Raw genomic sequence first — 53713 nt, 5'->3', positions numbered from 1 at the left:
AACGGCGAACCGTTGTCCGACCGCATGATCTCCGGCAGACCATTCTCCTCGAAGCTCCGCTCGAACTCCTCTCGCGCCTCCTCGCCGCGGGTGCTGTCGCCCGCCGTCAGCCCCAGCAGATACCGCGCATAGCCGTCGCCGATCGTCAGAGGCTCGCACCGCTCGCCATTGCCCAGCCGAAACCAGCCCTTGTGGTCTGTCGCCCAGACATGGTTCGGCCGCTCCGCCAGGGTCAGGCCGCCCAGCGTCGGCGGCACCCGATGGCGCCGACGCCGCGGCTGCACCAGTCCCTCCCGCTTCAGGATCTCGCCCGCCGTCGACGGCACCGGCCAGGCCGCCTCCGGATAGCGCTCCTCCAGCTTCGCGATGATCTTGCGCGGACCCCAGCTCGGCCGCGCCATCTTCTGCTCGATGATCGCCGCCGCCAGCTCCACCGGCGTCGATCGGCCGTGCGCCCGCGGCGCCCGGCTCCGCTCCAACAGCCCCGCCGACCCCTCCGACCGATACCGATCGATCCATTTGTACGCCGTCTTCCGGCTGATCCCGTACCGCTCCGACAGCTCCAACACCGTCCACTCCCCGCCCAGCCAGTCCCCGATCAACCACACTCTCTGATCCATGGCACAGCTCTCTTCCCAAGGCATCGGCAGGCCCTCCCTGCCAAATTAGAGCTGTCACCCATCTATCCGGGCTATTCTGTTACCTCTCTATCCGGGCTGGACACATCCTCCCCCTCTCCTTGCGGGAGGGGGAGGATGGAAGGGGGAGGGGGTTGGCGCCGATGGAATTGATGTGGAGCGTCAGTACCGGTCCCGCAGAAATCTTGGCCGATTCCACGCCGGCTCCCGTCATTGAAACCCCCTCCCCTGCCCCCTCCCGTTGTTTAGACCGGGGACAAGGTGGACACCTGTTCGGGGACATGGTGAACAGGTTGGACCATGTTCTGGCGCAGGTCGACCTGCGCCAGAACATGGCTGCGATAGCACAGGTCGAAGAGTCCATCGGTGTCGGTGGCGCGGAGCGCGACGCGGCGGCCGACGAAGGCTTTCGAACAGTTGATCTTCTGGCCCTTGAAGCTGATCCAGCCGGTGTCCTGCACCTTGCGGAGCTGGGCCTCGGGCTCGTAGTCGGGCGGGGCGATGGTCTCGGGCATGGACCGCGGGCTCACCTGATAGCGCTTGGAGGGCGTCTCGAGTTGGATCGCCTGGTGCGGCCGATGGGTATTGTAGACCTCGCGCCAGGCGTCGAAGGCGGCCTGGGCCTGGGTGAGGTCCCGGAACCGGTAGCCGTCGAGCACCTCGGCCTTGAGCGTGCGGTGGAAGCGCTCGTCCTTGCCCTGGGTCTGGGGATGGTAAGGCCGGCCGTGGCTCACCGCGATGCCCAGGTCGAGCAGCCAGACGGTCAGCACCGTGTACCGCGCCGGGCCGCCCGTGCCCCAGGGCGAGCCGTTGTCCATCAGCATCCGCCAAGGCAGGCCGCAGCGCCGGAACACCCGCTCCAGCCGGGTCTGCACGGTCTCGCTTACCTCGTCGCCGCAAGCCTCCAGTCCCAGCGCGTAGCGGGAATGGTCGTCCAGCACCGTCAGCGGATGGCAGCGCCCCGCCTCCAGCGCGAAGTGGCCCTTGAAGTCCATCTGCCACAGATCGTTCGGCGCCGCATGCTCGAACCGCACCCAGTCGCGCCGCTCTCCCGCCCGCGGCCCGTCCAGCTTCCCGTGCCGGCGCAAGATCTCGGTGATCGTCGAAACCGCCGGCGGCACCAGACCCTCCCGCTCCAGCACACGGCCGATCTTCCGACCACCCCAGGCCGGATGCGCCGCCCGCTCCGCCAGCACCCGCGCCTCCAGCTCCGCCGACGTCTGCCCCGGACTGACCTGCGGCCGACGCGATCGGTCCGCCAAGCCCTCCGGACCTTGCTCCCGGTAGCGCTCCAGCCACTTGTACCCCGCTGTTCGGCCGACACCGAACCGACGGCACAGCTCCGATACATTCGCCTCCGGCGTCTGCGCCAAGCGGCAAAACTCCTCCCGTTGCGACATGCGCGAACACTCCTGAAACGGCATGCGACCTCCTTCGCCTCATGCCGAAAGTGTTCACCATCTCCCCGAACACCTGTTCACCATCTCCCCGGTCCATACACCCCCCGCGGGAGGGGGTAGGGGGAGGGGGAGAGTGGAAAGCAGGTGTCAGTTCGGGCGATCGAATTCTGAACCGGCCGAAGCGTCGGCCGGACGGCCGCCGTCACCCCGCCTTCAGCTGGGTCTCGACCAGGCCCGCCAGCAGCGAGGCGCCGAGCGGCAGGACCTCGTCGTTGAAGTCGTAATGCGGGTTGTGGATCATCGCCCCCGAGGCGCCGCCGGCCTGGCCGAGGAACAGATAGGCCCCCGGCCGGGCGTTCAGCAGATAGGCGAAATCCTCGCCGCCCAGCGACGGCTCGACGTCGCGCTGGACATTGCCCTCGCCGACCACCGTCTCCGCCACCCGCGCCGCGGTCTCAGCCTGCTCGGCATGGTTCACCGTCGCCGGGTAGCCGTACTGGTAGTCGATGTCGATCACGACGTCGAAGGCGGCGGCGATGCCGTCGACGATCCGCCGGATGCCGGCGACCATCATCGCCTGCACCTCGGGCCGGAAGGTCCGCACCGTGCCGTTCAGATAGGCCTCGTCCGGGATCACGTTGTGGGTGCTGCCGGTGTGGATCTGGGTGATCGACAGCACCGCCGCATCCATCGGGTTGGTGTTGCGGCTGACCAGGGTCTGCAGCGCGCCGACCAGCTGCGCCGCGATCACCACCGGGTCCTTGGCGGTCTGAGGAATCGCGGCATGGCCGCCGACGCCGTGGATCCTGATGTCGAACATGTCGGCCGCTGCCATCATCGGGCCCGGCCGCACCCCGACCGTGCCGGCCGGCAGCAGCGGCCAGTTGTGCAGGCCGTAGACCTCGTCGCAGGGGAAGCGGTCGAACAGGCCCTCCCGGACCATCACATCGCCACCGCCGCCGCCTTCCTCCGCCGGCTGGAAGATGAAGTGCACGGTGCCGTCGAAGTTCCGCGTCTCGGCCAGGTACTGCGCCGCGCCGAGCAGCATGGTGGTGTGGCCATCATGGCCGCAGGCATGCATCCTGCCGGGCGCGGTCGATTTGTGAGCGAAGTCGTTGACCTCCTGCATCGGCAGGCAATCCATGTCGGCGCGCAGGCCGATGGTGCGGCCGCCGTCCGTCCGCCCCTTGAGCACGCCGACGACCCCGGTCTTGGCCAGGCCGCGATGCACCTCGATGCCCCAGGAGGCCAGCTTCTCCGCCACGATGGCCGAGGTCCGCACCTCCTCGAAGCCGAGCTCGGGATGGGCGTGGAGGTCGCGCCGCCAGGCGGTCATCTCCTCCTTGCGGGCGGCGATCGAATTGATGACGGGCATCGGTCGGTCTCGTCTTGCGCTGGCTGGGATGGCGAAACTCCGATAGTGGTCCGTCCGCGGCGCCGGGGCAACCCGGTGCAGGCGCAGGGGCGGCAACCGGCCGCTGCCCCGGGCGGTGGACGGGCGGTGGACGGGCGGTGCCGAGCGTGACAAGCTGCGGCCGTTTTCCGTAGCTGCGCCAGCCAGGAGCAGCCGATGAGCGACACCACGAACAAGCCCCGCATCGACACCCGGCCGAAGACGCAGCGGCCGCGGCTGCACAAGGTCATCCTGCTGAACGACGACTACACGCCGCGCGAATTCGTGGTCGTGGTGCTGAAGGGCGAGTTCCGGATGAGCGAGGACCAAGCCTATCGGGTGATGATGACGGCGCATCGGCGCGGCGTCTGCGTCATCGCGGTCTATCCCAAGGAGGTCGCCGAGACCAAGGCGACGCGGGCGACCGATGCCGCCCGCAAGCTGGGCTATCCGCTGCTGTTCACGACCGAGCCGGAAGAAACCTAGGCTGCTATCCGATCGACGTGGTCGGCCCCAGCCGCGGCAGGGCGGCGTCGATCGCCGCGGCGGTCGGCATGCTCTCCTGCGCGCCGAGGGCGAGGCAGGCCAGGGCAGCGCCGGTCGAGGCCCGACGCAGCGCCTGGTCGAGTGGCAGCCCGGCATCGAGCCCGGCCGCCAGCACGCCGGTGAAGGTGTCGCCGGCGCCGGTGGTGTCGACCGGCTGGATCGGCAGCGCCGGTACGGCGAAACCTGCCTCCGGACCGACTGCGATCGCGCCCTCGCCGCCGAGGGTGACGACACAGGTCAGGTTCATCCGGCCGCTGAGCGCCTGGGCCGCGGCCCGGGGGCTGGACGTGTCGAGGCCGAGCCCGCCGGCGATCGCCAGCGCCTCGTGCTCGTTCACCACCAGGAGGTCGAGGTCGCGCAGCGCCGCCTCGGGCACCGCAGCGGCCGGGGCGACGTTGAGGATGGCGCGGCAGCCGCGGGCTCGGGCGCGCTGCAGCAGCGCCCAGTTCTGCTCCGGCGGCAGCTCCATCTGCAGCACCAGCAGCGTGTCCGGGGTCAGCCGGTCGTCCGGCACCTGGTCGGCGCGGACCGCGAGATTGGCGCCGCTGCCGACGGCGATGAAGTTCTCGGCCTTGGCGTCGACGCAGATATAGGCGACGCCGGTCGGCCGGTCGCTGGTGGCGATCAGGCCGGTGTCGATGCCCTCCTTCGCCAGGGTCGCGCGCATCACCTGGCCGAAGCCGTCATCGCCGACCGCGCCGGCCATCGCCACCCGTGCCCCGGCCCGCGCCGCCGCCACCGCCTGGTTCGACCCCTTGCCGCCGGGCTTGGTGACGTAGCCGTCGCACAGCACGGTCTCGCCCGGCCGCGGCAGCGCCGCCACCGCCATCACCAGGTCCATGTTGATCGAGCCGAAATCCAGGATCACGCGGCGGTCCTCCCCGACGAAGGGCGCGATCCTGGCGCGGCACGGGCCGGAACGCAACCGATGTGCACACGGACTGCCCGCCGCCCCTGGGCGCGGGCCGAAAAACCTGCAAATGTCCTACGTGCCAAGCCGCAACCAAAGGGGAACGACCGTGACCGCCGAGCCGAAGGACGTCCTGGCCGAGATCAAGGGCTATGAGGACGAGCTGATCGCGATCCGCCGCGACATCCATGCCCATCCGGAGACCGGCTTCGAGGAGGTGCGCACCGCGGCGCTGGTGGCGAAGACGCTCCGCGGCTGGGGCATCGAGACACAGGAGGGCATCGCCAAGACCGGCGTGGTCGGCACGCTGAAGGGCACCCGGCCCGGCAACCGGGCGGTGGCGCTGCGCGCCGACATGGACGCGCTGTTCATCGAGGAGAAGACCGGCCTGCCCTATGCCTCGACCGTGCCCGGCAAGATGCATGCCTGCGGCCATGACGGCCACACCGCCATGCTGCTGGGCGCCGCCCGCTACCTGTCGGAGAACCGGGACTTCGCCGGCACGGTGCATTTCATCTTCCAGCCGGCCGAGGAGGGCCAGGGCGGCGGCCGGCTGATGGTCGAGGAAGGGCTGTTCGACCGCTTCCCGGCCGATGCCGTCTACGGCATGCACAACAATCCGGGCCGCGCGGTCGGCGAATTCGGCATCCGCCCCGGCCCGATGATGGCGGCGGCCGACACCTGGACTGTCCGCTTCGGCGGCACCGGCGGCCATGGCGGCTCCGCCCCGCATCTGGCGACCGACCCGACCGTGGTGCTGGCGCATTTCATCCTGGCGATCCAGGCCATCGTCGGCCGCAACATCCCGTCGGTCGAGCCGGCGGTGATCAGCGTCGGCCACATCTCCGGCGGCTCCGCCGGTTCGCCCAACATCATCCCGCCCGAGGTGGTGGTGAGCGGTACGGCGCGCAGCTATTCGCCCCAGGTGCGCGACACCATCGAGCGCCGGCTGCGCGAGACCGCCGAAGGGCTGGCGGCGACCTATGGCTGCACCGCCGCGGTGCACTACGACCGCCGCTACCCGACCCTGGTGAATCATCCGGAGCAGACCGACATCGCCGCCGGCGTGGCGGGCAGGATCGTCGGCGACGACAAGGTCGCGACCCGCATCCCGCTGATCACCGGCGCCGAGGACTTCTCCTTCATGCTGGAGAAGAGGCCCGGCGCCTTCATCATGATCGGCAACGGCATCAACCCGGACGGCAGCTACCACTACGTCCACACGCCGCATTACGACTTCAACGACAAGATCCTGGCGCTGGGCTCGACCTACTGGGTCACGCTGGTGGGCCAGGAGCTGGGGGTGGAGGGGTAGCTACGCCAGCACCGTCCCGTCCGGCGCCAGCCGGACGGTGAAGGGGTCGGCGATCTCGCCGGCGATGCTGAGATGCGACACCCAGCCGCTGACCTCGATCGAGCCGTCGGGCAGGGTGCGGGCGGCGGCGGGGACGACGGCGCCGTCCGGCGCGGGCGGCACCAGGTCGGCGCCGCTCTTCAGCACCTCGCCGGCCAGCACGATCTCCTCGACCCAGCGCACGGCGATCGCCTCGCGCGTCGCCTCGTCCGCCGCCGCCCAGCCGGTGTCGGGCAGCAGCAGCGGGGCGAGGTCGTCCGGCGTCACCGCCGGCTGCCAGACGCCGTCGATGGCGACGCCGCGCCAGGACGGCACCGCATCCGGCGCGACATGGCCGATGAAGGTGACCCGGGCAAAGCTGTCGGGGCGGTAGAAATAGAGCGGGGCCAGGGCGGTGTCGTCATTGGCCGCGCGGGCCGAGCCGAGATAGGCGGCCAGGGCGTCGTCATAGGGCGGCCGCTCGGTCGCCACGGCGAGGTCGGCCTGGCCCAGGCTGAGCAGAACCGACACGCCCCAATAGCGGAACTTCGCCATCTGCTTCCTCCTCCGTGCCCCATCTCCCTCGGAGGTAAGCAGGAATTGCGGCGAAACAAGGGGCCGAAACAAGACCTTAACGTGTTGTATAGGCGCGCAAAAAGATTGTCACAGCGCGTTCGGCGATGCCCCGCAGCTCGTCCGGCTCGGGCGCCGGCTCGACCCCGAACAGGATGCGCTGCCGCCGGCTGCCCTGCAGCAGCGCCATCAGGTCGTCCGCTGCGGCCACCGGATCCGTGGGATCGAGCACCCCGGCCGCGATCCGGGCCTGCAGGAAGTCCACCAGCCCCGCTCGGACGCGGCCCGGGCCGGCCTCGTAGACGATCCGCGCCAGGTCCGGAAAAGCGGCCGCCTGGGCGATCATCAACCGCTGCACGCCGAGGATTTCGGGGTCGAAGATCCGGCGCAGCATGTGCTCGCCGAAGGTGGCGAGCTCGGCCGCCAGGTCGCCCGCCGGGTCGAGCCCGCCCAGCGACTGCTGCTTGTAGCGGTCGAAGAGGGCATGGAACAGGCCCTCCTTGCTGCCGAAATGGCTGTACAGGGTCTGCTTGGCGACGCCGGCCTCGGCCGCCACCCGGTCCATGCTGGCGGCGTAGCCCTCGGCCATGAACACCTTGACCCCGGCGTCGAGGATCGCCTCGCGCTTCTTCCGGCCGCGCGGGGTCATCGCCATCCGCGCCGCCGCTTCCTGCACCGTCATCGAACCAACCCGTCCCTGCGACCCCACGCCTGGGGATCATGCCGCCGAAGCCGGCGGGCGCAAAGCCCGCCGGGGACACTCTTCGTCGCATGAACGGGGCGAGTTTCCCCAGCGGCGGATGGTTACGGCCGTAGCGATGCGCTCAGTCCTCTCCCCGATAGGCCCGCTCCACGGCGGCGATGTCGATCTTGGTCATCTGCAGCATCGCCTGGAACACCCGGGTCGCCTTCACCGGATCGGGGTCGTGGGTCCGTTGGATCAGGATGTCGGGCGTGATCTGCCACGAAAGGCCGTACCGGTCCTTCAGCCAGCCGCACTGGCTGTGCTCGCCGCCGCCCTCGACCAGGCGGGCCCAGAACCGGTCGACCTCCTCCTGGTTCGCGCAACGGACGACGAAGGAGACGGCCCAGGAGAACTTGAAGTCCCCGCCGCCGTTGATGGCGGTGAAGTCCTGGCCCTCGAGCTGGAAGCCGACGGTCAGGGCGGTGCCGTTCGGCCCCGACATGGTGTCGCCGTTGCGCAGCACGGAGGTGATCCGCGAATTGTCGAAGACCGAGACGTAGAACTCGACCGCTTCCTCGGCCTTGCCGTCAAGGAACCATAGGAACGGCGTGATCTTCTGGGTGATCTGGGCCAAAGCGGCCTCCTCCGTTGATGATGCCCCGAGGACGGACGGGCGAGGCGCTTCCCGACAGGGGCCGCGAGATTTTTCCGCATCATGCGGCGGATCGCCGCCGAAGCCGCCCCGGGCCTCACCTCTCGGCACGGTTCGACTATGGTGCCATTTCACGCGGCGGCAATAGATGCGCTACACTTTCCGCCCGGGCCCCGGCCCGAGGCACGGCGAGACGGTGGAATGGACTACGAGAACATCTTCAGGACGGCGATCGAAACCCTGAAGGCCGAAGGCCGCTACCGGATCTTCGCCGAGCTCGAACGCCACGCCGGAGCCTTCCCGCGCGCCGCCCATCACGGCCTCGACGGCGCGCCGGACGTCACCGTCTGGTGCTCGAACGACTATCTCGGCATGGGCCAGCACCCGGCGGTGCTGGCGGCGATGCACGAGGCGCTGGACCGCTGCGGCGCCGGCGCCGGCGGCACCCGCAACATCTCCGGCACCCATATCTATCACCGGGCGCTGGAGGCCGAGCTGGCCGACCTGCACGGCAAGGAAGCGGCGCTCCTCTTCACCTCCGGCTTCGTCTCCAACGACGCCTCGCTGTCCACCCTGGCCAAGCTGATCCCCGGCTGCGTCGTGTTCTCCGACGCGCTGAACCACGCCTCGATGATCGCCGGCATCCGCCATTCCGGCTGCGAGAAGCGGATCTTCCGCCACAACGACCCGGCCGACCTGGACCGGTTGATGTCGGAATATCCGGCGACCCGGCCGAAGCTGGTGGCGTTCGAGAGCGTCTATTCGATGGACGGCGACATCTCGCCGATCGCCGAGATCTGCGACGTCGCCGACCGGCACGGCGCCATGACCTATCTCGACGAGGTCCACGCCGTCGGCATGTACGGCCCGCGCGGCGGCGGCATCGCCGAGCGCGACGGGCTGACCCGCCGCCTGACCGTGATCGAGGGCACGCTGGGCAAGGCCTTCGGCGTGATGGGCGGCTATGTCGCCGGATCTTCCATGCTGGTCGACGCGCTGCGCAGCCACGCCCCGGGCTTCATCTTCACCACCTCGCTGCCGCCGGTGGTGGCGGCCGGAGCGCTGGCCGCGATCCGCCACCTCAAGGCCAGCGGCGCCGAGCGCGAGCGGCACCAGGAGCGGGCGGCGACGCTGAAGCGCCAACTGCGCGCCGCCGGCCTGCCGGTGATGCCGTCGGCCAGCCACATCGTGCCGGTCTTCGTCGGCGACGCCCGGCTGTGCAAGGCGGCCAGCGACCTGCTGCTGGACCGGCACCGGATCTACGTCCAGCCGATCAACTACCCGACCGTGCCGCGCGGCGCGGAGCGGCTGCGCATCACCCCGACGCCGCTGCATGACGACCTGCAGATGGCGCGGCTGGTCGAGGCGCTGCGCGATGTCTGGTCGACGCTCGCGATCCCCGTCGCCGCCGCGGCAGCCTGACCTGCCGCGCAAGGCACCGGCGCCGCCCCCGGCACGGGACCGGCCGCCCGGTGAAGGTGCCGGCGCCGCCTCGCGGAAAGTCTCCGTCAAAGCCGCCGAAGCGCTGAGCGGCCGTCAGCGCGGCGAGGCAACTCGCTCGATGACCAGGGTTCCGCCGGGGCCGTCCAGATACTCCGCATATTCGCGCACCGGGCTGAAGCGCAGCGGCACGCCTCCGAGATCCGCTGTGTCGCCGGGCGAGAGGCGCGTGCCCGTGCTTCGGACATAGCCCAGCAGCGCGGAGAAGATGTCGACGGCGGCCTCGCCCTCTCCCTCCGCCCCGAGCAGGGCGAAGTCCGGTGCCCCCCAGCGGTGGAACCCCTTCGAGCAGAACCAGATCAGGCCGTCGGGCCGGGAAAACTTCACGAAGCCGGTCCAGATCGCGACCGGGATGGTCTGTCGCGCCCCATTCAGGAAGTCGGCCACCAGCGACGCGGTGATCGCCCTCGGTGGCAAACAGTTCCAAGCGGCGGTGTCGACCACGCCGATCAGCCCATAGCGAAGGAAGGCGGCCGCCACCTTCAGGGCCGCGATGAACTGTTCGGTCGGATCGGCCTCTATCCCCGCATAGGCGCAGATCATGTGTGCCCGATGACGGCGCAGCGGCCCCTTGTCGTCGGCCGACCAGTTGGAGGTGTCGATGGCGTTCTGCGAACTGTCCGCAGGCACCAGTGCATCGATCCCCGTAAGAGCGAAGCTGTGGTTGCCGAAAGAGATCGTCAGTGTCGCGCCCGGAGCCGCCGAACCATCCACCGGTGTCGACAATGGCTCGATACCGGCGATGTCCTGCCGGATCGCCGTCAGGTCCGGCGTGGGGAGTGCGTCGAACAGCAGGAACAGAATCAGGCGGTCCGGCGCCGGCGCCTCGCTCTGCGGGCCGGACTGCATCTTCGAAGGATCGCCGCGGCGTAGCCCCGAGAACCAACGCATTCGCGTGCCTGCTCCCCTGACACCCTCGACGATCGTGTTCCAATAGTACCCTACCCACCGTGACGCAGCCACGTGGCCTTCGTTGGCGAAGCAACGTCATCATGGCGGCGGCGAACACGTGACCGGCGCTTCTGGCCTTGGTTTAGGTTGCCGTTACTTCCGCTCGTGGCCGCTGACCTGGGCGCCGTCCTCCGGCCGCAGGTACAGGAAGCCCGGGATCGACAGCAGCGGGATCACCGCCATCAGCAGGAACGCCTCATGGAAGCGTTCCGGCGTCAGCACATGGCTTTCGAAGCTGACCAGGCCGAGCAGCATCGCGCCCATCGAGACGCCGAAGCTGACGCTGAGCTGCTGCAACACGCCGCCCAGGCTGGTGGCGCGGCTGAGCCGTTCGGCCGGCATGTCGGCATAGGACAGGGTGTTCGAGGTCATGAACTGCATCGACCGCAGCAGGCCGAAGAAGAAGATGTAGCCCAGCAGCACCCAGTGCGGCGTGTCCGGCCGCATCAGGGCGAAGCCGGCGATGGCGACGGCGCCGAGCCCGGCGCTGATGATCAGCACCCGGTCGAAGCCGAGGTGGCGCAGCATCGGCGACAGCGTCGGCCGGATCATCAGCGCGCCCAGGCTGCTGACGAAGGTCAGCGACCCCGACACCACCGGGCTGAAGCCGAAGCCGACCTGCAGCATCAGCGGCAGCAGGAAGGGCACGCCGTTCAGCCCGACGCGGCACAGCCCGCCGGCCAGGGTGCCGACCCAGAAGGAGCGCAGCCGGAACAGCGTCATGTCGACCGCCGGGTTCGCCCGCTTGCGGGCATAGCGGCCGAAGGCCAGCAGCAACAGGATGGCGGCGACCAGCACCGCCGCGATCGCCAGGACCGGAATGGTCGGGCGGCCGATATTCTCCAGCCCGTATTGCAGCAGGGCGACGCCGAGCCCGACCATGATGAAGCCCGGATAGTCGAACGGCGTCACCGTCTCGCCCTTGACGTCATCGAAATAGTGCAGTGCCGCCAGGATGCCGACGCAGCCGAAGGGCACGTTGACGTAGAAGATCCAGCGCCAGGACGTGTAGGTGGTGAGGACGCCGCCGAGCAGCGGCCCGATCACCGGCCCCAGGATCGCCGGCAGGGTCATGTAGGTCATGGCCGTGACCAGCTGCGCCCGCGGGAAGCTGCGCAGCAGGATCAGCCGGCCCACCGGCGTCATCATGGCGCCGCCCAGCCCCTGCAGCACCCGCATCGCCAGCAGCATGCCGAAGCTGTCGGCCATGCCGCACAGCGCCGAGCCCAGGGTGAAGATGCCGAGCGCCAGGGCGAAGATCCGGCGGGCGCCGAACCGGTCGGCGAACCAGCCGCTGACCGGGATGAACACGGCCAGGGTCAGGACATAGGTCGTCACCGCCAGATTCAGCCGCAGCGGCGTGGTGTCCAGGCTGACGGCCATGTCCGGGATGGCGGTGGTGATGATGGTGGAGTCGAGCTGCTCCATCAGGAAGGCGACGGCGACGATCATCGGGATGATCACGCGCAGCCGCGGATCCCGCTCCGTCACGAATTGGGGCTGGTCAGGGACTCGGTCCGATGCCGTCATATGTCGGGTTTAAACCCGCGGACGGCCGCTGGCACCTTGTCTCCATGCGCCGCTGGGTTGCGGCCGGGTCAGGGCTTCGCCCAGTTCTCCACTGTCAGGCCGGAATAAAGGTTGAAATCGGCCTCGTTATTGGTGACCAGGACTACCCCGAGGCTGAGGGCATGGGCCGCGATCAGTCGGTCCAGCACGTCACGCCGGCGGTCGCGGACGGCGGCGGCCAGCTCGCCGTAGCGGACCGCCGCGTCCGTGTCGAAGGGCTGGGCCGGAATGAAGTCGAGCAGCCGGTCTACCGCCTGCTCGGCCTGCGGCTTCGTCGACGGGTCACGCTCGACCCCATGGCGCAGCTCGGCCAGCGTCACCACCGACATCACCACGTCCCCCTGGGACAGCGCCGCGAAGCGGCTGAGCACCTGCGGCGGATGGCGCTGGATCAGGTGGATGCAGATGTTGGTGTCGAGCATGTAGCGCATGGCTCAGCTGGCACTGCCCTGGCCCCAATCCCTCTCCTTCTGCTCGTGATGCTCCCGGCCCTCGGCCATGAAGCCCGGCGGGAAGGACGCGAAGGCCTGCGCCACCCCGGCCAGCGAGCGGGACGCCACCGGCCGGATGATCAGGCTGTCACCGCGGCGCTCGATCTCCACATCCTGCGCCGCATCGGCGAAGGCCAGCTCCTTGGGAATGCGCACGGCCAGGGAATTGCCGCTTCTGAACAGCCGGGTCAGCATCTCGGGGGCCTCCTTTCGTATATACTGTATATACGATTTTGGTGACCAACGGCAACGCCTGCCGCGCAGAGTTCAGAACGTCGAAGCACCCAGCCGGGCCTCGTAATGCGCCTTCTGGCGGCGGGTGGCGACCACGGTGTTGCGCATCAGCACCGCCACCGTCACCGGCCCGACGCCGCCCGGCACCGGGGTGATCCAGCCGGCCACCGGGGCGACGCTGTCATAGTCGACATCGCCGACCACCCGGCTCTTGCCGTCGTCGTCCACCACCTCGTTGATGCCGATGTCGATCACGGCGGCGCCCGGCTTGATCATGTCGCCGGTGACCAGCTTCGGCTTGCCGACGGCGACGAACACCGCGTCCGCCCGGCGCGAATGCATCGAGACCGAGCGGGTCATGTGATGGCAGACCGTGACCGTCGCCCCTTCCGACATCAGCAGGAAGGCGATCGGCTTGCCGACGATCTCGGAATGGCCGATCACCACCGCCTCCAGCCCCTCCAGCTGCAGGCCGGTGCGCTTCAGCATCTCGACCGCCGCCAGCGCGGTGCAGGGCGCCAGCTCCAGCTCGTTGTAGACGATGTTGCCGATCGAGGCCGGGTTCATGCCCTCGACATCCTTCAGCGGATGGATCGCCGTCTGCATCGCCTTGATCGAGATGTGCTTCGGCACCGGGCGCTGCAGGATGATGCCGCTGACCTGCGGATCGGCGTTCAGCGCGGCGATGGCGGCGCGCAGCTCCTCCTGCGTGATCCGCTCCGGCAACCGCCTGGTCTCGAAGGCGATGCCGACGCCCTCGGCCGTGCGCCGCTGGTTGCGGACATAGACGTCGACCGCGCTTTCGTCGCCGACCGTGATCGACACCAGCTTCGGCGGCCAATGCGCCTCGCCCAGCGCCTGCACTTCCGCCGCCACGTCGGCCAGGATGGCATCCGCCACCGCCCGCCCGGTCAGGTCCCGCTCGCCCATCGCCCGCTCCGTCACGTCGGAATGCGCGGCTTTTGACCCCCGCGGGGCCCAGCGTCAACCCATGGTCGCGGATGGCACCCCTGTGCCGCTATTTGGCCTGGTGGGCGAAGCCGCGCAGCAGGTGCTTCTGGATGTAGCCGGCGACCAGCAGCACCGGCAGCGAGGACAGCAGGCCGATCGCCATCAGCCGGCCCCACAGCGTCTCGTCCTCGGTGATGAAGGTGGCGACGTAGAGCGGCAGGGTGAAGCGGCTGGGGCGCTGCAGGTACAGCAGCGCGAACAGGAACTCGTTCCAGCACAGGATCAGGGCGAAGATCAGCGTCGCCACCAGCCCGGGCAGGGCCAGCGGCAGCACGATGTGCCACAGGCGGCGGCCCAGCCCGGCGCCGTCGATCGCCGCCGCGGCCTCGATCTCGACCGGCACCTCACGGACGAAGCCCAGCAGCATCCACAGGCAGAAGGGCAGCGTGTAGAGCTGGTAGACCAGCACCAGCCCGGACAGGCTGCCGAGCAGGCCGAGATCGAGCAGCAGGGCGTGCAGCGGCAGCGCCACCACGATCGGCGGCATCAGCTTGACCACCAGCACCAGCAGCAGGAACAGGATGTCGAGCCGCTTGGGGAAGCGGAACCGGGCCAGCGCATAGGCGGCCAGGAAACCGGCGAACAGCGACAGCAGCGTGGCGCCGAAGGCGACGATGGCGGTGTTCTTCAACCGCACCAGGAAGCCGTCGTCGAGCACGGCGCGGATGTTGTCGAGCGTCGGGGCGGTCGGCAGGAAGCCGCGGCCGGCGCGGGCCGGGTCCTCGAAGGCGGCACCGATCATCCACACCACCGGCAGGGCGAAGACCAGCACGAACAGGGCGATGCCGAGAGTGGGCAGGACGCGGCGGATCACCTGGTCGACCCCCGCATCGCCTGGGCGGCATAGACGGCGCACAGGGCGCAGGCGATCGCCATCATCACCACCGAGGCGGCGGCGGCGAGGCCGACATCGAAGAACTTAAAGCCCTTCTGGTAGACATACATCGACATCGTCTCGGTGGCGTTGCCGGGGCCGCCGCCGGTCAGGGCATAGACCTTGTCGAACAGCTTGAAGGTGTCGATCAGGCGCAGCAGCAGGGCCAGGAAGATCTGGCCGCGCACCAGCGGCAGCACGATGCGGGTCAGCAGCACCCAGGGCCGGGCGCCGTCGGTCCGCGCCGCCTCGACGATCTCGGGCGGGATCGACTGCAGCCCGGCCAGGACGATCAACGTCGTCATCGGCGTCCATTGCCAGGTGTCGACCAGCATCACCGACCACAGCGCCAGGCCGGGATCGGACAGCCAGGCCACCGGCGGCAGGCCGAGCCAGCCGAGCGCGCCGTTCAGCACCCCGACATCGTAATGGAACCAGGACCGCCAGATCGCCGAGCAGACCAGGGTCGACAGCATCATCGGATAGACCACGACCGACAGCGCCGCGCCACGGCCGCGGAACTCGCGGTTCAGCAGCAGCGCGAGGGCGGTGCCGAGCCCGACCTGGACCAGCGAGGCCACGACCGCGAACTGGACGGTGTTGCCGATGTCGACCCGGAAGAACCAGTCGCCGAACAAAGTGGCGTAGTTGGCGAGGCCGACCCAGCGCGAGGTGTCGGCCGCGAAGTCGATGTCCTGGAAGGAGTAGATCGCGACCTGGACCACGGGCGCGAGCGCGAACACGACCAGCAGCAGCGCGGCGGGAAGCAGAAGCAGGACGAGCTGCCGACGGTCGGTGAAGAGCATGGGGTGATAAACAGTCTTCCGGAATTCCTATCCTGTCATGCCCGGGCTTGACCCGGGCATCCAGGGCGCACGCACCGCTCTTGGTGGCCCCTGGATCGCCGGGTCAAGCCCGGCGATGACAGAATAGGGTAACCTCGTGCCTTACTTCGCCAGCGCCTTGTCGATGTCGGCCGAGGCCTTCGTCAGCGCCTCCTCCGGCGCCATTTGGCCGACCAGGGCCAGCTGCAGGTAGTCGCCGAGGATCGATTCGACCTGCGGCCACTGCTTGATCCGCGGCCGCGACACGCCGGCCTCGAGCGCCTTCAGCTGGTCCGGGTACCAGCGGTACTTGGCGACCAGGTCCTTGTCGGCATAGAGCGCGGTCAGCGTCGGCGGCAGGCCGAAGCGCAGCGCCAGCTCCTTCTGCATGTCGGCGCCGTTCAGGAAGGCCAGGAACTTCTGCGCCCCCTCGGCATTCGGCGCGCCCGACGGCACCGCCACCTGCCAGATGCCCAGCATCGGCGCCGGGCCCTTGGTCTCGCCCGGGGCCGGGCCGATCGCGACCTTGCCGACCACCTTCGACTTGGCGGCGTCGTCCAGCGACGGCACCCAGGCCGGCCAGACCTCGATCGCCATCGCGGCGCGGCCCTGCTGCAGCGCGTCGCGCACCTCGGTGGCGTTGTAGGTCTCGACCCCGGTCGGGGCGAAGGCCTTCAGCGCCAGGAACTGCTGCAGCGCCTTGACCCCGGCCGGCGACGCCAGCGCCGCCTTGCCGGAGCCGTCGATGATCTCGCCGCCATGGGCCCAGAAGATCGGCAGGAAGCCGGTGACGATCGGGTTGCCCTTGGTGCCGCGGAACACCACGCCGGCGACGCTCGGGTCCTTGGCCTTCAGCGCCTCGGCCGCCTTGACCACATCGCTCCAGCTCTTCGGCGCGGCCAGGCCGGCCGCCTGGAACAGGTCGGTGCGGTAGGCGAACATCTCGACATTGCCGGCGAAGGGCAGCGCCACCACCTGCCCGTCCTTGCCCTTGGACAGGGCGGTCAGGCTGGGGATCACGCCCGACAGGTCGGCGGTCACCGGCTTCAGCCAGCCATTGGCGGTGAATTCCGGCATCCAGGTGTCGTCGGCGACGACCACGTCATAGGCGTCGGCGCCGCCGCGCAGCGACACCACCAGCTTCTCGTACAGGCTGCCATAGGGCAGCTTCAGCAGCTCGACCTCGGTGTCCGGCGACACGGTCTTGTAGGCGTCGATGGCATAGGCCAGGGCGTCGCCATAGACGCCGTCGCGGCCGGCGATCACCAGCTCGTCCGCCTGCGCGGCCCCGGCCAGCAGCAGCGCCGCCAGCCCAACCGCGCCGGCGATGCCGGCCGTTTTGCGGTGCGCCGTGCGGAGCACGGCACGGCCGATCAACTTCGTCGTCATCTCCAATCCCTCCCAGTCCGCAGGATGGTCGGCGGCGCCCAGTTTATGAACACGTGTTCATACGCCTTCAATTCCGATCGTCGGCCGCACCGCTCTCCGGCGGCGGTTCTATCATGGTCCCGGACACCGCACGCTTTCAAGGAAATGAATGTTTCGTGACGGTCCGGTGACATTCGCCAGCAGCCGCAGAAATCAACTTTACGGCGTCTCGCCTTCGTGAACACGTGTGCGCTATCCTGGACTCTTCGGCATGGGAGCGCCGGTTGGGACGACGACGGCAGGGCAGCGAGACACGGCCGGTGACGGCCCAGGCGGTGGCGGAGCGGGCCGGGGTGTCGCGCGCCACGGTCTCGCGCATCATGTCCGGCCAAGCCCGGGTGGCGGCCGAGACCCGCGAGCGGGTGCTGGAGGCGGCCTCGGCCCTGGGCTACCAGGTCAACATGCTGGGCCGCGGCATGAACCGCCAGCGCTCCGACCTGGTCGGCATCGTCGTGCGCGGCGCCACCGACCCCTACCGCGCCGCGCTGTTCGAGGCGCTGCTGCGCGAGATCGACGGCCGCGGCCTGCAGTCGCTGGTCAGCGAGGTCGGCGACGAGGCGGCGCTGGACCGCACCATCGCCCGCTTCCTGCAGTACCGGGTCACCGGCGTGTTGGTGACCTCCGGCGCGCCGCCGATCGCCCTGGCCGAGCAATGCGCCCGGCTGGGCATCCCGGTGGTGGCGCTGAACCGCGCCGTGTCGATCCCCGGGGTCGACGCCGTGCTGTCGGACAACGAGACCGGCGGCCGGCTGGCGGCGGAGGCGCTGCTGGAAGCGGGCTGCCGGCATCTCGGCTTCCTCGGGGTCGAGGGCGGCACCTATAGCGGCCTGGCCCGCAGCGCCGCCTTCGTCGCCGCGCTGGCCCCGGCCCTGGCCGCCGGCCGCGCCACCTTCCGCCCGATCGTCGCCGCCGGACCCGACCACGATGCCGGCACCGCGGCCGCCGCCACGGCCTGGACCGCGCCGCTGGACGGTCTGTTCTGCGCCAGCGACGTGCTGGCCTGCGGCTTCCTGGACGGGGCAAAGGCCGCCGGCCGCGCCGCCCCGCGCGATGTCTCGATCATCGGCTTCGACGACGTGACGCCGGCCGGCCTGGCCCCCTATCGCCTGACCACGATCCGCCAGGATGCCGGCCGCATCGCCGCCCGCGCCGTGGCGCTGATGCTGGAGCGCGCCGAGGACCCCGCCCGGCCGGCAACGGTGGAGAAGGTGCCGGTGACCCTGGTGCGGCGGGCCACGGTCGCGGGCTAGAGATCCTTGGTCATGAACACCCGGCTGGTGCCCGGCGGGTCGCAGGGGATCTCGCCGAACACCCGCCAGCCTTGGCGGCGGTAGAAGTCCGGCGCCTGGAAGCTGATGGTGAGGAGCACGGCGGAGCGGCAGCCGCGCCGCCGCCCCTCTTCCTCCATCATCTGCAGGATCCGGCTGCCCAGCCCCGAGCCGCGCAGCGCCTTCGGCAGCCAGAATAGCTCGACGAAGAGCAGCCCCAGCGAGGTGCGCCCCTTGGCGCCGCCGAGGATCTCGCCGGTCGCGGGATCCTTGACCGTCACGGCGAGCGGCCGCCGGTCGCTGTAGCCGGTGACCGCGTCGTTGAAGGCGTTCAGCCCGTCATTGATCAGGGCCTCCAGCCGGTCGTCGGCCGTCTCGGTCAGCACGATCTCGGGATCAGGCATGGCCGCCTCCGCTCCGCCGTCAGGATACCCGCCGCTGCACGCCGTCGATCGGCGACAGGTGCGAGATCAGCCGCTTGCCGGTCCAGTACAGCAGCCGGACCAGCGGCGGCTCGATGCCGACCGTCAGCTCGGCCCCCTGCTCCAGGTTGAACCCGACCGCATGCGACGGGCTGGGCCCGATCGAGGCCGGGATGCCGGCGAAGGTGGTGTCGACCGCGCGGTGGACATGGCCGCACAGCACATGCACCACCTGGCGGTGCCGCACCAGCACCCGAGCCAGGCCGTCGCCATTGCCGCAGCGCCAGCCATCCATCCGGGTCAGGCCGGTCTCGAAGGGCGGGTGGTGCATGAACACCAGCGCCGGCTGCTGCGGCGCCTCCGACAGCCGGGCGTCGAGCCACTCCAGGCGCTCGTCGCACAGCAGCCCCTCGATCCGGCCGGGGATGGTGGTGTCGAGCCCGATCAGGCGCAGGCCCCCGGTCTCGCCGGCGATGTTCAGGAATGGGCCGTCGGTGCCGATCCCGGCATGGCCGGCGAAGGCCTCGCGCATCGCCTCGCGCGAATCATGGTTGCCGGGGATCGCCAGCATCGGCAGGCCCAGCGGCGCCAGCGCCTTCTGGAACAGCCGGTACGATTCGACGTCGGCGCGGTCGACCAGGTCGCCGGTGACCAGCAGCAGATCCGGCCGCGGCGACAGCGCGGCGAGATGCTCGGCGCAGCGGCGCAGCGCGCCGAGCGCGTCGATCCCCGTCTCGACCGCGACGTCCGGCGTGGTCACGTGGGGGTCGGTGATCTGGGCGATCAGCATGAACGTCCTCGGCGCCGCGGGAGACGGGATCGGCACGGTCGCGCGAGGGCCGTGCCGACCAGATCTGATCCCAGACCGTTACAACGACGGCAGGGCCCGACGCCAGCGCCGGAATGTGAATACGGCTATTGCGCGCCGAGCGCGACCGGCAGGCTGAGCGTCTGCTTGCCGCGGACCACGGTCAGCATCACCGAGGTCTGCGGCCGCATCAGGCCGACGGCGTTGCGCAGCGCGGTGGCGCCGTCGATCGGGTGCCCGTCCAGCCCCGTCACCACATCGCCGACCTTGAGGCCGGCCGAGGCCGCCACGGTGCCGGGAACGATGCCGGTGATCAGCGCGCCGCGGGTGGCGCCGGAGATGCCGCGCGACGCCGCCTTGGCCGCGGTCAGGTCCTCGATGGCGACGCCGAGCCGGGCCCGCGACACCGAGCCGAACTGCTCGATCTGGTCGATCGAGTTCTTGACCATGTGCATCGGGATGGCGAAGCCGATGCCGGCATTGGCGCCGGACGGGCTGAGGATGGCGGTGTTGATGCCGACCAGGCGGCCGTTGAGGTCGATCAGCGCCCCGCCGGAGCTGCCGGGGTTGATCGCCGCGTCGGTCTGGATGAAGTCCTCATAGCCCTCGATGCCCAGGCCGCTGCGGCCGGTGGCGCTGACGATGCCGAGCGAGGCGGTCTGGCCCAGGCCGAACGGGTTGCCGATCGCGACCACGAAGTCGCCGACCTTGGGCATGTCGGTGTCGTCCACCGGCAGCTCGGTCTTCAGCCCGTTGGCCGGGATGCGCAGCACCGCGATGTCGATGTCGGCGGCCGAGCCCACGACCTGGGCCGTCACCTCGTTGCCGTTGCCCAGGGTGACGCCGATCTCGGTGGCGTTCTCGACGACATGGGCGCTGGTGACCACCAGGCCCTTGGCGGCGTCGACGATGACGCCGGAACCGACGCTGCGGAACGCCTTCTCCTTCTCGCCGCCGAAATAGCGCCGGATGTCGGGATCGCGCAGCATCTCGGCGCTGGGGCGGACGGTGCCGCGGACCTGGACGTTCACCACCGCCGGCATCGCCTCGGTCAGCAAGGGGTTGAGGCTGGTCGGCAGGGTGCCGCCGGCGGAGCCGGCCGAGCCCCCCGAATTGCAGGCGGCCAGCGCCAGCATCGCAGGCACGACCAACAGCGTCAGGATGCGGCGCATCAATGTCTCCTTCCGATCCGCTGGAAGATGTGCGCCGGTTTGCGCCAAGCGTCCAGGACTGGGTTGATTCCCGACCACCGAACCCGCGAGGGCGGCGAAAGTTCACGGGCGGCGGGCCAAGGTGGCGGCAGGAATGGGCCGGGAGCAAGGGTTTTGCGATCGGTGCGTCGCGGCCCCTCCCATCCCGTCGCCGGCCGGGCTATAGTCAGACATGACGACTGTGTGACATCGGCGTCGGCGACAGGCGTCGGGCTGCGATCCGCTCAGATCCGGAGGGACTTCATGACCGCGAGCGAACACGCCGACAGCGCGGATATCGAGGCTTTGGCGAAATTTTTGTCCGAATCCGGGTCGTCCGCCGTGGCGCCCTTCGCCCTGGTGCGCCGGGGCAAGGTCATGTGCTTCTTCGACAACCCGGCGACGGCGACCGAAAGCGGCATCCAGGCCTATGCCGACCGCGCCTTCACGGTGATCGACATCCGCGCCCAAAGGGTCGTCCGCCGGCGGTGAGCGCGAGGCGCCGTTCAGTTCGCATTTCCATAGTCTGTCATGCCCAGGCTTGACCCGGGCATCCAGAGGGTCTCGACATCTTCTGGATTGCCGGGTCAAGCCCGGCAATGACAGCAAGGGGTGTCGTCCCCGGCCTCAGCCCTCGATCGCCCTCTGCCGCAGCAGGTGGTCGGCCAGGACGCAGGCCATCATTGCCTCGCCCACCGGCACGGCGCGGATGCCGACGCAGGGGTCGTGCCGGCCCTTGGTCAGGATCTCGGTGTTGTGGCCCTCGATGTCGACCGTCCGCCGCGGCGTCAGGATCGAGCTGGTCGGCTTGACCGCGAAGCGCACCACCACCGGCTGGCCGGTCGAGATGCCGCCGAGGATGCCGCCGGCGTTGTTGGCGGTGAAGCGCACCTCGCCGTCATTGCCCATCAGCATCTCGTCGGCGTTCTCCTCGCCGGACAGGGACGCGGCGCCGAAGCCGGCGCCGATCTCGACCCCCTTCACCGCGTTGATCGTCATCATCGCCCGGGCCAGGTCGCTGTCGAGCTTGTCGTAGATCGGCTCGCCCCAGCCGGCCGGCACGCCCTCGGCCACCACCTCGACAACGGCGCCGGTGGAGGACCCGGCCTTGCGCACGCCGTCGAGATAGTCGGCCCAGCGCGACGCGGTGTCGGCATCGGGGCAGAAGAACGGGTTGCGGTCGACCTCGTCCCAGTCCCAGCGATCGCGGTCGATCTTGTGCGGGCCGATCTGCACCAGCGCCCCGCGCACGGTCACCCCGACCAGGATCTTGCGGGCGACGGCGCCAGCGGCGACCCGGCAGGCGGTCTCGCGGGCGCTGGACCGGCCGCCGCCGCGCGGATCGCGGATGCCGTATTTCTTCCAGTAGGTGTAGTCGGCATGGCCGGGCCGGAACTTGGCCGCGATCTCGGAATAGTCCTTGCTGCGCTGGTCGGTGTTCTCAATCAAGAGCGAGATCGGCGTGCCGGTGGTCTGCCCCTCATAGACGCCGGACAGGATCTTGACCTCGTCGGCCTCGCGCCGCTGGGTGACGAAGCGCGACTGGCCCGGCTTGCGCTTGTCCATCCAGGGCTGGATGTCGGCCTCGCTCAAGGGGATGCGCGGCGGCGTGCCGTCGACCACGACGCCGATCGCGGGCCCGTGACTTTCGCCCCAGGTGGTGAAGCGGAACAGGGTTCCGAAGCTGTTGCCGGCCATAGTGGGGCCCTCAGCCCTCTCGGGCCATGCGGTCGAGGGCGTCGCCCTCGAGCCGATAATAGATCTTCTGCGCCAGCCGCGCCGCGCCGATCCGGTCGTAGAGGCGCTGCGCTCCCTCGTTCGACGTTTCGGTGGTCCAGTCGAGCCGAGTGCAGCCGCGGTCCTGCGCCAGCCGCGCCAGGAAGCGCAGCAGCGCCTCGCCGGCGCCGAGCCCGCGCGCCCCGTCACGGACATACAGGTCTTTCAGTTGCAGATGCCCGGTCAGGGCCCGACCCGGGAACAGCATACCGAAGCTGGCGGCGCCGACCGCCCGGCCGTCGATCTCGGCCAGGGCGATCTCGGTCGGATGCTCGCCATAGACATAGCGTTCGACCCGTTCGGCCGTGACCGTGTCGGGGTCGAGCACCCGGCCCTCGGCATAGTGCCGGTCGAGGTCCTGGAACACCGCCGTCACGGCCGCGCGGTCGGCATCCGTGGCCAGCCGGACCGTGACGGCCGCGCTCATGACTTCGGCGCCAGGCTCTGCAGCAGCTCGGCCGTCGCGGCCGCGTTGTCGACCGCGACCATGCCGACGGTGTGGAAGCCGCAATCGACGTGGTGGACCTCGCCGGTCACGCCGGAGCCGAGCTCGGAGATCAGGTACAGGCCGGCGCCGCCGACCTGTTCGATGGTGACGTTGCGCTTCAGCGGCGCGTTCAGCTCGTTCCACTTCAGGATGTAGCGGAAATCGCCGATGCCGCTGGCGGCCAGGGTCTTGATCGGGCCGGCCGAGATGGCGTTGACCCGGATGCCACGGCCGCCCAGGTCGACCGCGAGGTAGCGCACGCTGGCCTCCAGCGCCGCCTTGGCCACGCCCATCACATTGTAGTGCGGCATCACCCGCTCCGCCCCGTAATAGGTCAGGGTCAGCAGGCTGCCGCCGTCGCTCATCAGCGGCACCGCCCGCTGCGCCACGGCGGTGAAGCTGTAGCAGGAGATGTCCATGGTGCGCAGGAAGTTGTCCCGCGTCGTGTTCAGGTACAGACCGTCGAGCTCGTTCTTGTCGGAGAAGGCGATGCCGTGCACCAGGAAGTCGAGCCGGCCCCAGTCGCGCTCCAGCGTCTGGAACACCGCGTCGATGCTGGCATGGTCGGTGACGTCGCAGGGCAGCACATGGGTCGAGCCGACACTTTCGGCGAGCGGCTTGACACGCTTGTGCAGCGCGTCACCCTGATAGGTGAAGGCGAGCTCCGCACCCTGCGCCGCACAGGCCGACGCGATCCCCCAGGCGATCGACCGGTCATTGGCGACGCCCATGATCAAGCCGCGCTTGCCTTGAAGGAGCGGAGAGGGAACCGTCATTGCAGAGCCTCAGTTGGGGTCAGGACACCCGAACGGGGCGTGCCGCGGGTCCTCGGGACTATGCCGGGGATCGTACACGAACGCCCTTTCGGGTCAAATGTGGGCTGATGAATGGCATCGGGACCGGGTGATCGGCAAGAGCAGAGCGGGGATTTCGGCCACAAGCTCCGCCACTGGGCGCGGGCGCTCTACACCTTCGGCCGCTATGCCGTGCTGCGCTTCTGGAACGACCGCGGGGCGCAGGCGGCGTCGGCCCTGACCTATTCCTCGCTGCTGGCGCTGGTGCCGATCGCCACCATCGCCTTCTCGATCCTGTCCGCCTTCCCCGCCTTCGGCCTGATCAAGGGCGCGGCCCAGGCCTGGCTGGTCGAGATGCTGGTGCCCGAGGTCGGGCACACCGTCCTGAACTACCTCGAAGGGTTCAGCCAGAACACCGGCCGGCTGACCGCCTTCTCGATCGTCGGCCTGGTGGTCAGCTCGGTGCTGCTGCTGGCCACCATCGAGGATGCCTTCAACGGCATCTGGCGGGTGAAGGAGCAGCGGGCCTGGGCGGTGCGGATCGTCACCTTCTGGGCGATCCTGACCCTGACCCCGATCCTGGTGGTCGCCAGCTTCTCCTTCACCATCAGCTTCTTCGGCAGCCATGGCGGCGGCGTCGCCCAGCAGCTGTGGGCGCCCTTCATCGGCTTCGTGCCGCTGATGCTGCAGTTCATCGGCTTCTCGCTGCTGTACCAGCTGATTCCGAACCGCTCGGTGCGCTGGATCGACGCCGTGATCGGCGGGCTGATCGCGGCGGTGGCGTTCGACCTCTCCAAGCGCCTGTTCGCCTGGTACCTGCGCGAATTCCCGGCCTATGAGACGATCTACGGCGCCCTGGCCACGATCCCGATCTTCCTGCTGTGGCTGTACCTCGCCTGGTCGATCGTGCTGATCGGCGCGGTGATCGCCGCGGCGCTGCCGGACTGGCGCTCCGGCCGCCTGCTGGGCGGCGAGATCGACAACCTGCTGCCGGGGCCGCGGCTGACCGTCGCCGTCGCCATCCTGCGCGAGCTGGCGGCGGCCAGCCGGCTCGGCGTCGGCATGCACCGCCGCACCCTGCTCGACCGCGTGCCGGTCGGCATCTCCGCTCTCGACGGCATGCTGGAGCAGCTGCGCCACGCCCGCTTCGTCGAACGCTCCGCCTCCGACACCTGGCTGATCTCGCGCGATCTCCGGGTCACCACCCTGGCCGACCTGATGCGCGGGCTCGGCGTCGGCATGCGCGGCAAGATCGGCGAGGTGCCCGGGCTGGAGGGCGCCTGGCTGCAGGCGCTGGCCGACCGCATCCACGCCGCCGAGGAGGCGCATCAGGACAGCCTGGGCGTGCCGCTGGCGGCGGTGCTGGTCGACGAGCCGCCGGCCGAGCGCCTGCCCGGCCGGGCGGAGAAGCCGCCGATCCCGCTGCATCGGGTGGCCCCGAATGCGGAAGGCCCGCCGTGAGTGACACGGCGGGCCTTCGTCGGGCCATGCGGGCCGTGCGTTTTAACTGACGATGCCCCAGGTGCCGTCGCCGTTGCGGCAGGCGGTGCCCCGGCCGGTCTGAGCCCGGCCCTCGACATAGATGGTCTGGGTGAATTCGCGGCAGTCGCGCCCGGAATCCCGGTAGGTGCGGGTCGGGGTGACGGTGCCGTAATTGCCCGAATCCGGGTTGCGCCAGGAGCTCTCGGTGCCGGTGGGGGCGGATTCGAAGCTGCGGTTGTAGGTCTGCTCGGCATACATCTGGTCGGACCGGTCGAGCGAGGCGCCGACCGAGTTGCCGAGCCAGGCGCCGATCAGCGTGCCGGCGCCGACCGCGACCAGCTTGCCGGTGCCGCTGCCGAACTGCGAGCCCAGCAGGGCGCCGCCGCCGGCACCGACCAGGGTGCCGATGCCCTGCTTCTGCCCCATGTCCTGGCACCCGGCCAAGGCGACCGCACCGACGAGCACGGCGGCGATGGTGTACTTCCTCATGATCTCCGATCCTCCTGCGATGCCCGCAGCGGGCATCGGACCTGTCCTGGCCGCCATGGACTTCACGGCGTCGATGCCTAATGTAGCCAAAATTCGACCGAATGAAGGCCGTGCGCCATGACGACGCCCCCCTCCACCACCCCAAATCCCGGCAGTGCCGCAACCGAACCCGTCAACCGGGATTTCGTTCCGCCGGCGGACCCGTTCGCGCTGTTCGAAACCTGGTTTGGCCTGGCCGCGGCGCATGAGATCAACGACCCCAACGCCATGGCGCTGGCGACCACGGCGGCCGACGGCGCGCCGTCGGTCCGGATGGTGCTGCTGAAAGGGGTCGACGACGCCGTGGCCGAAGCGCGCGGCTTCGTCTTCTTCACCAATCTGGAGAGCCGCAAGGGCGAGGAACTGGCGCGCAACCCGCGGGCGGCACTGTGCTTCTACTGGAAGAGCCTGCGCCGGCAGGTGCGGGTCGAGGGGCCGGTGACGCCGGTCGAGCCGGCCGAGGCCGATTCCTACTACGCCAGCCGGGCCCGCGGCAGCCGGATCGGCGCCTGGGCCTCGGCCCAGTCGCGGCCGCTGGCCGACCGGGCGACGCTGGAGCAGGCGGTCGACGAGGCCACCCGCCGCTTCGGCCCCGAGGAGTCGGACGGGCCGGTGCCGCGGCCGCCGCACTGGTCCGGCTTCCGCCTGGTGCCCTGGCGCATCGAGTTCTGGCAGGAGCGGCCGTACCGCCTGCACGACCGGGTGGTGTACGAGCCGGGACGGGACGGCTGGAGCCACCACCGGCTGTATCCGTGACCGACGCCGCTCAGACCGGGCAGAACGGCACCGACCAGGCCCGGCGCGACCGGCTGCTGCGGCTGGCGACGACGGTCAGCGTCTCGGTCGCCTCGACCCTGGCCGTGCTCAAGCTCGCCGCCTGGCTGGTCACCGGATCGGCCGCGATCCTGTCCTCGCTGCTCGACAGCCTGGTCGACGTCGCCGCCTCCGGCATCCTCTTGATCAGCGTGCGCCACGCGCTGCGGCCGCCGGACCGGTCGCACCGCTTCGGTCACGGCAAGGCCGAGCCGCTGGGCGCCATCGCCCAGGCCGCCTTCGTCGGCGGCTCGGCCCTGCTGCTGATCTTCGAATCGGCCGGCCGCTTCATCACCCCGGAGCCGGTGGCCGAGGTACCGATCGGCATCGCCGTGATGGCGATCTCGCTGGTGGCGACGGTTCTCCTGGTCATGTTCCAGCGCGGCGTCGCCCGCCGCACCGGATCGACCGCGATCGAGGCCGACCGGCTGAACTATGTCGGCGACACCGCCACCAGCGTGGTGGTGCTGGCGGTGCTGGTGATCGGCCAGCGGCCGGGCTGGCAGTGGCTCGACCCCGCCGCCGCGATCGGCGTCGCGCTGTGGCTCTTGGTCAGCGCCGCCCGCATCGCCCGCCGCGCCGTCGACCATCTGATGGACCGCGAGCTGCCGCGCGAGGACCGGGACCGGATCGCCGCCATCGTCCGCGCCGATCCGGAGGTGGCGGGCCTGCACGACCTGCGCACCCGCAGTGCCGGCGGCACCCGCTTCATCGAGCTGCATGTCGAGATGGACGGCAACCTGACCCTGTGGCAGGCCCACACCATCTGCGACCGGGTCGAGGCGGCGCTGTCCGACGCCTTCCCGGACGCCGAGGTGATCCTGCACCAGGAGCCGGCCGGGCTGGAAGACGAGCGGCTCGACCACCGCATCTACAAGCGGCCGTCCTAGCCGATCAGGAAATCCGAGGCCGCCAGCGCGGTGCCGGGCTCGACGATCGCGAAGGCCCGGGCGGCGCCGGGGCCGATGCCGTCGCGGTCGTAGCGCAGCGTGCCGGTGTCGATGTCGTAAAGGATCCGGTCGTCGGCCTCCCCGGCCGCCGTCCCCAGCGTGAAGGCGTCGGGCGACAGCGCGCCCGTCGGCAGCCGGGTGAAGATCGCGGGGTCGAGCAGGAAGTGGTCCTCGCCCGGCGTGAAGTCGGTGATGCGGTCGATGTTGCTGCCGCCGAAGGCGGTGTCGAAGACGAAGCTGTCGGCCCCCCCGCCGCCGGTCAGCACGTCCTTGCCGAGGCCGCCGGCCAGTGTGTTGACGACGTCGTTGCCGGTCAGGGCGTTCGCCAGGTCGTTGCCGGTGGCGTCGACCGCCTGGCTGCCGATCAGCACCAGATTCTCGACATTGTCGCCGAGCCGGTAGTCGATGGCGGATCGCACGGTGTCGGTGCCGGGCTCGGCGAGCTCGATCACCCGATCGCCGGCGCTGCCGACGACATAGGTGTCGTTGCCGGCGCCGCCGTCCATGGTGTCGGCGCCCAGCCCGCCGTCGAGCCAGTCGCTGCCGGCGCCGCCATGGAGGGTGTCGTCGCCGGCCGCCCCGGCCAGCGATCCACCCCAGTCGTCGGCGGTGATGACGTTGTCGAGCGCGTTGCCGACCCCGCGCAGCCCCCCGAATATGAAGAGATTCTCGACATTGTCCGGCAGGCGGTAGGACTGGCTCGCAGAGACCGTGTCGATGCCCTCGCCGGCGGCCTCGACGACGACCTGCCCGAAGCGGGTCAGGAGGTAGAGGTCGTCGCCGGTGTCGCCATGCAGTTCGACGGGCCCTGTCCAGCCATGCAGCCGGTCGTCGCCGGCCTCGCCATAGAGGATGTCGAAGCCTTCCTGGCCATAGAGGACGTCGTTGCCGTCGCCGCCGTGGAGCAGGTCGTCGCCGGTTCCGCCATAGAGGAGGTCGGCATCCGCGCCGCCGAACAGGCGGTCGCTCCCGTCGCCACCGTAGAGGTAGTCGAGACCGGCACCGCCCTCGACGAGGTCGTTGCCGGCCAGGCCATAAAGGTCGTCGTTGCCGCCGCGCCCCCAGACCGAATCCGTGCCCGCACCGCCGAGGATGACGTCGGCGAGATAGCCGCCGGTGAGGATGTCGTCGCCGGCACCCGCCCGGAACTGCAGGATTTCGATACTGGTGATCCGGGTTCCGTTCGGCAGCACCTGCTCGATGCCGGGATCGGCGATCGACAGCGTGATCGGCGCCGTGAAGCGATCGTCGAACTGCAGGTAGAGGAAGTCGACGCCGGCGCCGCCATCCACCAGGTCGCCATCGCCGGCGCCGCCCAGGACCGAGATGAAGATCGAATCGTCGCCGGCCCCGCCGGACAGCTCGTCGCGGCCCGCACCGGCGGCCAGCAGATCGTCGCCGTCGTCGCCGAAGAGCTGGTCGTCGCCGGTGTCGCCGAAGAGCTGGTCGTCGCCGCCAAGCCCGTGGATGACATCCGCTTCCGCCGTGCCGGTCAGATCGTTGTCGAGATCGTCGCCAGTGATGATCGCCATGAGCCGGCCTCCCCAACGGATACGCCATCTTTGCCCGGAACGATGACGGTTCGATGCTCGAATCTAAAGATGTCGAACCTTCAAATCTTCGGTGATCCTATCCCGCATCTGGCTTCGACTTCACGCAGAAGTACCTGGCTATGACCGGCGCCCCGGGTTCGACGGCGGCGCGGCCGCCTGCTAGGCTGCGCCGGCGACCAGAGAGGATTCCCAACCGTGCCGCAGCCCGATCACGTCATGGCCTTCCCGATCCCGGACGAGGCGGCGCTCGACGAGGACCTCAAGGCCTATTACGCCAAATGCCTGGAGAAGCTGGGGCTGGTGCCGAACGTGATCCGCACCTACAGCCTGCGGCCGAAGAAGCTGCGCAACTTCATCGCCACCTACAACGAGCTGATGCTGGGCGACAGCGGCCTGTCGAAGCTGGAGCGCGAGATGATCGCCGTCACCGTCTCCTCCGCCAACCGCTGCTACTATTGCCTGGTCGCGCATGGCCAGGCGGTGCGGCGCCTGGCGGACGACCCGGAGCTCGGCGAGATGCTGGCCTTCAACCACCGCGTCGCCCGGCTGCCGCCGCGCCAGCGCGCCATGCTGGATTTCGCCTGGCTGCTGACCACCGAGCCGCACAAGGTCGGCGATGCCGAGCGCGCGGCGCTGCGCCAGAACGGCTTCTCCGACGAGGACATCTTCGACATCTGTGACGTGACCGGGTTCTTCAACATGTCGAACCGGGTCGCCTCGGGCGTCGACATGATGCCGAACCGCGACTATCACGCGATGAACCGCTGATCCCCCCGGGCAGGATTCATTCATGGGCCGCTTCATCCGCGCCATCCTCATCATCTTCGGCGTGCTGTTCCTGCTGCTGATCGTGGCCGCCGGCGGGCTGGTCTGGTACGCGGCCGACCGGTCGCCGCAGCTGCCGAAGGGCGACCTTGCCCTGCTGCTCGACCTGCGCAAGGGCGCCCCGGACGGGGTCCCGGCCGGCCGCTTCAGCCTGAGCCGCAGCCCGCTGACCCTGCACCAGACGATCGACGCGATCGACCGCGCCGCCGCCGATCCGCGGGTCGGCGCCATCGTCGCCCGGCTGTCGGCCGATGCGGTGCCGCTGGCCTCGGCGCAGGAGCTGCGCGACGCCATCGACCGGGCGCGCCGCGCCGGCAAGCTGACCGTGGCCCATGCCGACGACCTCGGCAGCGGCGGCCCGGGCAATGTCGCGGTCTTCCTCGCCGCCGGCTTCGACCAGACCCTGATGATGCCGCAGGGCAGCGTCGGCCTGACCGGTATCTCGGTCGAGGTGCCGTTCGTGCGCGACCTGCTGGACACCGTCGGCGTCCAACCCGAGGTCAGCAAGCGCGGCCAGTACAAATCGGCGCCCGAGACCTTCACCGAGCGCGACTTCACCCCGGCCAGCCGGGCGATGAACGAGGCCATGGCCCAGGGGCTGTACGACCAGCTGGTCGCCGGCATCGCCCAGGGCCGCGCCCTGCCGCCCGACCAGGTCAAGCGGCTGATCGACGGCGGGCCCTACACCGCCAAGGAGGCGGTCGACGCCAAGCTGGTCGACACGCTGGCCTATTGGGACGAGGTCGACGGGCTGGTCGATGCCCGCACCGACCGCAAGCTGACCGAGGTCAAGGCCGCCGACTACCTCGCCGCGACCGAGCCGGAGGTGAAGGGCGACCAGCCGCGGATCGCGGTGATCTACGCCACCGGCGCGATCGTCGACGAGCCGTCGGAGGGCAGCCTGGACCGCCAGATCGTCGGCCGCGAGCTGGCCGAGACCATCGACGACGCGGTCGCGGACGAGAAGGTCAAGGCGATCGTGCTGCGCATCGACAGCCCCGGCGGCTCGGTCGTCGCCTCGGCCCTGGTCGGCCGGTCGGTCGGGCGGGCGCGCGACGCCGGCAAGCCGATCGTGGTGTCGATGGGCGAGACCGCGGCCTCCGGCGGCTACTGGATCGCCGCCCAGGCCAAGGCGATCGTGGCCCAGCCCTCGACTCTGACCGGCTCGATCGGCATCTTCGCCGGCAAGCCGGTGCTGCAGGCGCTGTGGAAGAAGGTCGGCGTCAACTGGGGCAGCGTGCAGCGCGGCCGCAACGCCGGCATCTGGACCGTGAACGAGCCCATGGACAGCGGCGAGAAGGGCCGCTTCGAGGCCGGCGTCGACGCCGGCTACGACGCCTTCCTGCAGCTCGTGGCCAAGGGCCGCGGCATGGACCCGAAGGCGGTCGACGCCATCGCCCAGGGCCGGGTCTGGCTCGGCAGCGAGGCGGTGAAGAACGGCCTGGTGGACCGGCTGGGCGGCCTCGACGCGGCGATGGTCATCGCCCGCCAGGCGATCGGCCTGGGCCCCGACGCCAGGGTGGCGGTGGTGCGCCTGCCGCGGCCGCGCTCGGCCCTGGACACGCTGCGCCGGCTGATCTCCGGCAGCCCGCTCGGCGGGGCGGCGCTGCTCGAGGCCGGGCTGGGCCCCCTGGGCCCGATCGCCGAACGCTTCGGCGCCCTCGCCGCCGTCACGGACGGCCCGGTCGCGGCGATGCAGCCGCTGCTGCTGGGACGGTAGGGCCCGATCGGCCGAGGGCAACTGCGATCCGAAGGCGACCTTCCCTCAATCGTCCGCTTAGGTTCGGTCGCGTGCCCTATGGGTGCAGAACGGTCGCCGGCAGCGCCCGCCCCCAAAAGGCATCCGCTTCCTCGCGGTGCAACTCACCGTAGGCCGCCAAGTCTTCATTCAGTCCAAGGACTGCGTGATTCACCGCCGCCGCAATCAGAGTGGACTCGCGCCCTAGGTAGAACAGCTCTTTGTACACCGGACTGGTGATCTTCCTTCCCAAGCTGTGCGCAAGGTAGTTGTGCCGAAATTCCCGCATTGTTGTAACAGCCCGTGTCCATCGCGCGCTGCTGCTCAGCTGCGTATATAGTGATGTCGCGCCATCGACGGCGCTGCGGCACGCGTCTCCCCTCGCCCTCGGTTCGCTCGGTCCAAATCGCCAATGCTTAGCTGCGCGTTTCACCAACGCATCGCAACAGCCTGGCTGAGCCAGCCATTCCATCAGGTATGGGATGCAGTTCGAATCCCGTTTCGCGAGAGGCATTTTCTCCCGGGAGTTGTCGAGCAGCCGGCCCAGGATCACGATCAGATGGGTTTCCAGGCTGCTCTTAATGATGTTGTAGGCCTCTGCCCCTTCGGCGTGCTGGCCCTTCAGCGTTTTCACGACGTCATTGCCAGCCTCCAGCACTGCCTCGACCGCCAGCGCTCGGCGGATATCCCTCCTGACCAGGCGATTCATCCGAATCACCTGCTGGACTGGGTTCCCAGCTCCGATCATCTCGCTATCCCTGCTCTATCCGATGCCGCTTTCGCATTCCGTCTTTAGCTTTGCTCTTCCTGCTAGCTAGTGCGCTGCCGTTTCGCAACGACATCAAGTCGGGGAGCTAGGCAACCCGGCGCGGTCGAGGTTGGATTCTAACCCACTGCGCGTTTCGGACACTAAGCTTCGCCGAGCCATGGGTCGACATGTCGGTCGGCTCTTTGGCCACGATACCTTCTGTAGTCGGGTTGCCGCCGGAGATCCGTGCCGACACCATCTTGAGCATGGGCTTGGTATCGGCACAGAGGGCGCCTGCGGTGAACCTGCACGCCACTTACAGGGGCAGTTCCTGGCCGGCCTGCTCGCGGACGATGTGTTCGGCGTACCAGTCCGGCCAATTCACATCGTGCACGCCGCCGTTCCGCTTCTCATGCTCGCCATGCGCCGCCGCCGCCCGCCGCAGCGCGGCCGCGAGCTCGCGGGACGAGGTGAAGGTGGTGTCGCCCGCCTCGACGCGCCCGGGCAGGCGGTTCGTGACCTCCTGGATCTGCCAGGGGTTGCCGTCCGGGTCCTTGAACGAGGCCCAGGAGGCGTAGCTGCGCCGGGTCGGCTCCGGCCCGCTGCGGCGCGCGCCGGTCGCGTCGAAATGGTAGACCTCACCGACTTCGACGCCGCGGGCGGCCAGCTCGGCCTGCGTCGCCACGATGTCGGAGACGATGAAATAGGGGGCCACGGTGTTGCCCTGGCCGAAGATCACCGAGGCCGGCGAGCCCGGCGGGGTGACCTGGATGACCCGGAAATTGTCGCCGGAGATGTCGGCGTCCAGCCGCCAGCCCAGGCCGGTGTAGAAGCTCTTGGCGCGGTCGATGTCCGAGACCGGGATGGTGACGACCTCGAGCTTCAGCTCGGGGGCCCGCACATTGGCGTTGCTCATGTCCTGCTCCTTGGGTTGCGGGAGTTCGCGGATCTGCGCGCTCTCCCGGTTTAGATCGTGTCCGCTTCGATCGGACACGATCTATATAGGCCGCCGGATTCGCCGCGTCAATACCTTCCGATTTAATCGGATGCGATCTATATAGAGGAGACATCATACGACGTGAGGCTCCTCGTGACCCAATCCCATGACCGGACGCTGCCGAAGCTGGCCGATTTCCTGTGCTTCGCGGTCTATTCGGCGAATCTCGCCTTCGGCCGGGCCTACAAGCCGATCCTCGAGGAGCTCGGCATCACCTACACCCAGTGGATCGCCATCGTCGCCCTGTGGGATGACGACCACCAGACCGTCAAGAGCCTGGGCGAGAAGCTGTTCCTGGAATCGAACACGCTGACGCCGATCCTCAAGCGGCTGGAGGAGCTCGGCTATCTCCGCCGCCGGCGCGACCCCGCCGACGAGCGCCAGGTGATCGTCAGCCTGACCGAGGAGGGCCGGCGCCTACGGGAGAACGGCGGGCAGCGCGACCTGGTCGACGCGACGGGCCTGGATTCGGCGGAGTTCGCGACGCTGCAGCAGGCCATCGTCAAGCTGCGCAACCGCCTGCTGAAGCACGCGCAGGAGCCCCGAACGGAGGAACCGCGACGCAAGGCCGGGATGCGGTGAGCCGCCGAATGGTAGTCTGCAAAACGCGGGAGAGAATACATGCCCGGACAGGCAACCTACATTGTGGAAGCCTCACAGTTGCCGCTCCGTGACGCGGCATTTCTTCTGTGGACTCGACGGCATTATCTCGATTCAACAGAACGTGATGGCAGCAATGATGCTCCAGTCCTGGGGACCGAGGATCGCACTATCGAGCGACTTCGAAAAGCACACCCTGAAGCGGAATCGGATCAGTTGTCGGATGCGGTCAGAGCGGCGGGGAAGCTGGAACTCGACTGCTTCAGACATTTCGCCTATTCCGCAGCAGGGCTCATAGATGACGCCCGACGAGCGGTTGAACGTGCTCGGGTGGACAATCCAGATTTTTCAGAAGCGACCTACACCGTAGCCGTAGATCGTGTCTGCTTCGAGATGAAATAGCTGGGTCTGCGGTTGATAGATGACCGCTTTCCGTCCTTCCCCGCCACAGAGCCCGAGTCAATCCTCCCGTTCGGGCCCCGGCGGCTTATCCTTCGAACCGCCCACCGATCAGGAATTCGACATTCCCCTCCGGCCCGGTGATCGGGCTTTCGGTGACGCCGAGCACCTGCCAGCCGGGACGGGCGGCGAGCCAGGCGGCGATGCGGTCGCAGACCTCGCGGTGCAGCTCCGGGTCGCGCACCACCCCGCCCTTCCCCACCCGGCCGGGCCCGACCTCGAATTGCGGCTTGATCAGCGCCACCGCCCGAGCGCCCGGCGCCGCCAGGGCCAGCGCCGCCGGCAGCACCGTCTCCAGCCCGATGAAGCTGGCGTCGCAGACGACGATGCCGACCGGGTCCGGGATCAGCGCCCGGTCCAGGTGCCGGGCATTGGTCCGCTCCAGCACCACGACGCGCGGATCCTGGCGCAGCGACCAGGCCAGCTGGCCGTGCCCGACATCGACGGCATAGACCTTCGCGGCGCCGCGATGCAGCAGCACGTCGGTGAAGCCGCCGGTCGAGGCGCCGACATCCAGCCCCACCAGACCCGCCGGGTCGATGCCGAAATGGTCCAGTCCCTTGACCAGCTTCAGCCCGCCGCGGCTGACCCAGGGATGGTCGCGGCCGCGCACCGTCAGCGCCTCGGGCTGGGCCACTCCGTCGCCCGGCTTCTCGACCCGGCGCGTGCCCTCATAGACCAGCCCGGCCAGGATCAGCGCCTGGGCCCGCGCCCGGCTTTCCGCCAGGCCGCGCTCGACCAGCACCAGATCCGCCCGCGGCCGCTTCGCCATCGATCCCCTCCGTCCACGGATGCGGTTTACACCGTTTGCCGTTCGGGGTGAGATTCCGTTCCGACCCCGAGTCCTGAGGGAACGATCCCGCATGCCCCCCTGCAACTTCGCCATCGTCGGCCCCGGCTGGCGCACCGAGTTCTTCCTGCGCGTCGCCCGGGCGCTGCCGGAGCGCTTCCGCATCGACGGCGTCGTGGTGCGCGACCCCGCCCGCGGCGCCGCCTTCGAGGCGCAATGGGGGCTGCCGACCTTCCGCACCACCGAGGCGCTGCTGCGGCTGACCCGGCCGCGCTTCGCCGTGGTGTCGGTGCCGCAGCCGGCCGCGCCCGGGGTGATCACCGAGCTGGCGGCGGCGGGCCTGCCGGTGCTGACCGAGACGCCGCCGGCGCCCGACCTGGACGGGCTGCTGCGCCTGCACGAACTGGTCCGCGGCGGCGCCCGCATCCAGGTGGCGGAGCAGTACTTCCTGCAGCCGACCCATGCCGCCCGGCTGGCGCTGATCGCCGCCGGCCGGATCGGCACGCCGAGCCACGCCCATATCGCGGTGGCGCATGGCTATCACGGCACCAGCCTGATCCGGAGGCATCTCGGCCTCGGCTTCGAGAACGCGACCATCCGGGCCCAAAGCTTCACCAGCCCGATCGTCGCCGGTCCGACCCGCGCCGGCCCGCCGGCCGAGCATCGCATCGCCCAGTCCGAGCAGACCATCGCCACGCTCGATTTCGGCGACCGCTCGGCGCTGTTCGACTTCACCGGCGACCAGTACCACCACTGGATCCGGTCGCCGCGCGTGCTGGTGCGGGGCGAGCGCGGCGAGATCAAGGATGACGAGCTGCGCTTCCTGCAGGACCACCGCACGCCGGTGATGCTGCGCCTGCTGCGCCAGGACGCCGGGCAGTATGCCGACATCCAGGGCCATCATCTCGTCGGCTTCCTGGCCGGAGCGGAGTGGGTCTACCGCAACCCCTTCGCCGGCACGCGGCTGAACGACGACGAGATTGCCATCGGCGCCTGCCTGGCCGGCATGGTCCGCTATGTCGAGGCGGGAGAGGAGATCTACAGCTTCGCCGAGGCGGCGCAGGACCAGTATCTGGCGCTGTCGATCGCCGCGGCGAAGGCGTCAGGCGAGGCGGTGCGGACCGAGACGCAGGCCTGGGCGGCCTGACGGCAGGCCGTCAGTGGACGCTGGACTCGCCGTGCGGGACGTTGAAGATCGACTGCACCAGCCCGGAGAAGCGGCGCGGGTCGTAGGGCTTCGGCAGGATCGGCAGGTTGCGGTAGGCGGCCGGCAGGCTTTCCCGCGGATAGCTGGTGGCCAGGATCACCGGCACGCCACGCTGCAGCAGGATGTCGACCGCCGGGAACGCGGCCGCGCCGGACAGGTTGAGGTCGACCATGGCGCCGTCGATCGACTGGCTGCGCGCCATCTCGACCGCGCGCGAGACCGTCGTCGCCGGGCCGACCACGGTGCCGCCCCAGGTCCGGAGCGTCAGCTCCAGGTCGAGCGCCACGATCTGCTCGTCCTCGACGATCAGGATGCGGCGGCCGTGCAGGTCGACCGCATCCTCCGCTTCGCTGTAAAGCAGTCCCATTCCACCTGTCCCGGGCTCGGCCTTCGCGGCCGTTCCCCCGGGTCCCTTCCAGTGACGCTGCGACGCAGCGCGAGAATTCGTCATATCGATGCCATAAACACCGGATTCGGCAGCCTGTTCCCGATCGCGATACTGGTGCGACGGAATCTCTCCGCCGTGCCGTGAGAGTCGCAGCCGGCTTTCACCAAGAAGAAACGGGCGGTTGGTACTACAATGCGCCCGTCAGGACGGGTGCGCGGACGGAAGGGGGCTTCGCGGTCGCATGCGCGCGTGGAAACAGCTTGTGGTCATCGGCCTGCTCGTCGCCGCGGCGGCGGGCGTGTGGCGCTATGCGCCGTTCCGGGCCGACGGCGCGGTGGCGCCGCGCGGCGGCCCGATCGCGGTCCCGGTCATGCTGGCCCCGGTGCACACCGGCACGGTGACCGAGGCGATGGACGCCGTCGGCACCACCCGGGCGCGCGAGGCCGTCACCATCACCGCCAAGACCACCGGCATCGTCGACCGGATCGAGTTCGAGGACGGCCAGGTCGTGCCCGCCGGCGCCCCGATCATCCGGCTGGACAGCGACGAGCTGGTGGCCACCGTCGCCTCGGCCGAGGCCGAGCTGCGCAACGCCCGCCTGTCGCTCGACCGGGGCGAGACCCTGTCGAAGGCGCGCAACGTCGCGCAGGCCCAGGTCGACACGCTGCGCGCCGACCTCGAGGTCAAGACCGCGGCGGTGGCGGCGCAGAAGGCGCGGCTGGCGGAGCGGGTGATCATCGCCCCCTTCGCCGGCACGCTGGGCATCCGCAGGGTCAGCCAGGGCGCGCTGGTGTCGCCCGGCACCGCGATCGTCACGCTGGACGACCTGAGCCGGGTCAAGGTCGACTTCAACCTGCCGGAGATGCTGCTGTCGCGCCTGGCCCCGGGCCTGACCCTCGAGGTCCACAGCGACGCCTATCCCGACCGCGCCTTCACCGCCGTCGTCACCTCGGTCGACACCCGCATCGACCCGGCCACCCGGTCGGTCACCACGGTGGCGGAGATCGACAACCGCGACGGGCTGCTGCGCCCCGGCATGTTCATGACCGTGCGGGTGCAGCTGTCGACCGACCCCTCCGCCCTGCTGGTGCCGGAGCAGGCACTGGTGCCGCAGGGCACCCGCCAGTTCGTCTATCTGGTGGTCGACGGAAAGGCGGTGCGGCGCGAGGTGACGCTCGGCACCCGGCTGCGCGGCCAGGTGCAGATCCTGTCCGGCCTGGCCGCCGGGGAGTCGGTGGTGGTCGAGGGCACGCAGCGGCTGCGCGACGGCGTGCCGGTCCAGGTGCAGGAGGCCGGCCCGGCGCCGGCGGCAAGCTGACATGGTCCTCTCCGACACCGCCATCAAGCGCCCGGTCTTCGCCGTCGTCGTCAGCCTGCTGCTGGTGGTGCTGGGCGTCTTCGCCTTCCAGCGGCTGACCGTCCGCGAATACCCCAACATCGACCCGCCGGTGGTGTCGATCAGCACCACCTATGAGGGCGCCTCGGCCCAGGTGATCGAGAGCCAGATCACCCAGGTGATCGAGGAGGGCGTGGCCGGCGTCGCCGGCATCCGCACGATGCGCTCGACCAGCCAGGAGGGGCGGTCCAGCGTCCGGCTGGAATTCGACATCGAACGCGACGTCGAGAGCGCGACCAACGACGTGCGCGATTCGGTCGGCCGGGTGATCGCCAGGCTGCCGGACAATGCCGATACCCCGATCATCCGCAAGGTCGACGCCGACGCCAGCCCGATCATGTACGCGACCCTGACCAGCGACGGCCGCTCGGCGATCGAGCTGAGCGACATGGCCAAGCGCTATGTCGTCGATCCGCTCTCGGCCGTGGACGGCGTCGCCCAGGTGACGATCGGCGGCGAGCGCCAGCCGTCGATGCGGGTCTGGCTGGACCGCAACGCCATGGCGGCGCGGCTGGTCACGGCGCAGGACGTCAGCGACGCGCTCGAGGCGCAGAATGTCGAGCTGCCGTCGGGCCGGGTCGAATCGAACGACCGCGAGCTGACGGTGCGCACCAACACCCGGCTGTCGACGCCGGAGGAGTTCGCCCGCATCGTGCTGCGCCGCGACGGCGAGACCCTGGTGCGGCTGGGCGACGTGGCCAGGGTCGAGGTCGGCGCCCGCGACGACCGCAGCGGCTTCCGCGCCGACGGCAAGCCCGCGGTCGGCATCGGCGTGGTCAAGCAGTCGACCGCCAACACGCTGGACGTGGCCGAGGGCGTGCGGCACGCGATGGACACGCTGCGCCAGTCGCTGCCGCCGGACGTGCGGATCGAGATCTCCTCCGACGACAGCGTCTTCATCGACAAGTCGATCGAGGAGGTGTTCCTGGCGCTGGCGATCGCGCTGGCGCTGGTGATCGGCATCGTCTTCGTGTTCCTGCGCAGCATCCGCGCCACGCTGATCCCGGCGGTCGCCGTGCCGGTCTCGATCACCGCCTCCTTCATCGTGCTGGCGGCGCTGGGCTATTCGATCAACGTCCTGACCCTGCTGGCGATGGTGCTGGCGATCGGCCTGGTGGTCGACGACGCCATCATCGTGCTGGAGAACATCAGCCGGCGGATCGAGCATGGCGAGCCGCCGCTGGTGGCGGCCTATCTCGGCTCGCGCCAGATCGGCTTTGCCGTGGTCGCCACCACCGCGGTGCTGACCGCGGTGTTCGTCCCGATCTCGTTCCTGCAGGGCAATGTCGGGCGGCTGTTCAGCGAATTCGGCATCACCGTCGCCTCCTCGGTGCTGTTCTCGGCGCTGATCGCCCTGACCCTGACGCCGGCGATGTGCAGCCGGCTGCTGCGCCCGGCGACCGAGGAGACCTGGCTGCACAAGGTGACCGAGCACGGCTTCGACCTGCTGAACCGCGGCTACCAGGCGACGCTCGGCTTCGCCCTCGCGGCCCCGCTGCTGGTCTGCGCCATCGCCGTCGCCCTCAGCCTCGGCGCCGTGGCGCTGCTGCAGAGCCTGCCGCAGGAATTCGTGCCGACCGAGGATCGCGGCCGGGTGGTGATCAGCGCCACCGGGCCGGAAGGCTCCAGCATGGAGTACACCGGCGGCCAGCTGACCCGGATCGAGGCGGCGCTGACGCCCTATGTCGAGGCAAAGGACGTCACCCGCATCCTCGCCATCCTGGCGCCGGCCTGGGGCCCGACCGGGGTGAACCGGGTCACCGTCATCGGCCAGATGAAGCCCTGGGGCGAGCGCAGCCGGTCGCAGCAGGAGGTGGTGCGCGAGCTGGCCGCCAAGCTGGCCGGCATCCCCGGCATCCGCGCCGTCGCCATCAACCCGAGCGGCCTCGCCCGCGGCTCCGGCGCCCCGGTGCGCTTCGTCATCGGCGGCAACACCTATGAAGAGCTGGTCGAATGGCGCGACCGGCTGGAGGACCAGCTGCGCAACTCCCGCGTGCTGCGCAACCTGCAGGCCGATTACGACGAGACCAAGCCGGAGCTGCGCGTCGCCATCGACCGCAACCGCGCCGCCGACCTCGGCATCTCGATCCGCGCCATCGGCGAGACGCTGGAGACCATGTTCGGGTCGGTCGCCGTCACCCGCTACGAGGATGACGGCGAGGAATACGACGTGGTGCTGCAGGCCAGGGCCGAGGACCGGCAGACGCCGCGCGACCTGTCCAACATCTTCGTCCGGGCCTCCGGCGGCACGCTGGTGCCGCTGACCAGCCTGGTGAAGCTGCAGGACGTCGCCGGGCCGGCCAGCCTGGGCCGCTTCGACCGGGTTCGCGCCATCACCTTCACCGCCAGCCTGGCCGACGGCGCCACGCTGGGCGACGCGGTGACCGAGATCCGCGCCGCCGTCGCCGAGATGCTGCCGACCGAGGCCCGCCTGTCCTGGGACGGCGACACCCGCGAGTTCCTGGAGAGCAGCGCCTCGCTCTACATCACCTTCGGCACGGCGCTGCTGATCGTGTTCCTGGTGCTGGCGGCGCAGTTCGAGAGCTTCGTCCACCCGGTCACCATCCTGCTGACCGTGCCGCTGGCGATCTTCGGCGCGCTCGGCTCGGTCGCGCTGCTCGGCATGACCGTGAACATCTACACCCAGATCGGCATGGTCATGCTGATCGGGCTGACGGCGAAGAACGCGATCCTGATCGTCGAATTCGCCAACCAGCTGCGCGACGAGGGGCTGGACGTGCTGACGGCGGTGCGCGAGGCCGCGGCGACCCGGCTGCGGCCGATCCTGATGACCTCGATCGCCACCGCGCTGGGCGCCCTGCCGCTGGCGATCGCCACCGGCGCCGGCGCCGAATCGCGCCAGGCGATCGGCGTCGTCATCTTCGGCGGCGTCATGGTCTCGACCCTGCTGTCGCTGTACCTGGTGCCGGTGCTGTACCGCGCCCTGGCCCGCTTCACCTCACCGGCCAGCCGCACCACCAAGGAGCTGGAGCGCCAGCTGCTGGTCCATCGCAGCGAGGGCTCGTCGCCCGCGGAATAGGAAAATCCGCCCCCTCCGGCGAATTTTCCGCCCGAGCCGCCAGGATCCGCATGGGGATCGCAGGGCCACGGCCCCTCGACGCCCTGGCACACCGGTTGCAGGGCCCTGACCGCCGCCCGACCCGGGCGGTGTTGCGTCGGGGGACGCCCATGAAGAAGCGATGGATTGTTGCGGCCGGGATCGCCGCCGCCCTGCTGGCCGTGCCGGCCGCCGCCTATGTCGCCGTGGTGCGGCCCAACTATCCGCCCGTCCCGGTGCTGGAGGGCGCGCCGCCGCGGACCCAGGCCGAGGCCGACCGCCAGGATCTGGAGTTGCTGCGCCGGCTGCCGGAGGTCGACCGCAGCTTCCCGGACGGCGCCCGCGAACGGTTCGACCTGCGGATCGAGGGGCTGCTGGCGCAGGTGTCGGCGGCGGGGCCCGCGGGAATGGACCGAGCCCGCTTCGAGATGGCGGTCACCTGCGCCGTGGCGCTGGCCGGCAACGGCCACACCTATGTCCGCGGCGCCGCCATGGGCCGCTCGCTGAACGCGCTGCCGCTGCGGCTGGTCTGGTTCGACGACGGCCTGCATGTGGTCGCCGCCCGGGCGGCGCTGGCCGAGCTGCTGGGCGCCCGCGTCGCCCTGCTGGGCGGCCGCACGCCCGAGGACCTGGCCGGTGCGCTGCGCCCCTGCATCGGCGGCAACGACGTCCGCGCCCGGCTGCTGTCGGTCAGCCTCCTCTCCTCCCCCGCCGCGCTGCACGCTTTGGCGCTGCTGCCCGCGGCCGATGCCGCCACCCTGGCCTTCGACCTGCCGGACGGGCGGCGCGTCGAGCGCCGGATCGAGGCCGATCCGCGGCCGGCGATCCGGCCGGAAAGCGATGTGCGGTGGCCGGCCTCGGACCTGCTGCCGACCGCGCTGCCGGCGGATGACGGCCCCTGGCGTCATGTCCTGGCGGGGGTGGACGCGCTGCCGCTGTATCTGCAGCACGCCGACCGCGCCTATTGGCACGCCACACCGGCGCCGGACACGCTGTTCATCGAACTGCGGCAGACTCGCGATATCCCCGGCGACGGCCTGGAGGCGTTCCTCGACCAGGTGCTGGCGGAGGCGGCGGAGCGCCGGCCGAAGACCGTGATCGTCGACCTGCGCGCCAACACCGGCGGCGACTACATGCTGACCGCCGCCTTCACCCGCCGGCTGCCGGACGTCCTGGCACCGGACGCCCGGATCCATGTGCTGACCGGCCCCGACACCTTCTCCGCGGCGATCTCCACCCTGGCCCGGCTGAAGCATTTCGGCGGCAATCGGGTCGACATCGTCGGCCGGCCGGTCGGCGACTTCGCCGCCTTCTGGGGCGAGGGCGGGCGGCTGACCCTGCCGCATTCGGGCATCGCCATCCGCTACGCCACCGCCTTCCACGACTGGGGCCGGGGCTGCGGCCTGGCGCAGATCGGCCGCTGCTTCTGGCTGAACTATCTGTACGGCGTGGCCGGCGGCGAATTGTCGCCGACCGTGAAGGTGCCCTTCACCTTCGCCGATTACCGCGCCGGCCGGGACCCCGACCTCGAGGCCGCCGCGGCCGAAGACTGACCCGCCCCTCCTCCGGGGTGAATTCCCGTCAGGATCGGTCCCGCCGCCTCGGCGGGGCTTTCCAAACCCGTCCGCTTCGTTCACAAGCGGGGCGGCCTCGTTTCACCCCGGAGCACTGTCTTGGACTATCTGAGCGCGATCATCCTCGGGGTGATCGAAGGCATCACCGAGTTTCTGCCGATTTCCTCGACCGGCCACCTGATCATCGCCGAGCACTGGCTGGGCCAGCGCTCGGACACCTTCAACATCGTCATCCAGGCCGGCGCCATCCTGGCCGTGACCATCATCTACTGGCGCCGGATCTTCGACCTGGTGCTGGGCTGGCGCCGGCCGGAGAACCGCCACTACGCGATCCGGCTGCTGCTCGCCTTCGTGATCACCGGGGTGCTCGGCCTCGCCGCCAAGAAGCTGGGCTTCAACCTGCCGGAGAACCTGCTGCCGATCGCGATCGCGCTGGTCGTCGGCGGCTTCTGGATGATCTGGGCCGAGCAGCAGGCGGCGAAGCTGCCCGACAGCGTCAGGATCACCTGGATGGTGGCCATTGCGGTCGGGCTGGCCCAGTTCGTGGCCGGCATCTTCCCGGGCACATCGCGTTCGGCCGCTGCCATCTTCGCCGCCATGCTGGTCGGCGCCAGCAACCGCGCGGCGGCGACCGAATTCGCCTTCCTGGTCGGCATCCCGACCATGTACGCGGCCAGCGCCTATGAGCTGTACGGCCAGTTCAAGGACGGCGGCGCGCATGAGGATTGGGGCGCGCTGGGCATCGCCTTCGTGGTCTCGACCATCACCGCCTTCATCGCGGTGAAGTGGCTGCTGGGCTACATCCAGACCCACCGCTTCACCGTCTTCGCGGTCTACCGGATCATCTTCGGCGCGCTGCTGCTGGGCGCGGTGGCCCTGGGCTGGATCGCCTGACTGGCTGGATCGCCTGACGGCCCGTCAGCGGTCGTTTTCGTGTCCCGGCCGATAGAAGTAGTACGGATTTCGCGAAGCGCCCCGGGACGAACCGCGATCGTACCGGCGGTTGTCGCCATCGGAGCGACGGACATAGCGGCTCCGGTCGCCATCGCGCCAGCCGTCGTTGCGGCGGCTGTAGGAGCGCCGGTAACGCCGCCGGTCGTCGTTGTCATAATAGGAGCGGCGGCTGCTGTAGTACCGCGGATAGCTGTAGCTCGGCCGGGAATAGCCGGTGCCGTAGCCATAGTCGTTGTAGGCGTAGCTGTCGCCGTATCCGCCGTATCCGTACGGATAGGCGACGCAGGCGCCCAGGCCGGCCGCAGCCGCCACGGCACCCACCAAAAACAACCGACGCAGACCGGTCGGGAACATGAGCTGACACTCCTTTGGGCCGCGGGCCGCTTCCCTCAACCCGCGGCTGGGTAAGACATGAGCGGCCGGCGGCTACCGCCGGTTGCCGCCCCGGGTGTCCTCGCCGTAAGTGCCATAGCCGACGCCGTAGCCGTAGCGCGGATAGCCGGAGTATCGGGGATAGCCGGAGTACCGCGGGGCGCCGTAGTAGCGCGGATAGCTGTAGGCCCGGGGATAGCTGTAGGCCCGGGGATAGCTGTAGGCCCGGGGAGAGCTGTAGTTGTAGTAGTTGGGATAGCTGTACCTCGGGGCGCTGTAGGTCGGCTGCGGCGCATAGGCGTAGTCGTCGTAGCCGTAGGTGCTGTAGCCGGCATAGCCCACCGGATAGGCGTAGCAGCCGCCGAGGCCGGCCGCGGCTGCGGCCAGGGCGCCGGCCAGAACCAGCCGGCGCAGACGGGTCCGAGTCATGACCTGACACTCCATCAGCCCGCGGGCTGTCGCCGCGACGGCGTCGCGGCGTCCCCCCGCGGCGTGACGAATCAACGCAGCGCGGCCCGTCCGGTTCCGCCATAGCAGAAAAGCCGGCAGCACTCGCGGCAGACACATGGGCGTCATATTCTGCTGCTATGGAACAGAGGTTTTATCAGTCGAACCCATGTTTTACAGGGACTTGCGCCGGCCGTTGGAGCGGGCCGCCAAAGGCTTTTTCGAGCTTTCATCTCCGGCCCGCCGTTGCTCGGGCCTCCGTGAGACGCTGTTGCCCATGACGATGCCGGCCGCGCTGACACCCAGCCGGAGGCCGGCTCCGACAGGAAGGGAAAACGTATGACCTTCATCTTCGGGACCCCGGAAGACGACCAATTGATGGGGATGAACGGCGAAAATGACGCCATCTACGGCTACGCCGGCGACGACACTCTCATCGGCGGCCCCAACGACGACTATGTGGTCGGGGGAACGGGCGCCGACTATCTGATCGGCGGCAACGGCACCGACAGTCTCACCGCCGATCCGTTCGACGGTTCGCCGGATGTGTTCGAGGGCGGCGCGGGCCTGGACCTGCTGTTCTACTCCGCCAGCGCAACCGCCGGGGTCACCGTGGATCTGGCCGCGGGCACCGCCTCCGGCGGGGCGACGGTGAGCGGGATCGAGAGCGTCGTGGGGACGCGCCATGCCGACACGCTGATCGGGGATGCCATCGGCAACACCTTGGTCGGTGTCGAAGGCGACGACGTGCTGGACGGCGGCGGCGGCAACGACCTGCTCGATGGCGGCTATGGTCGCGACACCCTGATGGGCGGCGCCGGCGACGACACGCTGCGGGACTCCGACATCAGGGGCGCCACCGGGCCGGACCGGCTGGATGGCGGCGCCGGCAGCGACACCGTGGATTACAGCTTCGTCACCCGCTCGTCGACGATCGATCTGGCCGCGGGCACGATCAACGGCGTGGCCGTGCTGACCAGCATCGAGAACGTTCGCGGGACGCAGGGCGACGACACCATCATCGGCAGTGCCGGGGCCAACTTCCTGTTCGGTGGCGCCGGCACCGACGTGCTGCGCGGTGGGGCCGGCAACGACAGGCTCGAGGGCGGCAGGCTCGAGAGCGGCCCCTCCGGCCTCGACAGCCTCTATGGCGAGGCCGGCGACGATGTCCTCTATCAGGACATCCTCCTCTTCCCCTTCATCCCCCCGACCGGACCGCCGCGGCTGCTGGACGGCGGCGACGGCGTCGACACCGCCGATTACGGCCGGCACATGCACAACGTCTATCTCGACCTGCAGACCGGCACCGGCCTCGACGGCTATCTGCAGCTGGTGTCGATCGAGAACCTGCGCGGCAGCGACTTCGACTATGACACCCTGATCGGCAATGCCGGGGTCAATGCGCTCTACGGCAATGGCGGCGACGATGTCGTGCGCGGTGGCGGCGGCGGCGACCGGCTGGACGGGGGTGCCGGCAGCGATACCGCCAAATACGACGAAGGCAACGTCGGCATCGTCGTCGACCTGTCCACGGGCGCCGCATCGGGCGGCAACGCCCAGGGCGATGTGCTGGTCTCGATCGAGAACCTGTTCGGCAGCCAGGGGAACGACAGCCTGACGGGAAATGCCGGCGCCAATACCCTGGCCGGCGAAGCCGGAGACGACGTGCTCCGCGGCGGCGACGGCAATGATGTCCTGCGTGGTGGCGCCGGAGCCGACCGGCTGGACGGCGGCGCCAACTTCAACATCGACACCGCGACGTATAACGAAGGCAATGTCGGCGTCGTTGTCGACCTGTCCACGGGAACGGGATCAGGCGGCAATGCCCAGGGCGATGTGCTGGTCTCGATCGAGAACCTCACCGGCAGCCGGGGGAACGACAGCCTGACGGGAAATGCCGGCGCCAACACCCTGGCCGGCGACATCGGTGACGACGTGCTCCGCGGCGGCGGCGGGCAGGATGTGCTGCGAGGCGGGGCCGGGGGCGACCGCTTCGTCTTCGCCGCCGTCACCGACAGCAGGGCCGGGGCGCCCGACCGCATCACCGACTTCAGCCACCTCCAGGGCGACCGGGTCGACCTGTCGGCGATCGACGCCAACACCGGCGCCGCCGGCAACCAGGCCTTCAGCTTCATCGGCACCGCCCTCTATTCCGGCGTCGCCGGCCAACTGCGCTATGCCTCCGACGGCATCGACACCACCATCGCCGGCGACATCAATGGCGACGGCGTCTCGGACTTCCGCATCCGGCTCACCGGCGCCATCGGCCTCGTCGCGGGCGACTTCGTGCTGTAGCGCCGGTCGTCACAGCGGGTGGCGCATCCGCCCGCTGATCATCTTTCCCTACCCCCGGATGCGGGACTGCAGCCGGCGCCAGCTGTCCTTCGGCAGCGGCGCGTCGGCGCGCCTGTCCCAGGCGGCCAGCCCGGCGGGCGGCGCGGCGCCGTCGTCCAGCACCGGGCCGAGGAACACGGTGGCGAGCGGCACGCCCGCGTCCCAGGCGGCTTGGGCAGCCTCGAGATTCGCCTCCAGCCGTTCGATCCGGACGCTGTCCTCGATCCGGCCCTCACGCAGCGGCGGGTCCTCGGCCGCGACCCGCAGGGTCAGATGGAGCGGCAGCTTCGGCCAGGCCGCGGCCAGGCGGTCGAGCGCCCGGCGCAGCGAGTCGGGGCCGGCGCTCTCCGGCACCGTGCCGCGCGGCCGGCCGGCCAGATCCACCCCGCCAGGAGCCGCATCCTCCATCCGGGCCCAGAGCGGCCCGGCATGGTCGAGCAGCAGCAGGTCGACCGGGCCGCGGCAGCGCTTCTCATCGTCCTCCTCCTCCAGCCGGCCCAGCCGCTCGGCCGCCAGCTCCGGATACCGGCCGTCGCGCAGGGTGGTGACCGACGCCTCCCAGCCCAGCGCCTCGGCGACGACCACGGCGTCGGACGAGGCCAGCGTGTCGTCCCAGGGTTCGGGCGGCGGGCCGGCCAGCGCGGCGCCCAGGCGCCAGCGGGCGCTCTCCTGCCGCAGCGCCGACAGCGCCAGGCCACGGCCGAGCAGCAGGTGATGCAGGATCGCGCGGAAGGCGGCGTCTTCGGCCATGCCGATCGGGCGGTCGCGCCAGGCCGCCTCGTCGCGGGCGAAGCCGGGGGCGCCGGCATCGACCGTCAGCGCCGCCATGCGGTCGCCGATCTGGCCGGCGACGCGGCAGGCGAATTCGGCGAAGCGCCAGGCCGTGTCGCGCGCGGTCCAACCGCCGCGGATGCGGATGTCGCGCGGCAGCCGGGCCGGCGCCAGCACCGGCCAGGGGGCCAGCCCGGCCTCGCCCAGCGCATCGACCCGGCGGTCGAGCCCGGCCAGCGCCGCGGGGTCAAGCTTGCCGCGCCCCTCCGGCAGCAAGGCCGCCCAGTCGAGGATGAACCGGCCGGCCACGGCACCCATCTCGGCAGCCAGGCGCAGCGCCTCGGCCTCCTGCCGCGGCGTCGCCGGTGCGCCGAGATCGGCACCCCAGATGAGCGCAGCCCGCGGGGCGGGCGCCGCCGACGCTAACTCTTCTCCCCGTCCTCCGGGCCCCAGAAGATCACCCATGTCGCAAAGTCATCGCTGAAATCCTCGAACCGATGCTCCATATGCGCCGGAACGAAGATCACGTCACCCGGCCCGAACGGTTTGCGCTCGCCGTCGCGGAAGAAGGTGCCGGCGCCGCGCCAGACCACATAGAGCTCGTCGCGCTTGTGCGGCCCCTGCGGATCGGTGCCGCGCGGAGCGTACAGCCCGGCCTTCATGGTGCCGTGCTGCAGCCGGTAGAGGAACTGCTCGGCCGGCAGAGCGGGGAAACGGGCCGCGGTCTCGGCCACCGTGACCAGCCAATCGTCGGCGCTCATGGCGCTCTCCTTCTGTCCCTGGTCCGGAAACGGTAGGCCCGCCGGCCCCGGCCGGCGACCGGAACCTTGTCTCGCGACAAGCTGCGGCTTTTCTCCGCCGCCGATTCGGGGCTATGTCGCGATCGACCCGACCCGGAGAGCGCCATGACCGATTTCGACCCGACCGACCCCGCCGCCTACCCGCATTGGGCGGAGGAGCGCGTGCGCTACTCCGACACCGACGCGCTGGGCCATGTGAACAACAACGCCTATGGCGTCTATTTCGAGACCGCCCGCCTGCACTTCTTCCGCGACGCCGGCATCCATCTGGGCAAGAGTCGCGGCGCCGTGGTGGTGCGCATCACCATGAACTTCCTGCGCGAGCTGACCTGGCCGAACGACGTGCGCATCGGCACCCGGATGGTGAAGCTGGGCGGCAAGTCCTTCACCTATGCCCAGGCGCTGTTCGTCGGCGAGCGCTGCCATGCCACGGCGGAGACGGTGAGCGCCATGTTCGACCTGGAGACGCGGCAATCCTTCCCGATCCCCGAAGAACTGCGCACCCGCTTCGCGCCCGAGCTGTAGGTCAGGCGGTCTCCTCGGCCGGCCGCGTCTCCGGCATCGTCAGCGTGATCAGCACCAGGCCGGCGGCGGCGACGGCCGCGAGCGTGGTGAAGGCGGCGTAGCTGCCGAAGCTGTCGGCCATGAAGCCGGCCAGGATGGTGCTGACCGCGGCGCCGATGCCCATGGCGCAGCCGACCAGCCCCTGGGCCAGGTTGAAATGGCCGCTGCCGCGGGCGAGGTCGGCGATGGTCAGCGGCACCAGCACGCCCAGCACCGTCGCCGACACCCCGTCCAGCACCTGGAAGGCCACCAGCAGCTGCGGGTCGCCGGTCAGTGAGAACAGGAAGGCGCGGATCGCCAGCGCCAGGAAGCCGAGGATCAGGAACGGCCGCCGGCCCCAGCGCTGCGCCGCCCGGCCCATCCAGGGCGACAGCACCGTCACGGTCAGCTGCGGCACGATCACCGCGGCCGCGACCATCAGCGTCGCCGCCTGGCTCGACCGCAGGGTCACCATGCTGGCGGCGAGCGGCAGCATCGCCGCATTCGCCAGGTGGAACATGGCGATGCAGCCGGCGAAGACCACCAGCGTGCGGTTGCGCATCAGCAGGGCGAGGCCGGCGGCCGACGCCTTCAGCCCCTTCCCGTCCCGCTGCGCCGCCGCCGGGGCCGCCCGGATCTCGTCGGGCCGGATGCGGGTCAGGGCGAACAGGCCCGGCGCCACCAGCGCCGCGGCCAGGAAGAACACCGCCTGGCTCGACAGGTACTGGCCGCACAGGCCCATCACCGCGGCGGCGATGCCGGTGCCGGCCGAGGCGAAGGCGGCATTGCGGCCCAGCCGCTCGCTCATCCCGGCCGGGCCGGCCAGACCGAGGCTGAGCGAGACGATGGCGAAGCTGACGATGCAGCTGGCCGCGGCGTGCAGCACGCGCGAGGCCAGCACGACCGGGAAGATCGGCCAGGCGGCGAAGGCGAAGGCGCTGATGCCGATCGCCGTCAGTGCCACGGCGGCCGTCGCCCGCACCGACCGGACCGAATCGACGAAGGCCCCGAGCGGTACCTGCCCGACCAGCCCGACCAGGCCGCTGACGGTGAGCACCAGGCCGATATCGACCTGGGTCCAGCGCTGCGTCGTCAGGAACACCGCGACGAAGGCCCCGAAGCCGGTCTGCACATCGGCGACGAAGAACACGAACCAGTCGAGCCCGCGGCGACTGCCGCGCGAGGATTGCGGCGCACTCGCATCGGCCGGGACCGTGGCCGCGTCCTTCCGGTCGAAACCGATGATCCCCGCCATCGGCCCGGCTACGGCTTCGGCGCCGGTGCGTTGGCCTCCGGCGCGGCTGCGGGAGCGGGGACGGCGGGCACCGGGGCCGGCGACGGCGAGCCCGGCGCATCCGGGGCGGCCGGGGCTGGCGCCGTGTCCGCCCGGCCAACCACGACCACCGGCTCGCCCGGCTTGTAGGCCGGGGCGCCGCGCAGCTGGGCCTCCGACAGGTCGGTGACGATGGTGTCCATGGCGCCGTCCTTCGGGAAGTGCAGCATCCGCCAGTCGACCGCGATCTGGCGCGAGCCGACGCCGAGGAACCCGCCGAAATCGACGATGGCGGCCCGCGTCATTCCGGCGCGGTCGACCACCACGTCGACGACCCGGCCGAGATCATCGCCCGCGGCGCTGCGCACCGATTTGCCGAGCAGCGTGCCGGCCGCGTCGCCGTCGATCACGACCGCCGGCGTCTCAGAGGCCTGCCGCTGGTCGACCGCCGGCGCCGCCGGGACCTCGGCCGCAGGCGGCGTTTCGGGCTTGGCCGGCTGTGCGTCCTGGGCGTGGGAGACGCCGGCCGCCGCGAGGAGGACGAGCACGGCCGGAAGGAGAATGCGCATCGCGGAACCTGCCTTTGTGATCGACCTGATCTGGGGCGCATCCGGCCGATGGCAACCGCTGCGGCGGGATGGACCGGCCCGTTCTTGCCGCACCCGCGAAATAGCGCTAGGACAGGGCCGACTTTTCGGCCCCCTCAGCAAGGATGGCATGCAATGGCGCGCAACAAGATCGCCCTCGTCGGCGCCGGGCAAATCGGCGGCACCCTCGCCCTTCTCGCCGGCCTCAAGGAGCTCGGCGACATCGTCCTGTTCGACGTGGTCGACGGTGTGCCGCAGGGCAAGGCGCTCGACATCGCCCAGGCCTCGGCGGTCGAGGGCTTCGACGCCGCGCTGAAGGGCGGCAGCGACTATTCCGTGATCGAGGGCGCCGACGTCGTCATCGTCACCGCCGGCGTGCCGCGCAAGCCGGGCATGAGCCGCGACGACCTGATCGGCATCAACACCAAGGTGATGCAGGCGGTCGGCGCCGGCATCAGGCAGTACGCCCCGAACGCCTTCGTCATCTGCATCACCAACCCGCTGGACGCCATGGTCGGCGTGCTGCGCGAGGTCTCCGGCCTGAAGCCGGAGAAGGTGGTCGGCATGGCCGGCGTGCTCGACTCGGCGCGCTTCCGCTATTTCCTGGCCGAGGAGTTCAAGGTCTCGGTCGAGGACGTCACCGCCTTCGTGCTGGGCGGCCATGGCGACACCATGGTGCCGCTGGCCCGCTACTCCACCGTCGCCGGCATCCCGTTGCCGGACCTGGTGAAGATGGGCTGGACCACGCAGGAGAAGCTGGACCAGATCATCCAGCGCACCCGCGACGGCGGCGCCGAGATCGTCGGCCTGCTGAAGACCGGCAGCGCCTTCTACGCCCCCGCCTCCTCCGCCATCGCCATGGCCGAAAGCTACCTGCGCGACAAGAAGCGCGTGCTGCCCTGTGCCGCCTACCTGACCGGCCAGTACGGCGTCAGCGACTTCTACATCGGCGTGCCGGTGGTGATCGGCGCCGGCGGCGTGGAGCGGATCGTCGAGGTCCAGTTCAACGCCGACGAGAAGGCCGCCTTCGACAAGTCGGTCGCCGCGGTGAAGGGCCTGGTCGAGACCACCCGGAAGCTGATGGACTCGGCCGCCTGATCTTTCGCCGCTCTGTGGTTTTGCGAACGCCGCGGGCCCCGGTCCGCGGCGTTTGTCGTTTTGGCTTGCCGATTTCTGCCGCAATCGCGCGGCAGCGTGGCCACTCGCCTCTGCCGGCCGGTCTGGCTAGAGTGCGCGCCCCATGGAACGACCGAGGATGCCCATGACCCGTCTGATCCTGGCAGCCGCCAGCCTGTCCCTCCTGACCCTGGCCGCCTGCGGCGGCGACAACACCGTGCCGATCGACCGCCCGATCATGCAGGGTGAGCCGGCGCCGCCCGCGGTTCCGGTCGAGTCGATCCAGCGCCGGCCGCTGTCGTCCCCGCCCTCCTCGCTGACCGGCCAGCAGGACCAGACGCAGCCGGCGCCGGCGCAATAAGCGTTACACAACCGGCAGGTTGTCGAGCAGGCGCGTGGCGCCGAGCCGGACCGCGGCGATCAGCCGTCGCGGCCGGCCGGGCGCCGGCTCGGCCAGCGTCTCGGCGTCGCGCAGCACCAGATAGTCGACCGCGTCGAAGCCGGCGTCGCGCAGCCGGTCCGGCCCCGCGGCCAGCAGCGCCGGGTCGGCGGCGATCTCGGCCATGATCCGGTTCAGCCGCCGCGCCACCGCCAGCTGCGCCTCGCCGAGATAGGCGTTGCGCGACGACAGGGCCAGGCCGTCGCGGTCGCGCACCGTCGGCACGCCCAGGATCTCGCAGGGCAGGTCCAAATCGCGCACCAGCCGGCGCACCAGCAGCAGCTGCTGGAAATCCTTCTCGCCGAAGGCGGCGAGGTCGGGCGCCGCCTGGATCAGCAGCTTCGCCACCACCGTCGCCACCCCGGCGAAATGGCCGGGCCGCACCGCCGCCTCGAGATCGGCGACGATCGGGCCGCTGGGCACGATCGAGAAGGCGAAGCCCTCCGGATAGATCTCCGCGACCGTCGGCAGATAGGCCAGGTCGGCGCCGGTCGATTCCAGCTTGGCCAGATCCTCGGCCTCGCGCCGTGGATAGCGGCTGAAATCCTCCTTCGGCCCGAACTGGGCCGGGTTGACGAAGATGCTGAACAGCACCCGGTTCGCCCCGGCCTTCCGCAGGGCGGCGGCCAGCTCGAGATGGCCCTGGTGCAGCGCGCCCATGGTCGGCACCAGGCCGATGCGGTCGCCGGCCCGGCGCCAGCCGGCCACGGCAGTGCGCAGCTCGGCCGCGGTCCGGGCGATCACGGGATTGGCGGGATCGGTCATGACGGCTTCTTTTCGGCGAAGACATGCTCGGGGCCCGGGAAGCGCCGGGCGCGGACATCGGCGGCGAACCCCGTCGCCGCCTCGGTGATCGCCGCCTCCAGGTCGGCGTAGCGGCGGACGAAGCGCGGCGTGGCGGCGCCGGTCAGGCCGAGCAGGTCGTCGGTCACCAGCACCTGGCCGTCGCAGGCCACCGAGGCGCCGATGCCGATGGTCGGGATCGGCACCTCCTCCGTGATCCGGCGGGCCAGCGGCTCGACCGTGCCCTCGATCACCAGCGAGAAGGCGCCGGCCGCGGCCATCGCCTTGGCTGCCGCGAGGATGCGCGCCGCCTCCTCCGCCGACCGGCCGCGGGCATTGTAGCCGCCCAGCATGTTGACCGATTGCGGCAGCAGGCCGACATGGCCCATCACCGGGATGCCGCGGGCGGTGAGGAAGGCCACCGTCTCCGC

56 protein-coding genes (1 of these 56 only partly in view) are annotated in these 53713 nt (G+C 70.1%); 21 read left to right on the top strand and 35 right to left on the bottom strand.

Going from position 1 to position 53713, the window contains the following annotated elements:
- From ACTOWL_RS09315 to ACTOWL_RS09305, 3 genes are all read right to left on the bottom strand, one after another.
- Positions 1-620, bottom strand: a 620-nt coding sequence (locus ACTOWL_RS09315; RefSeq protein WP_441320936.1) for a helix-turn-helix domain-containing protein, incomplete at its 3' end; no start/stop codon positions are given.
- 263 nt (positions 621-883) lie between these two features.
- Positions 884-2062, bottom strand: coding sequence for an IS481 family transposase (locus tag ACTOWL_RS09310; protein ID WP_441320935.1), 1179 nt, complete (start codon positions 2060-2062; stop codon positions 884-886).
- Positions 2063-2240: 178 nt separating this feature from the next.
- Positions 2241-3413 carry a M20 aminoacylase family protein gene (locus ACTOWL_RS09305; protein WP_441320934.1) on the bottom strand — a complete coding sequence of 391 codons (1173 nt, stop codon included), beginning with the start codon at positions 3411-3413 and terminating at the stop codon, positions 2241-2243.
- 195 nt (positions 3414-3608) lie between these two features.
- On the opposite strand from ACTOWL_RS09305, the gene clpS reads away from it, so the two are divergent.
- The gene (gene clpS / locus ACTOWL_RS09300) at positions 3609-3917 is read left to right on the top strand and encodes an ATP-dependent Clp protease adapter ClpS (protein ID WP_441320933.1); all 309 of its coding nucleotides are present in this window, start codon (positions 3609-3611) and stop codon (positions 3915-3917) included.
- Between the two features lie 4 nt (positions 3918-3921).
- Here clpS and ACTOWL_RS09295 read toward each other — a convergent pair whose 3' ends face one another.
- Entirely contained in the window at positions 3922-4845 is a 924-nt protein-coding gene (locus tag ACTOWL_RS09295; RefSeq protein WP_441320932.1) for a ribokinase, read from the bottom strand.
- Positions 4846-4996: 151 nt separating this feature from the next.
- Here ACTOWL_RS09295 and ACTOWL_RS09290 point away from each other — a divergent pair, with 151 nt between their 5' ends.
- Positions 4997-6202, top strand: a complete 1206-nt coding sequence (locus tag ACTOWL_RS09290) for a M20 aminoacylase family protein (RefSeq protein ID WP_441320931.1) — start codon at positions 4997-4999, stop codon at positions 6200-6202.
- Here the strand turns inward: ACTOWL_RS09290 and ACTOWL_RS09285 are convergent, their stop codons facing one another.
- The 3 genes from ACTOWL_RS09285 to ACTOWL_RS09275 form a co-directional block, all read right to left on the bottom strand.
- On the bottom strand, positions 6203-6775 hold the full coding sequence (locus ACTOWL_RS09285; protein ID WP_441320930.1) for a hypothetical protein: 573 nt from the start codon (positions 6773-6775) through the stop codon (positions 6203-6205).
- A gap of 76 nt (positions 6776-6851) precedes the next feature.
- Positions 6852-7475, bottom strand: coding sequence for a TetR/AcrR family transcriptional regulator (locus ACTOWL_RS09280; protein ID WP_441320929.1), 624 nt, complete (start codon positions 7473-7475; stop codon positions 6852-6854).
- A 142-nt stretch (positions 7476-7617) separates the two neighbouring features.
- Complete coding sequence (locus ACTOWL_RS09275) at positions 7618-8112, bottom strand: VOC family protein (protein WP_441320928.1); 495 nt, start codon at positions 8110-8112, stop codon at positions 7618-7620.
- Between the two features lie 219 nt (positions 8113-8331).
- Here ACTOWL_RS09275 and hemA point away from each other — a divergent pair, with 219 nt between their 5' ends.
- Positions 8332-9552: a 5-aminolevulinate synthase gene (gene hemA / locus ACTOWL_RS09270; RefSeq protein ID WP_380306024.1), complete on the top strand. Its 1221-nt coding sequence runs from the start codon at positions 8332-8334 to the stop codon at positions 9550-9552.
- A 114-nt stretch (positions 9553-9666) separates the two neighbouring features.
- Here hemA and ACTOWL_RS09265 read toward each other — a convergent pair whose 3' ends face one another.
- The 8 genes from ACTOWL_RS09265 to ACTOWL_RS09230 all read right to left on the bottom strand — a co-directional run bounded on the left by ACTOWL_RS09265 (position 9667) and on the right by ACTOWL_RS09230 (position 16973).
- On the bottom strand, positions 9667-10521 hold the full coding sequence (locus tag ACTOWL_RS09265) for a hypothetical protein (protein ID WP_441320927.1): 855 nt from the start codon (positions 10519-10521) through the stop codon (positions 9667-9669).
- Between the two features lie 153 nt (positions 10522-10674).
- A complete protein-coding gene (locus tag ACTOWL_RS09260; protein WP_441320926.1) occupies positions 10675-12072 on the bottom strand; it encodes a DHA2 family efflux MFS transporter permease subunit in 1398 nt (465 codons plus the stop codon).
- 107 nt (positions 12073-12179) lie between these two features.
- Positions 12180-12581: a type II toxin-antitoxin system VapC family toxin gene (locus ACTOWL_RS09255; RefSeq protein WP_441320925.1), complete on the bottom strand. Its 402-nt coding sequence runs from the start codon at positions 12579-12581 to the stop codon at positions 12180-12182.
- 3 nt (positions 12582-12584) lie between these two features.
- A complete protein-coding gene (locus tag ACTOWL_RS09250) occupies positions 12585-12836 on the bottom strand; it encodes an antitoxin (RefSeq protein WP_441320924.1) in 252 nt (83 codons plus the stop codon).
- 72 nt (positions 12837-12908) lie between these two features.
- Positions 12909-13805 carry a bifunctional 5,10-methylenetetrahydrofolate dehydrogenase/5,10-methenyltetrahydrofolate cyclohydrolase gene (locus ACTOWL_RS09245; RefSeq protein ID WP_441320923.1) on the bottom strand — a complete coding sequence of 299 codons (897 nt, stop codon included), beginning with the start codon at positions 13803-13805 and terminating at the stop codon, positions 12909-12911.
- Between the two features lie 88 nt (positions 13806-13893).
- A complete protein-coding gene (locus ACTOWL_RS09240) occupies positions 13894-14700 on the bottom strand; it encodes a carbohydrate ABC transporter permease (protein WP_441320922.1) in 807 nt (268 codons plus the stop codon).
- Positions 14697-15566: a carbohydrate ABC transporter permease gene (locus ACTOWL_RS09235; RefSeq protein ID WP_441320921.1), complete on the bottom strand. Its 870-nt coding sequence runs from the start codon at positions 15564-15566 to the stop codon at positions 14697-14699. The genes ACTOWL_RS09240 and ACTOWL_RS09235 overlap by 4 nt, the downstream gene beginning before the upstream one ends.
- A gap of 141 nt (positions 15567-15707) precedes the next feature.
- Positions 15708-16973: an ABC transporter substrate-binding protein gene (locus tag ACTOWL_RS09230; protein ID WP_441320920.1), complete on the bottom strand. Its 1266-nt coding sequence runs from the start codon at positions 16971-16973 to the stop codon at positions 15708-15710.
- A gap of 263 nt (positions 16974-17236) precedes the next feature.
- On the opposite strand from ACTOWL_RS09230, the gene ACTOWL_RS09225 reads away from it, so the two are divergent.
- Entirely contained in the window at positions 17237-18262 is a 1026-nt protein-coding gene (locus ACTOWL_RS09225) for a LacI family DNA-binding transcriptional regulator (protein ID WP_441320919.1), read from the top strand.
- Here ACTOWL_RS09225 and ACTOWL_RS09220 read toward each other — a convergent pair.
- From ACTOWL_RS09220 to ACTOWL_RS09210, 3 genes are all read right to left on the bottom strand, one after another.
- Positions 18259-18684 carry a GNAT family N-acetyltransferase gene (locus ACTOWL_RS09220; protein ID WP_441320918.1) on the bottom strand — a complete coding sequence of 142 codons (426 nt, stop codon included), beginning with the start codon at positions 18682-18684 and terminating at the stop codon, positions 18259-18261. The two genes, ACTOWL_RS09225 and ACTOWL_RS09220, sit on opposite strands and share 4 nt — an antisense overlap.
- 19 nt (positions 18685-18703) lie before the next feature.
- Complete coding sequence (locus ACTOWL_RS09215) at positions 18704-19492, bottom strand: phosphodiesterase (RefSeq protein WP_441320917.1); 789 nt, start codon at positions 19490-19492, stop codon at positions 18704-18706.
- Positions 19493-19617: 125 nt separating this feature from the next.
- Positions 19618-20682, bottom strand: a complete 1065-nt coding sequence (locus ACTOWL_RS09210; RefSeq protein WP_441320916.1) for a trypsin-like peptidase domain-containing protein — start codon at positions 20680-20682, stop codon at positions 19618-19620.
- 282 nt (positions 20683-20964) lie between these two features.
- Between ACTOWL_RS09210 and ACTOWL_RS09205 the strand changes: the two genes are divergently transcribed.
- The gene (locus ACTOWL_RS09205) at positions 20965-21192 is read left to right on the top strand and encodes a hypothetical protein (RefSeq protein WP_441320915.1); all 228 of its coding nucleotides are present in this window, start codon (positions 20965-20967) and stop codon (positions 21190-21192) included.
- Between the two features lie 135 nt (positions 21193-21327).
- Here ACTOWL_RS09205 and aroC read toward each other — a convergent pair whose 3' ends face one another.
- From aroC to fabI, 3 genes are read right to left on the bottom strand one after another with little or no spacing between them, the layout of a single operon-like run.
- On the bottom strand, positions 21328-22398 hold the full coding sequence (gene aroC / locus ACTOWL_RS09200; protein WP_441320914.1) for a chorismate synthase: 1071 nt from the start codon (positions 22396-22398) through the stop codon (positions 21328-21330).
- Positions 22399-22408: 10 nt separating this feature from the next.
- Positions 22409-22903 (bottom strand): GNAT family N-acetyltransferase, encoded by a 495-nt coding sequence (locus tag ACTOWL_RS09195; protein WP_441320913.1) that lies wholly within the window; start codon positions 22901-22903, stop codon positions 22409-22411.
- A complete protein-coding gene (gene fabI / locus ACTOWL_RS09190; protein ID WP_441320912.1) occupies positions 22900-23739 on the bottom strand; it encodes an enoyl-ACP reductase FabI in 840 nt (279 codons plus the stop codon). The genes ACTOWL_RS09195 and fabI overlap by 4 nt, the downstream gene beginning before the upstream one ends.
- A 111-nt stretch (positions 23740-23850) precedes the next feature.
- Here fabI and ACTOWL_RS09185 point away from each other — a divergent pair, with 111 nt between their 5' ends.
- Entirely contained in the window at positions 23851-25218 is a 1368-nt protein-coding gene (locus ACTOWL_RS09185; protein WP_441320911.1) for a YihY family inner membrane protein, read from the top strand.
- Between the two features lie 42 nt (positions 25219-25260).
- On the opposite strand, the gene ACTOWL_RS09180 is transcribed toward ACTOWL_RS09185, so the two are convergent.
- Positions 25261-25728, bottom strand: a complete 468-nt coding sequence (locus tag ACTOWL_RS09180) for an RT0821/Lpp0805 family surface protein (protein WP_441320910.1) — start codon at positions 25726-25728, stop codon at positions 25261-25263.
- 117 nt (positions 25729-25845) lie between these two features.
- On the opposite strand from ACTOWL_RS09180, the gene pdxH reads away from it, so the two are divergent.
- Together pdxH and ACTOWL_RS09170 are read left to right on the top strand one after the other, a co-directional pair.
- A complete protein-coding gene (gene pdxH / locus ACTOWL_RS09175; protein ID WP_441320909.1) occupies positions 25846-26523 on the top strand; it encodes a pyridoxamine 5'-phosphate oxidase in 678 nt (225 codons plus the stop codon).
- The gene (locus ACTOWL_RS09170; RefSeq protein ID WP_441320908.1) at positions 26520-27470 is read left to right on the top strand and encodes a cation diffusion facilitator family transporter; all 951 of its coding nucleotides are present in this window, start codon (positions 26520-26522) and stop codon (positions 27468-27470) included. The genes pdxH and ACTOWL_RS09170 overlap by 4 nt, the downstream gene beginning before the upstream one ends.
- On the opposite strand, the gene ACTOWL_RS09165 is transcribed toward ACTOWL_RS09170, so the two are convergent.
- On the bottom strand, positions 27467-29062 hold the full coding sequence (locus ACTOWL_RS09165; RefSeq protein ID WP_441320907.1) for a calcium-binding protein: 1596 nt from the start codon (positions 29060-29062) through the stop codon (positions 27467-27469). The genes ACTOWL_RS09170 and ACTOWL_RS09165 overlap by 4 nt on opposite strands.
- Positions 29063-29278: 216 nt before the next feature.
- Between ACTOWL_RS09165 and ACTOWL_RS09160 the strand changes: the two genes are divergently transcribed.
- Both ACTOWL_RS09160 and sppA read left to right on the top strand, forming a co-directional pair.
- Positions 29279-29851 carry a peroxidase-related enzyme gene (locus ACTOWL_RS09160; protein WP_441320906.1) on the top strand — a complete coding sequence of 191 codons (573 nt, stop codon included), beginning with the start codon at positions 29279-29281 and terminating at the stop codon, positions 29849-29851.
- A 22-nt stretch (positions 29852-29873) separates the two neighbouring features.
- Positions 29874-31628 carry a signal peptide peptidase SppA gene (sppA, locus tag ACTOWL_RS09155; RefSeq protein ID WP_441320905.1) on the top strand — a complete coding sequence of 585 codons (1755 nt, stop codon included), beginning with the start codon at positions 29874-29876 and terminating at the stop codon, positions 31626-31628.
- Positions 31629-31704: 76 nt separating this feature from the next.
- On the opposite strand, the gene ACTOWL_RS09150 is transcribed toward sppA, so the two are convergent.
- The gene (locus tag ACTOWL_RS09150; protein ID WP_441320904.1) at positions 31705-32355 is read right to left on the bottom strand and encodes an AbiU2 domain-containing protein; all 651 of its coding nucleotides are present in this window, start codon (positions 32353-32355) and stop codon (positions 31705-31707) included.
- A 355-nt stretch (positions 32356-32710) separates the two neighbouring features.
- A complete protein-coding gene (locus ACTOWL_RS09145) occupies positions 32711-33310 on the bottom strand; it encodes a VOC family protein (protein ID WP_441320903.1) in 600 nt (199 codons plus the stop codon).
- 174 nt (positions 33311-33484) lie between these two features.
- Between ACTOWL_RS09145 and ACTOWL_RS09140 the strand changes: the two genes are divergently transcribed.
- Together ACTOWL_RS09140 and ACTOWL_RS09135 are read left to right on the top strand one after the other, a co-directional pair.
- Entirely contained in the window at positions 33485-33973 is a 489-nt protein-coding gene (locus ACTOWL_RS09140) for a MarR family winged helix-turn-helix transcriptional regulator (RefSeq protein WP_441320902.1), read from the top strand.
- Between the two features lie 39 nt (positions 33974-34012).
- On the top strand, positions 34013-34393 hold the full coding sequence (locus ACTOWL_RS09135; protein WP_441320901.1) for a hypothetical protein: 381 nt from the start codon (positions 34013-34015) through the stop codon (positions 34391-34393).
- An 85-nt stretch (positions 34394-34478) separates the two neighbouring features.
- Here ACTOWL_RS09135 and ACTOWL_RS09130 read toward each other — a convergent pair whose 3' ends face one another.
- Entirely contained in the window at positions 34479-35222 is a 744-nt protein-coding gene (locus ACTOWL_RS09130) for a TlyA family RNA methyltransferase (protein ID WP_441320900.1), read from the bottom strand.
- 91 nt (positions 35223-35313) lie between these two features.
- Here ACTOWL_RS09130 and ACTOWL_RS09125 point away from each other — a divergent pair, with 91 nt between their 5' ends.
- Positions 35314-36387 carry a Gfo/Idh/MocA family protein gene (locus tag ACTOWL_RS09125; protein WP_441320899.1) on the top strand — a complete coding sequence of 358 codons (1074 nt, stop codon included), beginning with the start codon at positions 35314-35316 and terminating at the stop codon, positions 36385-36387.
- A 10-nt stretch (positions 36388-36397) separates the two neighbouring features.
- Here ACTOWL_RS09125 and ACTOWL_RS09120 read toward each other — a convergent pair whose 3' ends face one another.
- On the bottom strand, positions 36398-36814 hold the full coding sequence (locus ACTOWL_RS09120) for a hypothetical protein (RefSeq protein ID WP_441320898.1): 417 nt from the start codon (positions 36812-36814) through the stop codon (positions 36398-36400).
- A gap of 262 nt (positions 36815-37076) precedes the next feature.
- On the opposite strand from ACTOWL_RS09120, the gene ACTOWL_RS09115 reads away from it, so the two are divergent.
- The 4 genes from ACTOWL_RS09115 (at position 37077) to ACTOWL_RS09100 (ending at position 43757) form a co-directional block, all read left to right on the top strand.
- The gene (locus ACTOWL_RS09115) at positions 37077-38153 is read left to right on the top strand and encodes an efflux RND transporter periplasmic adaptor subunit (RefSeq protein ID WP_441320897.1); all 1077 of its coding nucleotides are present in this window, start codon (positions 37077-37079) and stop codon (positions 38151-38153) included.
- Between the two features lies 1 nt (position 38154).
- Complete coding sequence (locus ACTOWL_RS09110) at positions 38155-41271, top strand: efflux RND transporter permease subunit (protein WP_441320896.1); 3117 nt, start codon at positions 38155-38157, stop codon at positions 41269-41271.
- A 149-nt stretch (positions 41272-41420) separates the two neighbouring features.
- Positions 41421-42842, top strand: a complete 1422-nt coding sequence (locus ACTOWL_RS09105; RefSeq protein ID WP_441320895.1) for a hypothetical protein — start codon at positions 41421-41423, stop codon at positions 42840-42842.
- A 120-nt stretch (positions 42843-42962) separates the two neighbouring features.
- Positions 42963-43757 (top strand): undecaprenyl-diphosphate phosphatase, encoded by a 795-nt coding sequence (locus ACTOWL_RS09100; RefSeq protein WP_441320894.1) that lies wholly within the window; start codon positions 42963-42965, stop codon positions 43755-43757.
- 24 nt (positions 43758-43781) lie between these two features.
- Here ACTOWL_RS09100 and ACTOWL_RS09095 read toward each other — a convergent pair whose 3' ends face one another.
- Together ACTOWL_RS09095 and ACTOWL_RS09090 are read right to left on the bottom strand one after the other, a co-directional pair.
- Positions 43782-44171, bottom strand: a complete 390-nt coding sequence (locus tag ACTOWL_RS09095) for a hypothetical protein (RefSeq protein WP_441320893.1) — start codon at positions 44169-44171, stop codon at positions 43782-43784.
- A 72-nt stretch (positions 44172-44243) separates the two neighbouring features.
- Complete coding sequence (locus tag ACTOWL_RS09090; protein WP_441320892.1) at positions 44244-44618, bottom strand: hypothetical protein; 375 nt, start codon at positions 44616-44618, stop codon at positions 44244-44246.
- Positions 44619-44975: 357 nt separating this feature from the next.
- Here ACTOWL_RS09090 and ACTOWL_RS09085 point away from each other — a divergent pair, with 357 nt between their 5' ends.
- Complete coding sequence (locus ACTOWL_RS09085) at positions 44976-46931, top strand: calcium-binding protein (RefSeq protein ID WP_441320891.1); 1956 nt, start codon at positions 44976-44978, stop codon at positions 46929-46931.
- A gap of 48 nt (positions 46932-46979) precedes the next feature.
- On the opposite strand, the gene ACTOWL_RS09080 is transcribed toward ACTOWL_RS09085, so the two are convergent.
- Positions 46980-48206, bottom strand: coding sequence for a family 1 glycosylhydrolase (locus ACTOWL_RS09080; RefSeq protein ID WP_441320890.1), 1227 nt, complete (start codon positions 48204-48206; stop codon positions 46980-46982).
- Positions 48164-48502, bottom strand: a complete 339-nt coding sequence (locus ACTOWL_RS09075; RefSeq protein ID WP_441320889.1) for a cupin domain-containing protein — start codon at positions 48500-48502, stop codon at positions 48164-48166. The genes ACTOWL_RS09080 and ACTOWL_RS09075 overlap by 43 nt, the downstream gene beginning before the upstream one ends.
- A 144-nt stretch (positions 48503-48646) precedes the next feature.
- Here ACTOWL_RS09075 and ACTOWL_RS09070 point away from each other — a divergent pair, with 144 nt between their 5' ends.
- Positions 48647-49066: an acyl-CoA thioesterase gene (locus ACTOWL_RS09070; protein WP_441320888.1), complete on the top strand. Its 420-nt coding sequence runs from the start codon at positions 48647-48649 to the stop codon at positions 49064-49066.
- 1 nt (position 49067) lies between these two features.
- Here ACTOWL_RS09070 and ACTOWL_RS09065 read toward each other — a convergent pair whose 3' ends face one another.
- A complete protein-coding gene (locus ACTOWL_RS09065) occupies positions 49068-50339 on the bottom strand; it encodes an MFS transporter (protein WP_441320887.1) in 1272 nt (423 codons plus the stop codon).
- A gap of 8 nt (positions 50340-50347) precedes the next feature.
- Complete coding sequence (locus tag ACTOWL_RS09060; RefSeq protein ID WP_441320886.1) at positions 50348-50926, bottom strand: PRC-barrel domain-containing protein; 579 nt, start codon at positions 50924-50926, stop codon at positions 50348-50350.
- 153 nt (positions 50927-51079) lie between these two features.
- On the opposite strand from ACTOWL_RS09060, the gene mdh reads away from it, so the two are divergent.
- Positions 51080-52042, top strand: a complete 963-nt coding sequence (gene mdh, locus ACTOWL_RS09055) for a malate dehydrogenase (protein ID WP_441320885.1) — start codon at positions 51080-51082, stop codon at positions 52040-52042.
- Positions 52043-52205: 163 nt separating this feature from the next.
- Positions 52206-52421, top strand: a complete 216-nt coding sequence (locus tag ACTOWL_RS09050; RefSeq protein WP_441320884.1) for a hypothetical protein — start codon at positions 52206-52208, stop codon at positions 52419-52421.
- Between the two features lie 3 nt (positions 52422-52424).
- Here the strand turns inward: ACTOWL_RS09050 and panC are convergent, their stop codons facing one another.
- Together panC and panB are read right to left on the bottom strand one after the other, a co-directional pair.
- A complete protein-coding gene (gene panC, locus ACTOWL_RS09045; RefSeq protein ID WP_441320883.1) occupies positions 52425-53264 on the bottom strand; it encodes a pantoate--beta-alanine ligase in 840 nt (279 codons plus the stop codon).
- On the bottom strand, positions 53261-53713 hold the 3' portion of the coding sequence (gene panB / locus ACTOWL_RS09040; protein ID WP_441320882.1) for a 3-methyl-2-oxobutanoate hydroxymethyltransferase. Its footprint extends 372 nt past the window's final position; the window shows 453 of its 825 coding nt (coding positions 373-825); its start codon lies off the right edge, out of view; it ends in the stop codon at positions 53261-53263. Before panB ends, panC begins: the two co-directional genes overlap by 4 nt.

It is taken from the genome of Inquilinus sp. CA228 (assembly GCF_052078665.1).
GTDB lineage: Bacteria > Pseudomonadota > Alphaproteobacteria > DSM-16000 > Inquilinaceae > Inquilinus.
The sequence above is the reverse complement of the archived record's forward strand: the minus strand, read 5'-3'. Positions and strand labels throughout refer to the sequence as shown.

Bases quoted from the DNA above. Each gene is read 5' to 3' on its own strand.
- sppA (WP_441320905.1), top strand. From the start codon at position 29,874: ATGGGCCGCTTCATCCGCGCCATCCTCATCATCTTCGGCGTGCTGTTC.
- ACTOWL_RS09065 (WP_441320887.1), bottom strand. From the start codon at position 50,339: ATGGCGGGGATCATCGGTTTCGACCGGAAGGACGCGGCCACGGTCCCG.
- ACTOWL_RS09205 (WP_441320915.1), top strand. From the start codon at position 20,965: ATGACCGCGAGCGAACACGCCGACAGCGCGGATATCGAGGCTTTGGCG.
- ACTOWL_RS09285 (WP_441320930.1), bottom strand. From the start codon at position 6,775: ATGGCGAAGTTCCGCTATTGGGGCGTGTCGGTTCTGCTCAGCCTGGGC.
- ACTOWL_RS09080 (WP_441320890.1), bottom strand. From the start codon at position 48,206: ATGGGTGATCTTCTGGGGCCCGGAGGACGGGGAGAAGAGTTAGCGTCG.
- ACTOWL_RS09135 (WP_441320901.1), top strand. From the start codon at position 34,013: ATGCCCGGACAGGCAACCTACATTGTGGAAGCCTCACAGTTGCCGCTC.
- ACTOWL_RS09060 (WP_441320886.1), bottom strand. From the start codon at position 50,926: ATGCGCATTCTCCTTCCGGCCGTGCTCGTCCTCCTCGCGGCGGCCGGC.
- ACTOWL_RS09280 (WP_441320929.1), bottom strand. From the start codon at position 7,475: ATGACGGTGCAGGAAGCGGCGGCGCGGATGGCGATGACCCCGCGCGGC.
- ACTOWL_RS09090 (WP_441320892.1), bottom strand. From the start codon at position 44,618: ATGACTCGGACCCGTCTGCGCCGGCTGGTTCTGGCCGGCGCCCTGGCC.
- ACTOWL_RS09230 (WP_441320920.1), bottom strand. From the start codon at position 16,973: ATGACGACGAAGTTGATCGGCCGTGCCGTGCTCCGCACGGCGCACCGC.
- ACTOWL_RS09125 (WP_441320899.1), top strand. From the start codon at position 35,314: ATGCCCCCCTGCAACTTCGCCATCGTCGGCCCCGGCTGGCGCACCGAG.
- ACTOWL_RS09235 (WP_441320921.1), bottom strand. From the start codon at position 15,566: ATGCTCTTCACCGACCGTCGGCAGCTCGTCCTGCTTCTGCTTCCCGCC.
- ACTOWL_RS09095 (WP_441320893.1), bottom strand. From the start codon at position 44,171: ATGTTCCCGACCGGTCTGCGTCGGTTGTTTTTGGTGGGTGCCGTGGCG.
- hemA (WP_380306024.1), top strand. From the start codon at position 8,332: ATGGACTACGAGAACATCTTCAGGACGGCGATCGAAACCCTGAAGGCC.
- ACTOWL_RS09130 (WP_441320900.1), bottom strand. From the start codon at position 35,222: ATGGCGAAGCGGCCGCGGGCGGATCTGGTGCTGGTCGAGCGCGGCCTG.
- fabI (WP_441320912.1), bottom strand. From the start codon at position 23,739: ATGACGGTTCCCTCTCCGCTCCTTCAAGGCAAGCGCGGCTTGATCATG.
- ACTOWL_RS09185 (WP_441320911.1), top strand. From the start codon at position 23,851: ATGGCATCGGGACCGGGTGATCGGCAAGAGCAGAGCGGGGATTTCGGC.
- pdxH (WP_441320909.1), top strand. From the start codon at position 25,846: ATGACGACGCCCCCCTCCACCACCCCAAATCCCGGCAGTGCCGCAACC.
- ACTOWL_RS09250 (WP_441320924.1), bottom strand. From the start codon at position 12,836: ATGCTGACCCGGCTGTTCAGAAGCGGCAATTCCCTGGCCGTGCGCATT.
- ACTOWL_RS09305 (WP_441320934.1), bottom strand. From the start codon at position 3,413: ATGCCCGTCATCAATTCGATCGCCGCCCGCAAGGAGGAGATGACCGCC.
- ACTOWL_RS09120 (WP_441320898.1), bottom strand. From the start codon at position 36,814: ATGGGACTGCTTTACAGCGAAGCGGAGGATGCGGTCGACCTGCACGGC.
- mdh (WP_441320885.1), top strand. From the start codon at position 51,080: ATGGCGCGCAACAAGATCGCCCTCGTCGGCGCCGGGCAAATCGGCGGC.
- clpS (WP_441320933.1), top strand. From the start codon at position 3,609: ATGAGCGACACCACGAACAAGCCCCGCATCGACACCCGGCCGAAGACG.
- ACTOWL_RS09195 (WP_441320913.1), bottom strand. From the start codon at position 22,903: ATGAGCGCGGCCGTCACGGTCCGGCTGGCCACGGATGCCGACCGCGCG.
- ACTOWL_RS09075 (WP_441320889.1), bottom strand. From the start codon at position 48,502: ATGAGCGCCGACGATTGGCTGGTCACGGTGGCCGAGACCGCGGCCCGT.
- ACTOWL_RS09215 (WP_441320917.1), bottom strand. From the start codon at position 19,492: ATGCTGATCGCCCAGATCACCGACCCCCACGTGACCACGCCGGACGTC.
- ACTOWL_RS09310 (WP_441320935.1), bottom strand. From the start codon at position 2,062: ATGCCGTTTCAGGAGTGTTCGCGCATGTCGCAACGGGAGGAGTTTTGC.
- ACTOWL_RS09150 (WP_441320904.1), bottom strand. From the start codon at position 32,355: ATGAATCGCCTGGTCAGGAGGGATATCCGCCGAGCGCTGGCGGTCGAG.
- ACTOWL_RS09165 (WP_441320907.1), bottom strand. From the start codon at position 29,062: ATGGCGATCATCACTGGCGACGATCTCGACAACGATCTGACCGGCACG.
- ACTOWL_RS09180 (WP_441320910.1), bottom strand. From the start codon at position 25,728: ATGAGGAAGTACACCATCGCCGCCGTGCTCGTCGGTGCGGTCGCCTTG.
- ACTOWL_RS09110 (WP_441320896.1), top strand. From the start codon at position 38,155: ATGGTCCTCTCCGACACCGCCATCAAGCGCCCGGTCTTCGCCGTCGTC.
- ACTOWL_RS09220 (WP_441320918.1), bottom strand. From the start codon at position 18,684: ATGCCTGATCCCGAGATCGTGCTGACCGAGACGGCCGACGACCGGCTG.
- ACTOWL_RS09115 (WP_441320897.1), top strand. From the start codon at position 37,077: ATGCGCGCGTGGAAACAGCTTGTGGTCATCGGCCTGCTCGTCGCCGCG.
- ACTOWL_RS09085 (WP_441320891.1), top strand. From the start codon at position 44,976: ATGACCTTCATCTTCGGGACCCCGGAAGACGACCAATTGATGGGGATG.
- ACTOWL_RS09210 (WP_441320916.1), bottom strand. From the start codon at position 20,682: ATGCGCCGCATCCTGACGCTGTTGGTCGTGCCTGCGATGCTGGCGCTG.
- ACTOWL_RS09145 (WP_441320903.1), bottom strand. From the start codon at position 33,310: ATGAGCAACGCCAATGTGCGGGCCCCCGAGCTGAAGCTCGAGGTCGTC.
- ACTOWL_RS09265 (WP_441320927.1), bottom strand. From the start codon at position 10,521: ATGCGTTGGTTCTCGGGGCTACGCCGCGGCGATCCTTCGAAGATGCAG.
- ACTOWL_RS09245 (WP_441320923.1), bottom strand. From the start codon at position 13,805: ATGGGCGAGCGGGACCTGACCGGGCGGGCGGTGGCGGATGCCATCCTG.
- ACTOWL_RS09255 (WP_441320925.1), bottom strand. From the start codon at position 12,581: ATGCGCTACATGCTCGACACCAACATCTGCATCCACCTGATCCAGCGC.
- aroC (WP_441320914.1), bottom strand. From the start codon at position 22,398: ATGGCCGGCAACAGCTTCGGAACCCTGTTCCGCTTCACCACCTGGGGC.
- panC (WP_441320883.1), bottom strand. From the start codon at position 53,264: ATGACCGATCCCGCCAATCCCGTGATCGCCCGGACCGCGGCCGAGCTG.
- ACTOWL_RS09105 (WP_441320895.1), top strand. From the start codon at position 41,421: ATGAAGAAGCGATGGATTGTTGCGGCCGGGATCGCCGCCGCCCTGCTG.
- ACTOWL_RS09050 (WP_441320884.1), top strand. From the start codon at position 52,206: ATGACCCGTCTGATCCTGGCAGCCGCCAGCCTGTCCCTCCTGACCCTG.
- ACTOWL_RS09070 (WP_441320888.1), top strand. From the start codon at position 48,647: ATGACCGATTTCGACCCGACCGACCCCGCCGCCTACCCGCATTGGGCG.